Annotated in this window: 53 protein-coding genes (1 of these 53 running past the window's edge); 10 read left to right on the forward strand and 43 right to left on the reverse strand. The window is 71.9% G+C overall.

The genetic code is table 11. From position 1 onward, the window contains the following. Positions 1–71 precede the first annotated feature (71 nt). From AB0G84_RS23320 to AB0G84_RS23400, 17 genes are all read right to left on the reverse strand, one after another. Positions 72–614, reverse strand: coding sequence for a helix-turn-helix domain-containing protein (locus AB0G84_RS23320; protein WP_361324107.1), 543 nt, complete (start codon positions 612–614; stop codon positions 72–74). 158 nt (positions 615–772) lie between these two features. Further along, entirely contained in the window at positions 773–1,609 is an 837-nt protein-coding gene (gene whiG, locus AB0G84_RS23325; protein ID WP_361323909.1) for an RNA polymerase sigma factor WhiG, read from the reverse strand. Between the two features lie 361 nt (positions 1,610–1,970). Next, positions 1,971–3,197 carry a DNA-processing protein DprA gene (gene dprA, locus AB0G84_RS23330; RefSeq protein ID WP_361323911.1) on the reverse strand — a complete coding sequence of 409 codons (1,227 nt, stop codon included), beginning with the start codon at positions 3,195–3,197 and terminating at the stop codon, positions 1,971–1,973. A 3-nt stretch (positions 3,198–3,200) separates the two neighbouring features. Next, a complete protein-coding gene (locus AB0G84_RS23335; protein WP_361323913.1) occupies positions 3,201–4,877 on the reverse strand; it encodes a YifB family Mg chelatase-like AAA ATPase in 1,677 nt (558 codons plus the stop codon). After that, on the reverse strand, positions 4,877–5,233 hold the full coding sequence (locus AB0G84_RS23340; RefSeq protein WP_361324110.1) for a YraN family protein: 357 nt from the start codon (positions 5,231–5,233) through the stop codon (positions 4,877–4,879). The genes AB0G84_RS23335 and AB0G84_RS23340 overlap by 1 nt, the downstream gene beginning before the upstream one ends. Positions 5,234–6,277: 1,044 nt before the next feature. After that, entirely contained in the window at positions 6,278–6,586 is a 309-nt protein-coding gene (locus AB0G84_RS23345; protein ID WP_003980220.1) for a DUF2469 domain-containing protein, read from the reverse strand. 38 nt (positions 6,587–6,624) lie between these two features. Next, positions 6,625–7,083, reverse strand: coding sequence for an NUDIX hydrolase (locus AB0G84_RS23350; RefSeq protein WP_361324113.1), 459 nt, complete (start codon positions 7,081–7,083; stop codon positions 6,625–6,627). Between the two features lie 85 nt (positions 7,084–7,168). After that, a complete protein-coding gene (lepB, locus tag AB0G84_RS23355) occupies positions 7,169–7,897 on the reverse strand; it encodes a signal peptidase I (protein ID WP_361323916.1) in 729 nt (242 codons plus the stop codon). Between the two features lie 53 nt (positions 7,898–7,950). Then, positions 7,951–8,943 (reverse strand): signal peptidase I, encoded by a 993-nt coding sequence (lepB, locus tag AB0G84_RS23360; protein ID WP_361324116.1) that lies wholly within the window; start codon positions 8,941–8,943, stop codon positions 7,951–7,953. Beyond that, a complete protein-coding gene (gene lepB, locus AB0G84_RS23365; protein WP_361323919.1) occupies positions 8,885–10,111 on the reverse strand; it encodes a signal peptidase I in 1,227 nt (408 codons plus the stop codon). Before lepB (AB0G84_RS23365) ends, lepB (AB0G84_RS23360) begins: the two co-directional genes overlap by 59 nt. Next, positions 10,104–10,868 (reverse strand): signal peptidase I, encoded by a 765-nt coding sequence (gene lepB, locus AB0G84_RS23370; RefSeq protein WP_361323922.1) that lies wholly within the window; start codon positions 10,866–10,868, stop codon positions 10,104–10,106. The genes lepB (AB0G84_RS23365) and lepB (AB0G84_RS23370) overlap by 8 nt, the downstream gene beginning before the upstream one ends. A 92-nt stretch (positions 10,869–10,960) precedes the next feature. Further along, the gene (gene rplS / locus AB0G84_RS23375; protein ID WP_361323925.1) at positions 10,961–11,311 is read right to left on the reverse strand and encodes a 50S ribosomal protein L19; all 351 of its coding nucleotides are present in this window, start codon (positions 11,309–11,311) and stop codon (positions 10,961–10,963) included. Between the two features lie 132 nt (positions 11,312–11,443). Next, complete coding sequence (gene trmD / locus AB0G84_RS23380; RefSeq protein ID WP_361323928.1) at positions 11,444–12,253, reverse strand: tRNA (guanosine(37)-N1)-methyltransferase TrmD; 810 nt, start codon at positions 12,251–12,253, stop codon at positions 11,444–11,446. Next, entirely contained in the window at positions 12,253–12,798 is a 546-nt protein-coding gene (gene rimM / locus AB0G84_RS23385; protein WP_361323931.1) for a ribosome maturation factor RimM, read from the reverse strand. The genes trmD and rimM overlap by 1 nt, the downstream gene beginning before the upstream one ends. 84 nt (positions 12,799–12,882) lie before the next feature. After that, positions 12,883–13,122, reverse strand: coding sequence for an RNA-binding protein (locus AB0G84_RS23390; protein WP_003980229.1), 240 nt, complete (start codon positions 13,120–13,122; stop codon positions 12,883–12,885). Positions 13,123–13,124: 2 nt separating this feature from the next. After that, positions 13,125–13,574, reverse strand: a complete 450-nt coding sequence (rpsP, locus tag AB0G84_RS23395; RefSeq protein ID WP_361323934.1) for a 30S ribosomal protein S16 — start codon at positions 13,572–13,574, stop codon at positions 13,125–13,127. A gap of 155 nt (positions 13,575–13,729) precedes the next feature. Then, positions 13,730–14,320, reverse strand: coding sequence for a hypothetical protein (locus tag AB0G84_RS23400; protein ID WP_361323937.1), 591 nt, complete (start codon positions 14,318–14,320; stop codon positions 13,730–13,732). 541 nt (positions 14,321–14,861) lie between these two features. Here AB0G84_RS23400 and AB0G84_RS23405 point away from each other — a divergent pair. Next, entirely contained in the window at positions 14,862–15,725 is an 864-nt protein-coding gene (locus AB0G84_RS23405) for a methyltransferase domain-containing protein (RefSeq protein WP_361323940.1), read from the forward strand. A 145-nt stretch (positions 15,726–15,870) separates the two neighbouring features. Here the strand turns inward: AB0G84_RS23405 and ffh are convergent, their stop codons facing one another. The 5 genes from ffh to AB0G84_RS23430 all read right to left on the reverse strand — a co-directional run bounded on the left by ffh (position 15,871) and on the right by AB0G84_RS23430 (position 23,593). After that, positions 15,871–17,418, reverse strand: coding sequence for a signal recognition particle protein (ffh, locus tag AB0G84_RS23410; RefSeq protein WP_361323943.1), 1,548 nt, complete (start codon positions 17,416–17,418; stop codon positions 15,871–15,873). Between the two features lie 94 nt (positions 17,419–17,512). Beyond that, complete coding sequence (locus tag AB0G84_RS23415) at positions 17,513–19,909, reverse strand: [protein-PII] uridylyltransferase (RefSeq protein ID WP_361324119.1); 2,397 nt, start codon at positions 19,907–19,909, stop codon at positions 17,513–17,515. Between the two features lie 218 nt (positions 19,910–20,127). Then, positions 20,128–20,466, reverse strand: coding sequence for a P-II family nitrogen regulator (locus AB0G84_RS23420; RefSeq protein ID WP_361323946.1), 339 nt, complete (start codon positions 20,464–20,466; stop codon positions 20,128–20,130). Next, a complete protein-coding gene (locus tag AB0G84_RS23425) occupies positions 20,463–21,803 on the reverse strand; it encodes an ammonium transporter (RefSeq protein WP_361323949.1) in 1,341 nt (446 codons plus the stop codon). Before AB0G84_RS23425 ends, AB0G84_RS23420 begins: the two co-directional genes overlap by 4 nt. A 311-nt stretch (positions 21,804–22,114) precedes the next feature. Then, entirely contained in the window at positions 22,115–23,593 is a 1,479-nt protein-coding gene (locus tag AB0G84_RS23430; RefSeq protein WP_361323952.1) for a hypothetical protein, read from the reverse strand. Between the two features lie 487 nt (positions 23,594–24,080). On the opposite strand from AB0G84_RS23430, the gene AB0G84_RS23435 reads away from it, so the two are divergent. Continuing rightward, positions 24,081–24,743 (forward strand): bifunctional DNA primase/polymerase, encoded by a 663-nt coding sequence (locus AB0G84_RS23435; protein WP_361323955.1) that lies wholly within the window; start codon positions 24,081–24,083, stop codon positions 24,741–24,743. A 34-nt stretch (positions 24,744–24,777) separates the two neighbouring features. On the opposite strand, the gene AB0G84_RS23440 is transcribed toward AB0G84_RS23435, so the two are convergent. Next, positions 24,778–25,668, reverse strand: coding sequence for an alpha/beta hydrolase (locus AB0G84_RS23440; protein WP_361323958.1), 891 nt, complete (start codon positions 25,666–25,668; stop codon positions 24,778–24,780). Positions 25,669–25,812: 144 nt separating this feature from the next. Then, positions 25,813–27,042, reverse strand: a complete 1,230-nt coding sequence (ftsY, locus tag AB0G84_RS23445; RefSeq protein WP_361323961.1) for a signal recognition particle-docking protein FtsY — start codon at positions 27,040–27,042, stop codon at positions 25,813–25,815. A 613-nt stretch (positions 27,043–27,655) separates the two neighbouring features. Here ftsY and AB0G84_RS23450 point away from each other — a divergent pair. Both AB0G84_RS23450 and AB0G84_RS23455 read left to right on the forward strand, forming a co-directional pair. After that, a complete protein-coding gene (locus AB0G84_RS23450; RefSeq protein ID WP_361323964.1) occupies positions 27,656–29,155 on the forward strand; it encodes a cytosine permease in 1,500 nt (499 codons plus the stop codon). Between the two features lie 101 nt (positions 29,156–29,256). Further along, positions 29,257–30,264, forward strand: coding sequence for an LLM class flavin-dependent oxidoreductase (locus tag AB0G84_RS23455; protein WP_361323967.1), 1,008 nt, complete (start codon positions 29,257–29,259; stop codon positions 30,262–30,264). A gap of 24 nt (positions 30,265–30,288) precedes the next feature. Here AB0G84_RS23455 and AB0G84_RS23460 read toward each other — a convergent pair whose 3' ends face one another. After that, positions 30,289–30,639, reverse strand: a complete 351-nt coding sequence (locus AB0G84_RS23460) for a cupin domain-containing protein (protein WP_361323970.1) — start codon at positions 30,637–30,639, stop codon at positions 30,289–30,291. Between the two features lie 70 nt (positions 30,640–30,709). Here AB0G84_RS23460 and AB0G84_RS23465 point away from each other — a divergent pair, with 70 nt between their 5' ends. Further along, entirely contained in the window at positions 30,710–31,729 is a 1,020-nt protein-coding gene (locus AB0G84_RS23465; RefSeq protein WP_361323973.1) for a helix-turn-helix domain-containing protein, read from the forward strand. 310 nt (positions 31,730–32,039) lie between these two features. On the opposite strand, the gene AB0G84_RS23470 is transcribed toward AB0G84_RS23465, so the two are convergent. The 4 genes from AB0G84_RS23470 to AB0G84_RS23485 form a co-directional block, all read right to left on the reverse strand. Further along, a complete protein-coding gene (locus tag AB0G84_RS23470; protein ID WP_361323976.1) occupies positions 32,040–33,458 on the reverse strand; it encodes a sugar porter family MFS transporter in 1,419 nt (472 codons plus the stop codon). Positions 33,459–33,736: 278 nt separating this feature from the next. Continuing rightward, on the reverse strand, positions 33,737–37,441 hold the full coding sequence (locus tag AB0G84_RS23475) for an AAA family ATPase (RefSeq protein ID WP_361323979.1): 3,705 nt from the start codon (positions 37,439–37,441) through the stop codon (positions 33,737–33,739). 310 nt (positions 37,442–37,751) lie between these two features. Then, positions 37,752–37,955, reverse strand: a complete 204-nt coding sequence (locus tag AB0G84_RS23480) for a hypothetical protein (protein WP_033266895.1) — start codon at positions 37,953–37,955, stop codon at positions 37,752–37,754. Between the two features lie 382 nt (positions 37,956–38,337). Continuing rightward, positions 38,338–38,619 (reverse strand): acylphosphatase, encoded by a 282-nt coding sequence (locus AB0G84_RS23485; protein ID WP_361323982.1) that lies wholly within the window; start codon positions 38,617–38,619, stop codon positions 38,338–38,340. A gap of 253 nt (positions 38,620–38,872) precedes the next feature. Between AB0G84_RS23485 and AB0G84_RS23490 the strand changes: the two genes are divergently transcribed. Beyond that, positions 38,873–39,730 (forward strand): CAP domain-containing protein, encoded by an 858-nt coding sequence (locus AB0G84_RS23490; RefSeq protein WP_361323985.1) that lies wholly within the window; start codon positions 38,873–38,875, stop codon positions 39,728–39,730. 128 nt (positions 39,731–39,858) lie between these two features. Here AB0G84_RS23490 and AB0G84_RS23495 read toward each other — a convergent pair whose 3' ends face one another. Then, positions 39,859–40,464: a flavodoxin family protein gene (locus AB0G84_RS23495; protein WP_361323988.1), complete on the reverse strand. Its 606-nt coding sequence runs from the start codon at positions 40,462–40,464 to the stop codon at positions 39,859–39,861. 141 nt (positions 40,465–40,605) lie between these two features. On the opposite strand from AB0G84_RS23495, the gene AB0G84_RS23500 reads away from it, so the two are divergent. Next, positions 40,606–41,031: a helix-turn-helix domain-containing protein gene (locus tag AB0G84_RS23500; RefSeq protein WP_361323991.1), complete on the forward strand. Its 426-nt coding sequence runs from the start codon at positions 40,606–40,608 to the stop codon at positions 41,029–41,031. A gap of 37 nt (positions 41,032–41,068) precedes the next feature. On the opposite strand, the gene mutM is transcribed toward AB0G84_RS23500, so the two are convergent. The 9 genes from mutM to AB0G84_RS23545 form a co-directional block, all read right to left on the reverse strand. Then, complete coding sequence (mutM, locus tag AB0G84_RS23505) at positions 41,069–41,995, reverse strand: bifunctional DNA-formamidopyrimidine glycosylase/DNA-(apurinic or apyrimidinic site) lyase (protein ID WP_361323994.1); 927 nt, start codon at positions 41,993–41,995, stop codon at positions 41,069–41,071. A 110-nt stretch (positions 41,996–42,105) separates the two neighbouring features. Beyond that, on the reverse strand, positions 42,106–42,939 hold the full coding sequence (gene rnc / locus AB0G84_RS23510) for a ribonuclease III (RefSeq protein WP_361323997.1): 834 nt from the start codon (positions 42,937–42,939) through the stop codon (positions 42,106–42,108). 19 nt (positions 42,940–42,958) lie between these two features. Then, complete coding sequence (rpmF, locus tag AB0G84_RS23515) at positions 42,959–43,132, reverse strand: 50S ribosomal protein L32 (RefSeq protein ID WP_003951102.1); 174 nt, start codon at positions 43,130–43,132, stop codon at positions 42,959–42,961. Positions 43,133–43,134: 2 nt separating this feature from the next. Further along, positions 43,135–43,728 carry a YceD family protein gene (locus AB0G84_RS23520; protein ID WP_361324000.1) on the reverse strand — a complete coding sequence of 198 codons (594 nt, stop codon included), beginning with the start codon at positions 43,726–43,728 and terminating at the stop codon, positions 43,135–43,137. A 225-nt stretch (positions 43,729–43,953) separates the two neighbouring features. Further along, complete coding sequence (locus tag AB0G84_RS23525) at positions 43,954–45,105, reverse strand: cell division initiation protein (RefSeq protein WP_361324003.1); 1,152 nt, start codon at positions 45,103–45,105, stop codon at positions 43,954–43,956. A gap of 128 nt (positions 45,106–45,233) precedes the next feature. Beyond that, entirely contained in the window at positions 45,234–45,716 is a 483-nt protein-coding gene (gene coaD, locus AB0G84_RS23530) for a pantetheine-phosphate adenylyltransferase (RefSeq protein WP_361324122.1), read from the reverse strand. Positions 45,717–45,742: 26 nt separating this feature from the next. Beyond that, positions 45,743–46,342 carry a 16S rRNA (guanine(966)-N(2))-methyltransferase RsmD gene (gene rsmD, locus AB0G84_RS23535; RefSeq protein ID WP_361324006.1) on the reverse strand — a complete coding sequence of 200 codons (600 nt, stop codon included), beginning with the start codon at positions 46,340–46,342 and terminating at the stop codon, positions 45,743–45,745. Between the two features lie 163 nt (positions 46,343–46,505). Further along, the gene (locus AB0G84_RS23540; RefSeq protein WP_361324009.1) at positions 46,506–49,541 is read right to left on the reverse strand and encodes a helicase-related protein; all 3,036 of its coding nucleotides are present in this window, start codon (positions 49,539–49,541) and stop codon (positions 46,506–46,508) included. Between the two features lie 72 nt (positions 49,542–49,613). After that, the gene (locus AB0G84_RS23545; RefSeq protein ID WP_361324125.1) at positions 49,614–51,278 is read right to left on the reverse strand and encodes a DAK2 domain-containing protein; all 1,665 of its coding nucleotides are present in this window, start codon (positions 51,276–51,278) and stop codon (positions 49,614–49,616) included. A 231-nt stretch (positions 51,279–51,509) separates the two neighbouring features. On the opposite strand from AB0G84_RS23545, the gene rpmB reads away from it, so the two are divergent. Further along, positions 51,510–51,695 carry a 50S ribosomal protein L28 gene (gene rpmB, locus AB0G84_RS23550; protein ID WP_006602870.1) on the forward strand — a complete coding sequence of 62 codons (186 nt, stop codon included), beginning with the start codon at positions 51,510–51,512 and terminating at the stop codon, positions 51,693–51,695. A 97-nt stretch (positions 51,696–51,792) separates the two neighbouring features. Here the strand turns inward: rpmB and thiD are convergent, their stop codons facing one another. Continuing rightward, positions 51,793–52,602, reverse strand: a complete 810-nt coding sequence (gene thiD, locus AB0G84_RS23555; protein WP_361324012.1) for a bifunctional hydroxymethylpyrimidine kinase/phosphomethylpyrimidine kinase — start codon at positions 52,600–52,602, stop codon at positions 51,793–51,795. Positions 52,603–52,612: 10 nt separating this feature from the next. After that, the gene (locus tag AB0G84_RS23560; RefSeq protein ID WP_361324015.1) at positions 52,613–53,581 is read right to left on the reverse strand and encodes a thiamine-phosphate kinase; all 969 of its coding nucleotides are present in this window, start codon (positions 53,579–53,581) and stop codon (positions 52,613–52,615) included. Between the two features lie 158 nt (positions 53,582–53,739). Here AB0G84_RS23560 and AB0G84_RS23565 point away from each other — a divergent pair, with 158 nt between their 5' ends. Together AB0G84_RS23565 and AB0G84_RS23570 are read left to right on the forward strand one after the other, a co-directional pair. Further along, entirely contained in the window at positions 53,740–53,973 is a 234-nt protein-coding gene (locus AB0G84_RS23565; RefSeq protein ID WP_361324018.1) for an Lrp/AsnC ligand binding domain-containing protein, read from the forward strand. Positions 53,974–53,982: 9 nt separating this feature from the next. Next, a complete protein-coding gene (locus tag AB0G84_RS23570) occupies positions 53,983–54,474 on the forward strand; it encodes a DUF3515 domain-containing protein (protein WP_361324021.1) in 492 nt (163 codons plus the stop codon). Here AB0G84_RS23570 and AB0G84_RS23575 read toward each other — a convergent pair. Continuing rightward, positions 54,471–55,625, reverse strand: a complete 1,155-nt coding sequence (locus AB0G84_RS23575; RefSeq protein ID WP_361324024.1) for a D-alanine--D-alanine ligase family protein — start codon at positions 55,623–55,625, stop codon at positions 54,471–54,473. The two genes, AB0G84_RS23570 and AB0G84_RS23575, sit on opposite strands and share 4 nt — an antisense overlap. Before the next feature lie 102 nt (positions 55,626–55,727). Then, on the reverse strand, positions 55,728–56,352 hold the 3' portion of the coding sequence (locus tag AB0G84_RS23580) for an NAD(P)H-dependent glycerol-3-phosphate dehydrogenase (protein WP_361324027.1). 377 nt of this gene lie beyond the right edge of the window; the window shows 625 of its 1,002 coding nt (coding positions 378–1,002); its start codon lies beyond the right edge, outside the window; the stop codon is at positions 55,728–55,730.

Consider the following 56,352-nt stretch of genomic DNA (forward strand, 5'->3'; position numbering starts at 1 on the left):
CGGGGCCAACGACGGTGTGTGGTGGTGGAGGTGGGGGGAGGGGGAGGGCGGGGCGGGGGAAGCCCCCAAGCTCAGCGCCGGCTGGCCCCACGGAGCGCCATGCTGACCGCTGCCTCCGTGATGTCGTCCGGCTCTTCCGCGGCACCCAGTTCGATGCGGCGGACCGCGGCATCGACGACGCCCTGAAGGAGCATGGCCGCGAGGCGGGGCTGTTCGTGGCCGAGGGCGGTGAGAGCCTCGACGATCATGGCGATGAGGCCGCCGTGCGCAGCGCGGATCTTCTCACGCGCGCCGGCGTCCAGTTCGCCGGCCGAGATGGCCACGACCGCCCGGTGGCGCCGGTCGCCGACCAGTGCCAGCTGCCGCCGCACATACGCCTCGACCTTCTCCTCGGGCGTGTCGACGCGCTTCATCGCCGCCTCGACCTCGGCCGCCCATACGGGGAAGTCGACCGCACACAGCTCTTCGACGACGGCCGCCCGGGAGCGGAAGTACTCGTACACGGAGGAGCGCGCGAGTCCGGTGCGCTCGGCGAGGGCGGGGAAGGTCAGGGCTTCCGTTCCGCCTTCGGACAGCAGGGTGCGGGCGGCGTCCAACAGGGCGCCGCGCTGCATGGTCCGGTGCTCGGCCACAGAGGCCGCTCGAATCCTGGGCACGCCACCACTCTACGGATGCCGCCCGACCAATGGCACTCCACCCGCGACACACCGCGGCCGGCCGGACGTGGCTTGGACGGACCTCGCCTGGGCGGACCTGGCCCGAACGGACGGTGTCAGCGTCCGACGTCGGCGAGCTTCGCCCGGAGCTGGAGTACGGACTTGGTGTGGATCTGGCTGACCCTGCTCTCCGTGACGCCCAGGACATTCCCGATCTCGGCGAGCGTGAGGCCCTCGTAGTAGTAGAGGGTGACGACGGTCTTCTCACGGTCGGGGAGGGTGTTGATGGCGCGCGCGAGGAGCCGTCTCAGTTCGCGGTCCTCGGCGATTTCGACGGGGTTCTCGGCGGCCGTGTCCTCCAGGGTGTCCATCAGGCTCAGGCGTTCGCCGCCCTCACCGCCGACGTGCAGCAGCTCTTCCAGGGCGACCACGTTCGCCAGGGACAGCTGGCTGAAGACCCCGTGGAGTTCCTCCAGCGCGATGCCCATCTCGTCGGCGACCTCTGCCTCGGAGGGGGTGCGGCGCAGTTGGGCTTCGAGGGTGGCATAAGCCCGTTCAACGGCGCGGGCCTTCTGCCGTACGGAGCGTGGGATCCAGTCGAGCGCCCGCAGTTCGTCGATCATCGCGCCGCGGATGCGGGTGATGGCATAGGTCTCGAACTTGATGGAGCGTTCGGGATCGAACTTCTCGATGGCATCGATCAGTCCGAACACTCCGGAGGAGACGAAGTCGGCCTGTTCGACGTTGGGGGGCAGTCCGACACTGACGCGGCCGGCGACGTACTTGACCAAGGGTGAGTAGTGCAGGATCAGCTGCTCCCGCAGCCGGCCGTCGCCGGACGCCTTGTAGGAGCGCCACAGCTCGTCGAGGGAGCTGGGTGGGGCGGGGCGCACGCTGCCGCGTGCGGCGGGTGGCACCGCCGCACGGTCAGACCCGGAGGTGTGCTGGGGCATTCGTCGCCTTGAGCCGTTCTGCCGAGACACGGGTGGATGGATGCATGAGGGTTGAAGTGCCTGTGAGCGTAGCGTGACCGGAGTGTTGCGGTGCGCGAGGAGCGCAGGTTCGGTGGTGCGCAGATACGTTCCGCTGCCCGCACCTCAGGGTTACCTCGTACGGCGTGTCGACACCCGGATGCGGTGTCGGGTGCAAGCATTCGGGGGTCCGTGTGGACGGACACGGTGGCGCGGGAGGCGTGGGCCCGCGCGCCCGTTGTGCCGAATTGCCGCCTCCCGACGGGCCGGGCCCGTACCCCGAAGCGTGGCAAATCTGGATTCTGCGGTCATTCCCCTCACCCTTTCACCCGTTCGCCCCAGGTCAAGCACCGCCTCGCCGGGAACGGTCGGTCCCCTCGGCGCGTCGCACCAACTCCCAGCGGTCGCCGTACCTTTGAACGAATCCCAAAGCCTGTAGCTCCAGCAGCTTGGTGTGGGTGAGTTCGTGGGGTGTGCCGGCTTCCCGTGCCAGGTGCGTGGCGCCTGCCGCACCGCGGGCGGGCAGCGCCTCCAGAACTCGGGCTGCGACGGGGTCCAGGAGGTCGCGTACGAGGGCCGGTCCGCGCCGTTCGGGGGCAAGGTCGCCGATGCTGCCGACGAGTTCGATGACCTCGTCAGCATCGGTGACCACGGTGGCCTCGCCGCGCAGGAGTTGATGGACTCCGGCTGAGAGGGCGCTGGTGACGGGGCCCGGCATACCCATGGTGAAGCGTCCGAGGGCGAGGGCGCGACGGGCGGTGACCAGGGAACCGCTGCGGAGTTCGGCCTCCACGACGACGGTGCCCCGGGTGAGCGCGGCGATCACCCGGTTGCGTTGGATGAAGCGGCTGCGGGTGGGGTGGTCTCCGGGTGGTAATTCGGCGACCACCAGGCCTTGTTCGGCGATCCGGCCGATCAGCTCGGTGTGGCCGCGTGGGTAGGCGTGGTCGATGCCGGAGGCGAGGACCGCGATGGTGGCGCCGTCCGCGGCCAGCGTGCCGCGGTGGGCGGCGCCGTCGATGCCGTAGGCGGCTCCGGAGGCGACGGTCCAGCCGCGGTCGGCGAGGCCGGCTCCCAGGGTGGCGGCGAGGTGGGCTCCGTATTCGGTGCAGGCGCGGGCGCCGACGACGGCGACGGAGCGCAGCGCCCAGAGCCGGAGGTTGGCTCGGCCACGCACCCAGAGGCCGATGGGGCGAGCGTCACCGAGGTCGTCGAGCTGGCCGGGCCACTCGTCGTCCCCGGGACAGAGGAAGCGGCCACCGAGGGAGGCGACGGTGGCGAGGTCTTCGGCGGGGCGGGCCCGGGCCGCGCGCAGCCGCAGGCCGGCGATCTTGGCAGGGCGGGCGCCGGCCGGCGGGTCGGCATCTTCGTCGGCGAGGGCGTGCCACAGGGCCACCGGGCCCATCTCGCGCAGCCAACGCCCGGCGGTTTCGTCGCCTGGTTCGACGATCCGGGTGAGTGCGGCGCGTGCCGTGCGCTGTGGTTCGTGGCGCCGGGCGGCCGACTGGGTACTCGGTGACTGTGCCGGTGGTCGGCCGGTGGCAAAGCCCCATGTGTCGATGTCGTTCATGGCTCACCCCCGTGCACCAGGCGGCCGCGCGGCGGCGGTCTCCTGGCCGTCTGCGTCGTTGGAGGTGCTTCCGCCGCCGGCCGCGACGGTGAGCGAGCCGCGGCGGACACCGGTGCGGAGTTCCAGGGCCCAGTTGACGTCCTCGGCGGTGGGGCGGTCGTGGCCGGCCAGGTCGGCGGCGGTCCAGGCGACGCGCAGGACGCGGTCGAGGCCGCGGGCGGTGAGCAGGCCGCATTCAAGATCGCGTTCGGCTTGGGCCAGTGCGCCGGGGTGGACCTGCCAGCGGGTTCTGAGTTCATGGCCGGGAATTTCGCTGTTGGTGCGCCATGGGGTACCGGCGAGGCGGGCCGTTGCGCGTTCACGGGCGGCTCGTACGCGTGCGGCGACGGTCGCGGTGGTTTCGGCTCCTTGGCCGAGCGCGACCAGCTCGGAGCGGGCGACCGGTTCGACGGCGATTCGCAGGTCCACGCGGTCCATCAGCGGTCCGGAGAGGCGGGCGCGGTAGCGGCGGATGGCGGACGGACGGCATTCACAGCCTCCGGCGGTGGTGCCGTGCCGTCCGCAGGGGCACGGATTGGCCGCGAGGGCGAGCAGGAACCGGGCCGGCATGCGCAGCATGGCGGCGGCCCGGGCGACGACTACCTGGCCGGATTCCAGCGGCTGCCGTAGAGCGTCCAGGACTCTGGGGCTGCATTCGGCGGCCTCGTCCATGAAGAGCACGCCGTGGTGGGCGAGGGATACGGCTCCGGGGCGGGGCAGTCCGCTGCCGCCACCCACGAGGGAGGCCATGGTCGCGGAGTGGTGCGGGGCGCAGTAGGGCGGGCGCTGGACCAGTGGTTGTCCCGGCGGGAGGGTGCCGGCCACCGAGTGGACGGCGGTGACTTCCAGGGACTCCTTCTGGGACAGGGGAGGCAGTAGCCCGGGGAGGCGTTCGGCGAGCATGGTTTTGCCGGCGCCGGGCGGGCCTTTGAAGAAGACGTGGTGACGTCCTGCCGCGGCCACCTCCAGGGCGCGTCGGGCGCTGTGCTGGCCTGCGACGTCGGCGAGGTCGGGGACGTGGTCCCCACGGGGCAGGCCCGCGCCGACGCCGGTGCCGGGGACGACCAGTCCGGCCAGCAGTGGGTCGGGGCGGCCCTCCTCCAGCGGCTCCTCCTCTTCGGGGACCGGTTCGTCGGCGAGGACGGCGATCAGCTGCCGCAGACTGCGGACACCGAGGACCGAGATGCCGGGGACGAGGGAGGCCTCGGCGACGGTCCGCTCCGGCACCACGACCTGGCGGTATCCGGCGTCTGCGGCGGCGAGCACGGCGGGCAGCACGCCGCGTACGGGGCGGACGCGGCCGTCCAGGCCCAGTTCGCCGATCATCATCAGGTCGGTGAGCTCGCGGGGGTCGAGGCGCTCGGCGGCGCCAAGGACGGCGCAGGCCACGGCCAGGTCGAATCCGCTGCCGCCCTTGGGGACCGCGGCCGGGCTGAGGCCGACGGTGAGCTTCTTCTGGGGCCACTCGGCTCCGGAGTTCACCACGGCGGCACGGACCCGGTCGCGGGATTCGATGAGGCTCTTGTCGGGGAGGCCGACGAGGGTGAAGGCCGCGACACCGGGTTCCAGATCCGCCTGGACCTCGACGACGACGCCTTCGACGCCGACCAGGGCGACGGAGCAGGTGCGGGCGAATCCCATCAGGCCACCCCGCGTGCATGCTGGACGACGGGGGCGCCGCGGGCGGGGAGCTGGACGCCGATGACGTCGATCCGTACGCCGCCGGGTGGCGGGCCACCGTGCCGTTCCAGCCAGCGTTCGGCGAGCCGGCGCAGCCGGGCGGCCTTCTCGGGGCGTACCGCCGCCATGGGGTGTTCGAACCGGCCTGCGCGGCGGGTCTTGACCTCGCAGATCACCAGGGCGTCGCCGTCCGCCGCAACGATGTCGATCTCGCCTTCGCGGCAGCGCCAGTTGCGGCCCAGAATGCGCATGCCGGCTTCGGTGAGCCTTCTGACGGCCAGGTCCTCGCCGTAGCGGCCGAGGGCTCGGCGTCGGATGTCGACGGCGGTGGCGGGCCGGCGGGCGGATGCCGCACGCGGTCGGCCGGGACGGCGGCCGCGGTGTGGCGTTCGACGCTGTTGCGGTGTCCGGACGCAGGACGATGGGTCGAGTGGGATCTCGGGTGGGGAGTCGGCCTGGGGTTCCGATGGGTGGCTGATCAGTGGTGCGGTCGGTGTAGTGGTTCCGATGCCGGCCCTTGCGGCAGTCCTCGCGCCGGTGCCTGCGGTGATCTTTCCGGCAGCTTCGCCGTTCGGCGCCCCGCCTGTCGGCGCCGCGTGGTCCTCGTCCACGGTGGCCTCGCCGACGACCCGCCCCGCAGCCTCGCGTACGGCCTCACTCGCGATCTTTCCCGAGGTCTCTCCTGAGGTCTGTCCCGAGGTCTCTCCCGCAGCCTGGCCTGCGGCGGCCTTGCGTGTGGCCCGGTCTGCGGCCTTCGCCGCTCCGTACCGACCGCCGGACCCCGCTCCGCGCTCACGGCCGGGCTCCGCGCCGTACTCGCAACTGGTTTTCGCCTCGTAATCGGGGTCGCGCCCTGCGCCGTGCTCGTGGTCGCGGCGTGCGTTGCCCTCGCCGCTGGACTCCGCTGCGTACGCTGCAGGGCTCCGTACGTTGGCCTTGGTCTGCGTGGTGTGCGCGGCCCGGCGGCCGGTGCGTGTGGCGTTCATGCGGTACCACCTCCGGCACCGACTGTGACGCCCCCACGGCGATGCATTGGATCTTGGTGGACAGCGAGCCGATTGTGGATAACTCCGTCATCCGTGCGGGTGAACGAGTCCCTCGGCGTGACACGAGGATCCGACGCCATGCTGCCGTCGGCCCACTCTCAGACCGCACCCGACCTCGTCCGCATTGGCACCCCGCACCCGCCGCACCTCGCCCGCGTCGGCACCCAACCCCACCAGCACCTCACCCGACCCGCGCGCCGACCACATCCCCGGCCGGCGCCACAGAGCCACAGAGCCCCCGGCCAGGCCAGGGCCTCTGCCGGGCCAGTACTTCCGCAGGATCGGTACCTCCGCCGACCCAGCGCCTCCCCCGGATCAGCTCCCCGGGAGATCGAGGTCGCTCTTGTTCAGCTCCTCGATGTTCACGTCCTTGAACGTCAGGACGCGCACCTGCTTCACGAAGCGGGCCGGCCGGTACATGTCCCAGACCCAGGCATCGGCCATCGACACCTCGAAGAAGACCTCGCCCTGAACGGAGTGCACCTGCATCTCGTAGTCATTGGTGAGGTAGAAGCGCCGCTCGGTCTCGATCACGTATTTGAACAGTCCGACGACGTCGCGGTACTCCCGGTAGAGCTTCAGCTCCATCTCGGTCTCGTACTTTTCGAGGTCCTCGGCACTCATGGCAGATCCCCTTCAGCCGTGCGTCCCCCTATTGTGCGTCAGGCCCTCTCGGTCTCCAGGTGCACCGGCGCATTAGGGGGCCCTTCGTCGAGCAGCGTGCGCAGCAGCTCGACGAGTCTGGTCGGGTACACGGTCTCACGGCACACCGACAGTTCCTCCACAGTCCACCACCTGAGCTCCGAGACGCTGCGTCGTTCCAGGTCCGTGTGCCCGCCGGTGTGGGTGGCAGTCCGGTCGGTTCTGGCCAGGTAGTACCACTCGTCCTGCTCCCATTGCCGCCCGTCGAAGGGGAAGGCGCAACGGCGTTTCCACAGAACGGGCCCGAGGACGGCGTCGCTGATCCCGGTCTCCTCGGCGAGCTCACGGAGCGCCGCCTCCTCGCGGGTCTCATCGCCTTCCAGACCGCCGCCCGGTGTGAACCACCAGGTCGTGGCCGGGGACTCCGGTTCGAAACCGTGGAGCAGCAGGATCCGGTCGTCGGGGTCGAGCAGCACCAGCCGCGAGACCCGGCGTACGCCCTCGGGCTCCGGCTTCCCGGCGCCCCGCCGCGTGCGCTCAGCGCCCCGGCCGGGCCGCTGCTCCTCAGGCACGGCTGCGCGCCCTGCGCCGCGCGATCGGCCCGTGGGCCGCGCCGCCCAGGATGAGGACCGCGCCGGCGAGCACGGCGAGGGTGATCGGCTGCAGCGGGCCGGGCCGGGAGGTGCCGCCCGGGAAAGCGGCGAAGGCGGACGGGCGCTGCATCATGCCGGCGCTGCCCAGGGGCCAGGCGCGGGCGTCGACCCGGGCCTGGACGGCGCTGCGCGGTACGGAGCCGTGGTCGCCGTCGGTGAGGTGGACGCGGGAGTCGAGGGAGTCGCTGCGGTGGTCGCCGAGCAGGAAGAGTTGGCCGGTGGGGACCTTGGCCTTGAACCCGATGGGTGAGGCGGGCCCGCTGCCCTGCAGATACGGTTCCTCGACGGGGGTTCCGTTGACGGTGAGCCGGCCCTGCTTGGTGCAGCAGGTGACCTTGTCGCCGCCGACGCCGACGACGCGCTTGACCATGGGGACCGAGCCCCACACGGAGTCCTTGAAGACGACGATGTCGCCCCGGCGCACCTCGGCGCCGCCCACCTTCTCGGCGATGACCCGGGCCCCGGCGGCGATCGTCGGCGACATCGAATCGGTCGGCACGGTATACGGGCGGTAGATCAGCGCTGCCCATATGAAGCCGCCCAGGAACAGCACGCAGCCGAGGGCCACGGCCAGACCGGACAGCACACTGCCCGTCGTCCGTCCGCGGCCCTCGGTCCTGCGTTCCGTACTGCTGCTCATTCCCAGCTCCCACCCCGCGGACCGGGCCCGCGTCGAAGATCCGGGACGGCACCTTACCTGGGGTTACGGCTCCCGGTCAGCCTTCGGCGACGCCAGATCACCAGAGGAACCGCACCGGCCAGTCCGAGAGCGGCCGGAGCCGCCGCCATTGCCTTGTTGATCCCGGGCTGGTCGAAGGTGTCCGGTACGGGCAGGGTCGACCAACGGTTCACCGGCCAGGCGATGGTGAACGCCCGGCCGACGACCTCGTTCTCCGAGACCGTGCCGTTCCCCTTGAGGTTCTGGTGGTAGCGGGAGTCCAGGGAGTCGTCGCGGTGGTCGCCCATCACCCAGATCCGGCCCTCGGGGACGTGAATCGGGCCGAACGCACGGTCACCACAGGGCGTGACACCGGGGAAGATGTACGAGTCTTCCTTGAGCGCCTTGCCATTGACCTTCACCGGGCCGCTGCCGTGGCATTCCACGGTGTCGCCGCCGACCGCGATCACCCGCTTGATCAGGTCCTTCTCCTCTGCCGACGGCATCAGGCCGATGAAGCTGAGGACCTTCTGAACGGGGTTGGGCTCGGGGGTCGGGGTCTCGTTCAGCCAGCCGCCCGGGTCGTGGAAGACCACGACCTCGCCGCGCTGCGGCTTGGAGCCGAACCACGGCGTCAGCTTGTCGACCAGCACCCGGTCCCCGCGCTGCAGGGTGTCCTGCATCGAGTCGGACGGGATGGAGAACGCCTGCACCAGGAAGGTCTTGATCAGCAGTGCCAGGAGCAGCGCGATGCCGACGAGGATCGGCAGCTCCTTCCAGAAGGCGCGCGGCTTCTTGGCCTGCTTCATGCTGCCGTCCGCCTCCTCGCCCGCTGCTGCGTCCAACGTAGCGGACGTTCCGGACGTACCGGGCTTGTCCAGCGGCACCGAGTGCTGCGCTCGCGCCCCGGCATCCTGCTCCGACTGGGTCTGCGACTGATGCACGGAACTCGCCGCAGGCTGCGGGGTCTCACCGCGCCCTGCCGGCTCTTCGGGCTCTCCGGTTCCGGACCGCGCGCCGACCGCCAAGTCCCCCACATCTGCTCCTCACTCCACGGACTCGCCCACCCGTCAACCGGTGCAGGCCCACCACTCCCATAACGAGCGGGAGTTCCGCAGGGGTCGGGAGTACGGTCAAACTGTCGGGTGACACCCTATGCGGCCCGGCCGCCGCTGAGGCCTTGGCGCCCGGCGCGTCGTGGACGGTCGCAAATGTGTCCGGCTCTTCGAGGCGCCGCCAGTGGCTGAAGGGCCAGGCGATCACCACCGCGCGGCCGACGACATTGCTCTCCGAGACCGTGCCACGGTACGGCTCGTCGAGGTGGAAGCGCGAATCGGCGGAGTCCGAGCGGTGGTCGCCCATGACGAAGATCCGCCCGGTGGGGACGTTCACGGTGAACTTCAGCAGCGAGGGCGGGTTGCCCGGATGGATGTACGGCTCGGTCAGGGGAGTGCCGTTGACGGTGACCCGGCCCTGTTTGTCGCAGCACTTGACGGTGTCGCCGCCGACCGCCACCACGCGCTTGATCAGGTCCTGCTCGTCGGCCGACGGCAACAGCCCGATGAAGGTCATGGCGTCCTTGACCGGCTGGAAGGCGCCTCCGTCACCAGTGGGCTGCCGCTGCTCGCCCTTGAGCCAGCCACCGGGGTCCTTGAAGACGACCACGTCTCCGCGCTCGGGCTTGGAGCCGAACCAGGGGGTGAGCTTGTCGACCAGCACCCGGTCGCCGATCTTGATCGTCTGCTCCATGGAGCCGGACGGGATGACGAACGCCTGGACCAGAAAGGTCTTCAGCACCAGGGCGATGGCCAGCGCCACCCCGATGAGGATGGGGATTTCCTTGAGGTAGGAGCGCTGCCTGCGGCGCTTGATGCGCTTGGCCTGGCGCCGCCGCTCGGCCCGTCCGGTCGGCGGCCGGCGGGGTTTGGTCCCCCTGCCGGCGCCGGGTGCGTCGCCTTCGATGTCCCGGGGAGCGTCGGGGGCCCGACCGGAGGTGGCGGCCCCGTAGGAGTCCCTGGGGCCCACGGAGGTGTCGAAGGAGTTCCCGGACGTGCCGTTGGACCCCGCGGACGCGCCGTAGGACCCCGTAGAGGTGCCGTAGGAATCCCCGGAGGCGGTGTCCCGCGTGCCCGCGGTGCTGCGCGTCGGCCGCTCGGCGCCCCGCCGCCCGTGGCGGGGGCGTCCGCGGCTACCCATGGGGGCCCGCCGCGGCCGGTATCCGGTCGAAGGCCGCCGGTGTGTGCAGGGTGCGCCAGCGGCTGACCGGCCAGGTGATCAGGTCGGCCCGGCCGATGACCTTGTCGACGGGGACGGTGCCGCCGCCCGGGTCGCCGAGGTGGTCGCGGGAGTCACTTGATTTGGCACGGTGATCCCCCATGACCCACAGCTTCCCCTCCGGCACCACGACGTCGAAATCCACCGAGGACGGTGCGTCCCCCGGGTGGAGATAGCCCTCGCTCACGGGCTCACCGTTCACTTCGATCCGCCCCCGTCTGTCGCAGCAGGTCACGTGGTCGCCGCCAATACCGATCACGCGCTTGACGTAGTCGGTCTCGGCGGGCGGGGCCAGCCCCAGCGCCGCACCGGCGCCACGCAGCAGTCCCGCGACGGGATTCTCCCCCTGCTCCCTGTGAACGAAAGACCCAGTGCCGTCGAACACCACCACATCGCCCCGGGCCGGCGCGCTGCCGAAACGGTACGCCAGCTTGTTGACCAGCACCCGGTCCCCGATGTGCAGGGTGTTCTCCATCGAGGAGCTGGGGATCAGGAAGGGCTGCGCAACAAAGGCGCTCAGCACCAGGACGAACGCCAGGCAGGCCGCGAGCAGGGCGACCGGCCGGCGGCGCAGACCGGCCGTACGGGCGAGCAAACGCGCGGAGCGCGACCCCTGCTCCGACCCCGTGTGGGGGGTGGGAGAGGAGTCGCGCTCCGTGAGTTGTGCGTCGGTGTCCATCGGGCCCTGAGCCTATCCGGCGGCATCCGGACACCGGACACGAGAGGGGCTTTGCGTTGCCCGGGCGCAAAAAATCGCGCCTGGGGAACGGCTCAGCTGTCGCGCTTCTCCTTGATCTTGGCGGCCTTGCCGCGCAGCTCGCGGAGGTAGTACAGCTTGGCGCGACGGACGTCACCGCGGGTCACGACCTCGATCTTCTCAACGATCGGGGTGTGCACCGGGAAGGTGCGCTCGACGCCGACGGAGAAGCTGACCTTGCGGACCGTGAAGGTCTCGCGCACGCCGGCGCCCTGACGGCGGATGACGACGCCCTTGAACTGCTGCACACGGGAGCGGTTGCCCTCGATGACGCGGACGTGGACGTTGACGGTGTCACCCGGGCGGAAGGCCGGGACGTCGCTGCGCAGCGATGCGGAGTCGACGGTGTCGAGCAGGTGAGACATGTCGTCTGCTTTCTTCGCTGATGCCACAGGTCATCAACGGGATATCGGAAGAGTTGGTTCGGGTGCCGTTCCGTCGGGCGGGCGTCGTTCCCCCTGTGGCAGGGGCGCGCGCCGGACGCAGACAGCAGCGGCCTATTCTTCCACGGCCCCGCTCGTACGCCCAAATCGGCCGTCCTCGCCCTCTGACCAGCCCAGCGCGGCGAGCATCGCGCGGTCGTGCTTGTCGAACGCGGCGGGGTCGGTGCGCTCGATCAGGTCCGGGCGATTGCGGTCGGTCCGGCGCAGGGCCTGGTCGCGACGCCAGCGGGCGATCTTGCCGTGGTGTCCGCTGACCAGCACCTCGGGGATCTCCCGGCCGCGCCACTCGGGGGGCTTGGTGTAGACGGGGCCCTCCAGGAGGTCGGCCATCGCTCCGGGGGCGAAGGAGTCGTCCTGGTGGGAGGCGGCGTTGCCGAGGACGCCGGGCAGCAGCCGGGCCACCGCTTCGACCATGACCAGTACCGGGGCCTCCCCGCCGGCCAGGACATAGTCGCCGATGGAGACCTCGCGGACGTCCAGTCGGTCGCCGTACTCCTCGATGACGCGGCGGTCGATGCCTTCGTAGCGGGCCGGGGTGAACACCAGCCAGGGCTTGGTGGAGAGCTCCACGGCGAGCGTCTGTGTGAAGGGGACCCCGCTGGGGGTGGGGACGACGAGGACCGGCTCGCCCTCACCGGAGGCCAGCACGGTGTCGAGCGCCTCGCCCCACGGCTCGGGCTTCATCACCATGCCGGGGCCGCCGCCGTAGGGGGTGTCGTCGACGGTGTGGTGCTTGTCGTGGGTCCACTCCCGCAGGTCGTGGATCCGCACGTCGAGCTGGCCGCGGGCGCGGGCCTTGCCGACGAGGGAGACGTTCAGCGGTTCGAGGTACTCGGGGAAGATCGTGACGACGTCGAGCCGCATCAGGTGTCCTCGCGGCTGGAGGCGATCTCGGCCTGGTCGGCGTCGAGGAGGCCGGGCGGCGGGTCGATGACGGCGCGCTGCTCCTCCAGGTCGATCTCCGGGACGATCTCGGTGACGAACGGGATCATCACCTCGCCGCCTTCGGGGCGTTCGACGACCAGCAGGTCCTGGTAGGGCAGGTGGGAGATCTCGGAGATCCGGCCGACGACCGTGCCGTCGCGGGTGACGACGTCGAGGTCGATCAGCTGGTGGTCGTAGAACTCCTCGGGGTCCTCGGGGACCTCTTCGGGGTCGACCTCGGCGATCAGCAGGGTGTTGCGCAGCGCCTCGGCGGCCGTGCGGTCGGCGACGCCCTCGAAGCGCAGCAGCAGCCGGCCGCTGTGCACCCGGCCGGCCGCGATGGTCAGCGGCCCGACGGAGGACGGATCGGTGGTGAGGACGGCGCCGGGGCCGAGCCGCAGCTCAGGCTCGTCGGTGCGGACCTCTACGGTGACCTCGCCCTTGATGCCGTGGGCGCGACCGATTCGGGCAACTACCAGTTGCACTGCGCGATTCCTTCTGTGCGGTCCACGGCAACGGGCCGGGGACGGCTCGTAAGCCCTCCCCGGCCCGAGCCGGTGTTCAACTTGTCAGCGGACCTGGTCCACGTCGACGAGGTCGACGCGGATGCCGCGGCCGCCGATGGCGCCGACGACGGTGCGCAGCGCGCGGGCGGTCCGGCCATTACGGCCGATCACCTTGCCGAGGTCGTCGGGGTGAACCCGGACCTCCAGCACGCGCCCGCGGCGCAGGGTGCGCGAGGCTACCTGCACGTCATCGGGGTTGTCGACGATGCCCTTGACGAGGTGCTCGAGGGCTTCCTCGAGCATGCTCAGGCCTCGGTGGGCTCAGAGGCGGACTTGTCAGCCTCGGCCGCAGCCTCGTCCGCCTTCTTGTCGGCCTTCTTCGCCTTGGGGGTGATGGCCTCACCCTTGGGCTCGTCACCGGAAGCCTTGGCAGCGGCCTCGAAGAGGGCGCGCTTGTCGGCCTTCGGCTCGGCGACCTTCATCGGCGCCGGGGCGGGCAGGCCCTTGAACTTCTGCCAGTCGCCGGTGACCTTGAGGATGGCCAGGACGGGCTCGGTCGGCTGCGCGCCGACGCTCAGCCAGTACTGCGCACGCTCCGAGTCGACCTCGATGCGCGAGGGGTTCTGCACCGGGTGGTACAGGCCGATCTCCTCGATGGCCCGGCCGTCACGGCGGGTGCGGGAGTCGGCGACGACGATGCGGTAGTGAGGCGAACGGATCTTGCCCAGACGCTTCAGCTTGATCTTGACTGCCACGGGAGTGGTGTCTCCTGGTCTTGACGTGGTGGGGCACAACGAGATGCCACGTGGGGTTGCGGTACTCGGGTGCCCGATGGACGCGTCAGCCGGAGGAGAGAGGGGTCCTGTGCGGCTGTCGAGTACAGCTGACCATTGTGCCACACGCCCTCCGGTCAGCCGACCGCGGCCACCTCGGGGATCCGGAAGGGCTTGCCGCAGCCGCCGCAGACGATCGGCGCCTGGGCGAGGACGGACGGGACGACGCGGACATTGCGCCCACAGTCGCAGACCGCCTTGACGCGGACGCCCCCTCCGGAGGAGCCGTGCCGGGCGGCCGGCCCCCGGAAGCTGCGGACGCTGTCCGTGGCGGTCGCGGCAGTGTGCGCCTTGAGGGCACGGGAGAGGCGGTCGATGGTGGGGCGGTAGCGCCTTCTGGCTTCGGGGCTGAGCGTGACCAGCGAGAAGCCGCTGCTGGGGTGCGGCTCGTCGGAGTGGTCCAGGCCCAGCTCCTCGGCGATGGTCAGGAACCGGCGGTTGTGGTAGCGGCCAGCCCTGGAGGTGTCGCGGACGCCGCGGGCGGCGGCGATGCCGTGGACTGCCTCGTGGAGCAGCCGTTCGAAGGAGAGCTCGGCGCCACAGGCGGACGAGGACTCTCCGATCAGGGACTCGGGCGCGGCCAGGTCCGGCAGCTCGGGGTGGTGACGTTGGATGTCGGCCCAGGCGAGTGCCAGCTCGGCGGCGAGAACAGGCGGTGTCGTGCTCACGTCGTGACAACGAGCCGGGGTCGCCCAGTGTTCCGATTCCGGGCCATCCCAAATAATTTGCACGTACCAGTCAGTTTCCGGTCATGGGCCGTGCCAGGGGCGGGTGCACCGATCTGCGCAGAAGGCGCCCATGTGCCCACAAGGCGGTACGTATCCCCATGTACGCCGCATGGCGTAGCCGGACGTATGCCGTCTCGACGATCACCGCGGCGATGGTACGGGGGAAGTCCGTGCCCCTCGGAACCGGCCCGTCCCCCACCGTAGGCCCGCCGGACGCGGGCGGCGAAGCCAGGCCGGGGGCGCGCGGAGCGTTTCGGCGGCGCGCGTTGGCGTGGCGGAACGGCGTCGGCCGGGGCACCCTGGAACGGCGCTCCAGGGAGCGGGCCCGGCGCATACGGGGGCGCGCGGGAGACAACCCCGGCGCATCCTCTGGACGCCCGGACGGATGCGCAGTTGTCTGGATCCGGGGGCGCACAAGGCGCGAACACGGGGGCGATCGGTACGGCACAGCTTCGGTTCTCGGCGAATAGGGGCGCTATCGATGTCACCCACGCTCGTGCGGCACCAGCTTCCGAACTCCGGGCCCCTGCGCTGCGACCGGCCGCCCGCGCCCGCCGGGTCGCGGGCCCGCACCCGTGATTGGGCCGAGATCCAGGAGCGGATGCTGGTGCCGCTGTACGAAGCCGCGTACGACCGCCTGGGGATCGGCCCCGGTACCCGGCTGCTGGGACTGGGCTGCGGCTCGGGGCTGGCGCTACTGCTGGCCGCGGCACGCGGGGCGCAGGTCAGCGGGGTGGACGCGGACGAGTCCCGGCTGGAGCTGGCGCGGGAGCGGCTCACGCCGGACGGGATGCCGGAGCACACCCAGGTGGTCAGTGGCGGGCCGGAGGCCGCGGCGTGCGGGAAGGCCGCGTTCAATGTGATCACCGCCTTCCATCCGGTGGGCTGTGTGAGCACCGTCGAGGGGTTGACGACGTCGCTGACCGCGGCGGCCGGGCTGGCGGAGCGTGGCAGCGCGGTGGTGCTGGGCGGCTGGGGCCCGGTGGAGCGGTGTACCACGGCGGGGGTGCTGCGGGTGGCGCAGCGGCTGGCGGATGCGTCGGCGGACTTCCGCGGCTCGCCCGGGTGGCGGCTCAGCGACCGGGACGACCTGGAGGAGCTGGCGGATCGGGCGGGGCTGCGACCGGACGGCTCGGGGCGGGTGTCCTGCCCTTTCGGGTACGCGGACATGGCGAGCGCGGTCCGCGGGCTGCTGTCGACGGGGCTGTTCGACCCGGCGCTGGAGGCCGCCGAGCAGCGCCAGGTGGAGAAGGAGCTGGCCGAGGCGCTGCATCCGTACCAGCGGGCGGACGGGACGGTGTGGATGCCGAATGTGTTCCGCTACCTGATCGCGCGGACGCGGTAGCGGGCCGCGGGAGGACGGGACCGTCCGGGCGGGCGGCCGGACCTGTCCGTGGGCGCCCCGGGGAGAGCGGGCCGAGCGCACGGGCCCCCGGCCGCGTGGTGCGGCCGGGGGCCCGTCAAGGTGGTGGGGCCGGGTGCGGGACCGGTCAGCCCATGAACTTCTTGAATTCCTCGGGGAGTTCGAAGTCCTGCGGGCTCTGACCGGCCTGCGGCAGACCCAACGGGTTGCCGGCCTGGGCGGCCTCGCGGCGGGCGGCCGCGGCCTCTTCCTCGGCCTTGCGCTTCATCGGGTTACCGCTCTTGCGCTTGCCCTTGGCCTGCTTGACCTGCTTCTTCTTACGGGCGCCGCCCCCCATGCCCGGCATCCCCGGCATGCCCGGCATCCCGCCGCCCTGGGCCATCTTCGACATCATCTTGCGGGCGTCGAAGAACCGCTCGACGAGGCTCTTGACCATGCTGACGTCGACGCCGGAGCCCTTGGCGATCCGGGCCCGGCGCGAGCCGTTGATGATCGTCGGGTCCTGGCGCTCGGCCGGGGTCATCGACTTGATGATGGCGGCGGTGCGGTCGACCTCGCGCTCGTCGAGGTTGTTGATCTGCTCCTTCATCTGCCCCATGCCGGGCAGCATGCCGAGCAGCTTGGAGATGGAGCCCATCTTGCGGACCTGCTCCATCTGGGCCAGGAAGTCGTCGAGGGTGAACTCCTTGGGGCCCTTCGCCAGCTTGGCCGCCATCTTCTCGGCCTCTTGCTGGCTGAAGGTCTGCTCGGCCTTCTCGATCAGGCTGAGCATGTCGCCCATGCCGAGGATGCGGGACGCCATGCGGTCCGGGTGGAACGCGTCGAAGTCGTCCAGCTTCTCGCCGTTGGAGGCGAACATGATCTGCTTGCCGGTGACGTGCGCGATGGACAGCGCGGCACCACCGCGGGCGTCACCGTCGAGCTTGGAGAGCACCACACCGTCGAAGCCGACGCCGTCGCGGAAGGCCTCGGCGGTGTTGACCGCGTCCTGACCGATCATCGCGTCGACGACGAAGAGGACCTCGTCGGGGCTGACCGCGTCGCGGATGTCCGCGGCCTGCTGCATCATCTCGGCGTCGATGCCGAGGCGGCCGGCGGTGTCGACGATGACGATGTCGTACTGCTTGGTGCGGGCGTGCTCGATGGAGTCCTTGGCGACCTGGACCGGGTCACCGACGCCGTTGCCCGGCTGGGGACCGTAGAACGCCACCTCGGCGCGCTCGGAGACGACCTGGAGCTGGTTGACGGCGTTCGGGCGCTGCAGGTCACAGGCGACCAGCAGGGGGCTGTGGCCCTGGGACTTCAGCCAGCGGCCGAGCTTTCCGGCGAGGGTGGTCTTACCGGCGCCCTGGAGACCCGCGAGCATGATCACGGTCGGCGGCTGCTTGGCGAACCGCAGCCGGCGGGTCTCGCCGCCGAGGATGCCGATGAGCTCCTCGTTGACGATCTTGATGACCTGCTGGGCGGGGTTGAGCGCCTGGGAGACCTCGGAGCCGGTGGCGCGCTCCTTGACCTGCTTGATGAAGGCCCGGACCACGGGGAGGGCGACATCGGCCTCGAGCAGCGCGATGCGGATCTCACGCGCCGTGGCGTCGATGTCCGCCTCGCTCAGGCGGCCCTTGCCCCGGAGGTTTTTGAAAGTACTCGCCAAGCGGTCGGAAAGCGTATCGAACACGGCGGTCGTCGATCCTCGGGGTCGGGGGCGGGGTGCAGTCGGGTTCTAGGGTATCCGGCCGGGCAAGCGAACCGGCCCGTCCGGTGCCGGAGGCCTACTGGAGGGCCGCCTCCACCGCCGCCGCCACCTCGTGCGCCCTGGCGTCGGTCAGCGGCGCCCCGTCCGCCCCGGTGACGTAGAAGGCGTCCACCGCGTTCGCGCCCAGCGTGCTGATGTGCGCGCTGCGGACCGCGACGCCGGCGGACTCCAGGGCGCGGCCGATGCGGTGCAGCAGACCGTGTGCGTCCTGGGCGCGCACCTCGATGACGGTAGCGGTGCGTGAGCTGCCGGTGACGACGGTGACCTGCGGGGGCGGGGCCAGCACCGCGCGCGAGCGGCGGGCGTAGGCGCGCTCCCGCTCGGCGAGCCGGGCGGGGACGTCGAGGGAGCCGTCCAGGGCGCGGACCAGGTCGACGCGGAGCCGGTCGGCCTCCGGGAGCGATCCGTATTCGGCGGCCACCCGCCAGCTCAGCAGCAGGACCGAACCGTCGTCGATCGGGTCGAGGTAGCGCAGGTCGGCGGCGCGCACGGTCAGGCGGTGCAGGGCGAGCACCCCGGCGGCGGCGGGCAGCACCCCGGGCCCGTCGGGTACGGCGATCAGCAGCTCGACGCCGACCGGCTCCTGTGCGGGCGGCTCCTCGCCGTCCTGAACAGCGGGTTCGGCCCGGGTGTGCAGCGCCAGGGCCGGGCCGCCGGTACGTCCGGCCTCGATCGCCAGCCGCTCCTGCTCCGCGGTCGGCCCGTCGGCGCCGCGCAGCTCCGGCTCGGGCTCCCCGGCCAGCCGCGCGGCGACCCGTTTGACCAGGTCGGAGACGAGCCCCCCGCGCCAGGCGCTCCAGGCGGCGGGGCCGGTGGCCAGCGCGTCGGCCTCGGTCAGGGCGTGCAGCAGCTCCAGGGTGCCGGTGCTGCGGACGGCCGTGGCGACCGCGCCGACGGTCTCCGGGTCGTCCAGGTCGCGCCGGGTGGCGGTCTCGACGAGCAGCAGGTGGTGCCGGACGAGGGTGGCGATCACCGCAGTGTCGCGGGCGTCGAAGCCGAGCCGGGCGGCGACGTCCCGGGCGATGGTCTCGCCGGCCACCGCGTGGTCCCCGGGCCAGCCCTTGCCGATGTCGTGCAGCAGGGCGGCGATCAGCAGCAGGTCGGGGCGGTGCACCCGGCGGGTCAGGGCGGCGGCCCGGACCGCGGTCTCGACGAGGTGGCGGTCGACGGTCCAGGTGTGGACGGGGTTGCGCTGCGGGCGGCAGCGGACCCGCTCCCAGTCGGGCAGCAGCCGGGTGATCACGCCCTCGGCCTCCAGCGCCTCCCACACCGGGACCGTGGGGGCGCCCGCGCCGAGCAGGGTGACCAGCTGCTCACGGGCCTCGGCGGGCCACGGCTCCGGCAGCGGGCGGCCGGCGCCGGCCGTGGCGCAGCGGCGGATGGCGTGGGTGGCCAGCGGCAGCCCGGCCTGGGCGGCGGCGGCCGCGGCGCGCAGCACCAGCACCGGGTCCCGCTCGGGCCGCGCGGTGCGGGCGAGCACCGCCTCGCCGTCGAGTTCGACCACGCCCTCGGCGAGCGGGGTGCGCTCGGCCCGGCCCGCGGTACGGCCGGAGAGCAGGCCGCGCAGTACGGGGCGGACCGAGCGGGCCCGCAGCACCCGACCGACCTCGCGCCAGGTGACGTCGGAGGCGTAGGAGATGGTGCGGGCGGCCTCGTAGGTCTGCCGCAGCAGGGCGTCCGCGTCCAGCACGCCGAGGGCCTCGGCCACCTGGTCCTGCTCCTGGAGGGAGAGCCGGTCGGTGGCCCGTCCGGTGGTGCGGTGGAGCGCGTCACGCGTATCGAGGAGGAGGGTGCGGGCGGCTTCCAGGCCGCCGCGCGGGGCGTCGGCGAGCCAGGAGGCGGCGACGGCCCGCAGCGCGGTGGCGTCCCGGATCCCGCCCCGGGCCTCCTTGAGGTCGGGTTCGAGAAGGTACTGCAGTTCGCCCTGCCGGTCGGCGCGCTCCTGGCACAGGGCGTGCAGTTCCGGCAGCCGGCGGGGGGCGCTCTCGCGCCAGTCGGCGTACGCGGCGGTGCGCAGCGCGGCGGTGAGTTCCGGGTCGCCGCCCAGGTGGCGGGCGTCGAGCAGGCCCAGCTGCACCTTGAGGTCCTCGCGGGCGGTCTTGCGGGCCTCGGCGAGGGTGCGCACCGAGTGGTCGAGGGCGAGGCCGAGGTCCCAGACGGGGTACCAGAGGTGGTCGGCGAGCGCGGCCAGGTCCCGGGGGTCGGCGCGCCCGTCGTGCAGCAGGAGCAGGTCGAGGTCGCTGCGCGGGGAGAGTTCGCCGCGGCCGTAGCCGCCGACGGCGACCAGCGCGGTGCCGGTCGGGCCGGTGGCGGTGTGCCGGGCCAGCAGGCCGGCCAGCCAGTCGTCGGTCAGCCGGGCGAGGGCGGCGCGCCGGTCGGGTCCGGTGACCGTGTCGTCCTGGAGGAGCCGCAGCCGGGCCGCGGGGTAGCCGCCTTGGGGGGCGGATGCGCTCCCCGGGCGCTGCGCTCCGGCCGGTCCTGGCGTGTGCTCGGCGCTCTCGGTCAACTCCCGCGCTCCTCTTGGTCGGTCTGGTCCCCCGCTGTGCTGCCGTCGCCCCGCCGCCCCTGTACGAGGGCCGCTCCGGCTCCCGGCGGCGGGCTGTGCCGCGCGGGGCCGGAGCGGGAGCGCCGCTACAACGCGTCCGGTCCCCGTTCGCCGGTCCGTACCCGTACCGCGTCCTCGACCGGGACGCTCCAGACCTTCCCGTCGCCGATCTTGCCGGTGCGGGCCGCCTTGACGACCAGGTCCATCAGTTCCTCGGCGTCGGCGTCCTCGACCAGCACCTCGATGCGGATCTTCGGCACCAGGTCGACGGTGTACTCGGCGCCGCGGTACACCTCGGTGTGCCCGCGCTGTCGGCCGTAGCCGCTGGCCTCGGTGACGGTCAGCCCGTGCACCCCGAAGGCCTGCAGGGCGTCCTTCACCTCGTCCAGCCGGTGCGGCTTGATTACTGCCGTGATGAGCTTCACGCGTCCACCTTCTTCGTCAGGGCCTCGCCCAGTGCCGGTCCCTTGCGGACCGCGCTGCCGCCGCCGGCACCGGTGAAGTCGTACGCGGTCTCCGCGTGCGCGGCCTGGTCGATGCCGGAGATCTCCTCGTCCTCATCGATCCGGAAGCCCATCACCAGGTCGATGGCCTTGGCAAGGACGTAGGAGACGACCAGCGAGTAGAGCAGGACGCAGACCACTCCGACGGTCTGCTTGCCCAGTTGGTCCAGGCCGCCCCCGTAGAACAGGCCCTTGGCCTTGCTCTGCACACCGCCGGTGGCGAACAGGCCGATCAGCAGCGAGCCGGCGATACCGCCGACGAGGTGGACCCCGATCACATCGAGGGAGTCGTCGTAGCCGAGCTTGTACTTGAGGTTGACGGCCATGGCGCACAGCACACCGGCGATCACGCCGATCGCGATGGCGCCCAGCGGGCTGACCGAGCCGCAGGCCGGGGTGATCGCGACCAGTCCGGCCACCGCGCCGGAGGCCGCGCCGAGCGTGGTGAAGGAGCCGTGCCGGAGCTTTTCGTACGCCAGCCAGCCGAGCATCGCGGCGCCGGTGGCGACCTGGGTGTTGAGGAAGGCGACCGCGCCCACGCCGTCGTCGTTGCCGAGCCAGGAGCCGGCGTTGAAGCCGAACCAGCCGAACCACAGCAGACCTGCGCCGAGCATCACCAGCGGCAGGCTGTGCGGCCGCATCGGGTCCTTCTTGAAGCCGATGCGCTTGCCGACCACCAGGATCACGCCGAGCGCCGCGGCACCGGCGTTGATGTGGACGGCGGTGCCGCCCGCGAAGTCGATGACGCCCAGGTTGAACAGCCAGCCGCCGTCGGCCCACACCCAGTGGGCGACCGGGAAGTAGACGAGGGTGACCCACAGGGCGATGAACAGCGCCCAGGCGGTGAACTTCACCCGGTCCGCGAGCGCACCGCTGATCAGCGCGGGCGTGATGATCGCGAACATCAGCTGGAAGACGGCGAAGACGTAGACCGGGATGGTGGTGGTGCCCCACAGCTGGGTCAGTCCGATGCCGCTGAGTCCGGCGAAGTGTCCGTCCCAGCCGATGAAGCCGCCCTTGTCGGTGCCGAAGGCGAGTCCGAAGCCGTAGAGGACCCAGAGGATGGTCACGATGCCCAGGCTGATGAAGCTCATCATCAGCATGTTGAGCACGCTCTTGACCCGGACCATGCCGCCGTAGAAGAAGGCGAGTCCGGGGGTCATGACCATCACCAGTGCGGAGCAGACCAGTATGAACCCGGTGTTCGCCGGGCTCAGTGTCGCCTTGTCTGCGGCAAGCGTCAGGATGCCTGGGGGCATCGGCGTCTCCTCGTCGTCGATGCGGCCCGTGCGGGCGTGTTTCTGGTGGGCCGACTTCGCGATGAGGTTGTCGCAGGGTGGTTTCGGCCAAACCTTGCCGGTGTTTCACCGCAGTGACGAAGACGGCTTCCGTGTTACGCCCCGGTGAACTCCGAGCTCGGAGCCCATTCACCCGTTCAACGCAGCGGAACCCCCGCGGGGGGAGAGAACGAGCCGGCCGCGGCTGCCACCCGCGTGACCTGGCATGGGGGAGCCGAGTCGGGCTGTACGGGGGCGGCGGCCGCGGCCGGGGCAGGGGGGGCGGGGCTCCGTCAGACGGCGGCCCCGGCGTGTTCGGGAAGCTGGCGGGCGAGCTCCTGGCTGAGCTGGACGACCTCGGCGACCCCGCCGAACTCCCGGGTGGCGGTGTCCACGGTCTTGCGCAGCCGGGTGTTGACCCGCTCCGAACGGACCTGCCGGGCGAACGGTATGGCCTTCTGCGCCACCTCCGCACAGGCCACCGGCTCCTTCTGCAGCAGCCGTACGGTGGCCATGCCGATGAGGTTGAGCGCATACGAACGCTGGTGCTCGGGGTCGTTGGCGAACAGCTCAACGGCGCGCTGCATCACCGGCTCCGCGAGCGAGGCGTAGGTGGGGCTGCGGCCGGCGACATAGGCCAGGTCCCGGTAGGAGTGGGCGTTCTCGGCGTTCAGCTCGGCCTCGGAGAAGAAGCGGATCCAGTCCGGCTCGGGCTCACCCGGCACGATGTCGGAGAAGGTGTCCTCGGCCATCCGCACGGCCCGCTTGACCTTGCTGGGCTGGCCCATGCCGGCGTACGCACGGGCCTCCATCGCATACAACATCGCCTGGGTGCGCGCGGTGGCCGTCTCCCGGCTGCCGTACTGGGCGAGGTGGACCAGTTCCAGCGCGTCGTCGGGCCGGCCGAGGTGGATCATCTGCCGGCTCATGCTGGAGAGGATGAACGAGCCCAGGGGGCGGTCGCCGGCCTCCTTGGAGGCGTGCAGCGCCAGGACGAAGTACTTCTGCGCGGTCGGCTGCAGGCCGATGTCGTAGCTCATCCAGCCGGCCAGTTCGGCGAGTTCAGCGGCGATCTTGAACAGCCGCCGGGTGACCTGCGCCGGCTGCGGCTCCTGCAGGAGGTCGGTGACCTCGTGCAGTTGGCCGACGACCGCCTTGCGCCGCAGCCCGCCGCCGCACTGGGCGTCCCACAGGCGGAACATCGCGGTGGTGGACTCCAGGAGGTCGAGTTCGGGCTTGGACAGCCGGGCCGGCCGCTTGGTGCGGTCCGGCCCTTCCTCCGCCTCGCCCTGGCCGACCGGTACCGGCACCAGCCAGCGCTGCATCGGCTCGATCAGGCTGGGGCCCGCGGCGAGGGCGAGCGAGGTGCCGAGGAAGCCCCGGCGCGCCAGCATCAGGTCGCTGCGGGAGAACTCGCTGATCAGGCTGATCGTCTGGGCACCGGCCCAGGGCAGGTCCACCCCGGAGACGGACGGGGACCGGTGCGACGGGCGCAGCCCCAGCTCCTCGATGCCCACGACGCAGCCGAAGCGCTCGGAGAACAGCTCGGACAGGATGCGGGGAATCGGCTCGCGCGGCTGCTCGCCGTCGAGCCAGCGGCGCACCCGGGAGGTGTCGGTGCTGATGTGGTGGGCGCCCATCAGGCGTGCCCGGCGGTTGACCTGGCGCGCCAGCTCGCCCTTGGACCAGCCGCTGCGCATGAACCACGAACCCAGTTGTGCGTTGGGTCGCTTGACGGCGTCGGTGCCGCCCGTGCCGCCGTTGCCGCCCACTGGAAGCCCCTCCCGATACTGCCTCGGCGCTCGATGCCCGGGGCCTGTTCGCGTGAACCACCCACGGACCGCCGCCTGTTGCGGTGCCCGTCCGGGGTACATCTACCCGATCACGGAATCCGGCCACACCTCTTGGCCTGCGGTGAACCGGTGCGTTGCCACCGGCATACCCGTGCGAACGATGCCTCTCGGGGGTTCGTGCACCGAAAGTAATCCTACGATCACGCCCCTCGCGAGGGCGACCGGGGAAACGCCACCATTCGCCACCCCTTCGAATGAACTCCTTGGCGAGCTCGCACGATTGACTTGACACAGGTCGAGTACGGCTGGGCGGAACGAAGTGCACGAGGGCTCACGGCACGGACCGCACTACCGGCCGCGCTCCGTCGCACCACAGTTCCCGTGGGTCGTCGACGGAGCGTGAACGGCGCACCGTCGTCAACCACCGTCTCGTAACCACTGGCACGCACCACCCGTTGGAGGGGGCATGGGCTTCACGATCGGCGGCATCCGGGAGATGCGTTCCGCTTCCCGGCGCCGCGCCCGCTCGTCCGAGATCACGGCGGTGGCGGAGTACACCGGACTGTGGGGCTGGGACGTCGTCCCCGGTGCACGGGCGGCCCGGGCGGGCGGCCGTACGGAGTGCTCCTGCGGCGCCCCCGACTGCCCCTCCCCCGGCGCCCATCCGCTCGCCTTCGGCGAGGAGCTGGCGGCCGGCGCCACGCTGGAGAAGGCCGCGGCGGCATGGGCCCGGACGCCGGGCGCCGCGGTCCTCCTCCCGGTGGGCCGGGCCTTCGACGTCCTGGACGTACCGGAGCCGGCGGGCCGTAACGCGCTGGGACGCCTGGAGCGGATGGGGCTGCCGCTGGGGCCGGTGGCCGCGACGCCGACCGGCCGGGCGCTGTTCTTCGTCGCGCCGGGTGCGGCGGCCGAACTCCCGGATCTGCTCTACCGGATGGGCTGGGACGACGCCGCCCTCGACCTGCGCACCCTGGGCCTCGGTGACCACCTCACCGCGCCGCCCTCCGACCTCGCCGGCCGGGGACCGGTGCGCTGGCTGCGCCCGCCCTCCCTGGACACCGCCCGCCCGCCCCAGGCGCGGCTGGTCGTCGGCACCCTGGCGTATGTGTGCGCCCGCCTGTGCGGGTGAACCGGTGCCGGGGTGCCGTCGTGGCGCGGCAGCGTCACGGTGTACCGGCCCCCGCCGTCCGCCCGGCCCGACCCAGGAGGGTACGGAGGATGGCCTCGGCGTGGGTCCACAGCACCGCACCGCCGATGCCGGGTACGAGGTGCCGGACGGCTCCGGGGATCCGCAGCGTCAGTCCGGCCCCCTGGTCCGGTGAGTGAGCGGTGTCCTCGGTCCCGTACCACAGGTCCACCGGGACGGTGAGGGAGGAGAGCGCGATGCCCCAGCGGCCCATGGCCAGCGCGGTGTCCCGTGCGTACCCTCCGGGCCCGGGGGCGAAGGCCTCCTGGAGCGCCCGCCGGTAGGCGGCGGCGAAGGCGGGCTCCTCGTAGACGGCGCGGTCGCTGTCCGGGCTGCCGGTCAGCACCATGTCCCACATGGCCTGCGGGGTGAGGCCGGCGAAGACCCGCTCCGCGGCGTCCGGGTCGGCGACCGACAGGCCGACGAGCCGGCGCAGTTCGTCCGGCAGTGCCTTGGCGAACCGCGGCTCGGCGATCTCGTCCGCTCCGGAGACCACTGCCAGGGGCCCGGTCACGCCCTCGGCGGCGCAGGCGAGGGCGAACGGCGCGCCCTGCGAGTTGCCGACCATGGCGGGCCGCCCCAGGCCGCGCCGGGCGGCGAACTCCCCCACGTCCGCGGCGAAGTCGGTGAAGGTGCGCCCGGGAGCCGGCGAGGAGGCGCCCAGCCCGGGGCGGTCCAGGCTGATCAGCCGGATGCGGAGTGCCTCGACGGCCGCGGCACCGAAGCCCAGCCGCCGGCTGGTGGCCGCGCCCGGGGAGAACAGCACCGGTGTGCCGTCGGCCGGGCCCCACTCCGCCCAGCCCAGCAGTCGTCCGTCAGGGAGGCGTTCGGTGCCGGTACGGGCCGGCGCGGTGATGCGTAAGGTCATGCCCCCAGGGTGCCGGTTCCCCCGGCATGCGCCGGCCCCCGGTACCCGCCGCATGCGGGTCCGGGGGCCGGAGCGGCCGGGGCGGTCGGTGCCCCGGCGGCGGATCGGGCCGGCCGGTCAGGTGTGCCGGCCGGGTCGGGCCGGTCAATCGATGAGGGCGTCGACGAACGCCTCCGGCTCGAACGGCGCCAGGTCGTCCGCTCCCTCGCCGAGGCCGACGAGCTTGACCGGGACGCCCAGTTCGCGCTGGACGGCGACGATGATGCCGCCCTTGGCGGTGCCGTCGAGCTTGGTGAGCACCACACCGGTGATGTCCACGACCTCGGCGAAGACCCTGGCCTGCACCAGGCCGTTCTGGCCGGTGGTGGCGTCGAGGACGAGCAGCACCTCGCCGACCGGGCCGTGCTTCTCGACGACCCGCTTGACCTTGCCGAGCTCGTCCATCAGGCCGGTCTTGGTGTGCAGACGGCCCGCGGTGTCGATCAGTACGACGTCGGCGGACTCGGCGATGCCCTCCTTGACCGCGTCGAAGGCGATGGAGGCCGGGTCACCGCCCTCGGGACCGCGGACCGTACGGGCACCGACCCGCTCGCCCCAGGTCTGCAGCTGATCGGCGGCGGCGGCGCGGAAGGTGTCGGCGGCGCCGAGGACCACGGACTTGCCGTCGGCGACCAGCACCCGGGCGAGCTTGCCGGTCGTGGTGGTCTTGCCGGTGCCGTTGACGCCGACGACCATCACCACGCCGGGGATCTCATCGCCGCCGTTGCCGATGCCGTTCGCGGTGTGGACGGTGCGGTCGAGGTCGGTGCCGATGAGGGCGAGCAGCTCCTCACGGAGGAGTTCGCGCAGGTCCTCGGGGGTGCGGGTGCCGAGCACCTTGACCCGCTCACGCAGCCGCTCGACCAGCTCCTGGGTCGGGGTGACGCCGACGTCCGCGGTCAGCAGGGTGTCCTCGATCTCCTCCCAGGTGTCCTCGTCGAGGTGTTCGCGGGAGAGCAGGGTCAGCAGGCCCTTGCCCAGGGTGCTCTGGGAGCGGGAGAGCCGGGCGCGCAGCCGGACCAGCCGGCCCGCGGTGGGCTCGGGAACCTCGACCTCGGGGGCGGCGGGCGCCTCCGGCTCGACGGCCGGAGCCTCGGCCGCGGGGGCCTCGGCGGTGGGCAGCGTGACTTCTTCGATGGTGCGACGGTCTTCGTCGCTGGGGGTCTCGGCCTCCTCACCGACCTGCGGTTCGGCAGGGGGCGCGGTGACGGAGGGCTTGGGGGCAGCCGGCGGGGGCGGCGGCAGCTGCTTCTTCTTGCGACCGCTGATGACGAGCCCGCTGATCGCGCCGAGCACGACCACGGCGATGACTACGGCAAGGATGACGAATTCCATAACCCCTCCAGTATCAGTCACGGCCCCTCCGTGGGGACCGCACGCGCCGAATCTGGATGCCGGGCATCCGGATTGGGCTCGCGACGCGTCAGGCCCGATACGACTCCCCTCGCACCCCCGGGACAGCGGGACCTGCGCAGGGAGCAGCGGCACGGGGATCCGGATGCCCGACGACGGCCTGATGCGGGCGGGGTCGTTGGCCGGATACGGGCGGACTCGATGGCCCGAACACGGCGTCATGGCCTGAACCGGGCGCCGCGCGGCGCCACTGAAGCGGCCCGGCGAGGAGATCTGACTCTTCCTGCCCACCGGCGCCCCTGGGAGCCGCTCCGGGCGAGGCTGCCCCGGGGCGCGAGCCAATGAAGCTCCCGCCCTCGCCCCGACCTGGCCAGAGGGGTCGACTGGACGCTTCGACGAGTCTGGGTGACACTCGATGTCGTTCAGGGGTCCAACGGTGCAGAGTGGCAGAAGTTGGATCAAAGTACGATGGTGGACGGCCTCGCAACGCGCGTAGAGTCCTGGCAACCGATTTCTGGCCAGGCACCAAAGCCGCTGCCTGCACCTCCTCTCCCGGGGGTGCCTCCCAGATCCCCGCACGGAGATACCTGCACCAATGGGCACCAGCACCACGTCCACTTCCACGCCCGCCGCCGAAGGAGCCGTGGAGACCCGCGGCATCGAACCGGTCCCCGATCACGAGCGCCGGGGCAGGGTCCGCGAACTCTTCCCCACCTGGGTCGCCGCCAACATCAGCGTGCTGCTGCTCACCATGGGCGCCTCGCTGGTGATCAACAACGGCCTGAACCTCTGGCAGGTGCTGGCGGTGGCAGCCATCGCCTCCGCCGTGTCGTTCGGCCTGGTCGGCCTGCTGTCGGTCTCCGGCAAGTGGGGCGGGGCACCGGGCGCGATGCTCTCCCGCGCCACCTTCGGCGTGCGCGGCAACTACTTCCCGGGCGCGATCCTGTGGGTCGCCCGCTTCGGCTGGGAGACGATCAACGCGGTCACCGGCGCGTACGCCATCCTGACCGTGCTGCGCCTGGTCTTCGGCATCAAGCCGAACGACGTCCTGGTCGTGGTGACCCTTCTCGGCTTCGTCGCCTGCACGTTCCTGGTGAGCGGTATGGGCCGCAAGGCGCTGAACGTGTGCAACAAGTACTCGACGTACCTGTTCAGCGCGATCAGCGTGGTCGTGTTGGTCTACCTGGTCGTCAAGATGCCCTGGAGCGACATCCTCCACAAGGCGCCGGGCGACGCCGCGCTGATGGTCGCGGGGATCGGCACCATCGCGGCCGGCGGCATCAGCTGGGTGCCCACCGGCCCGGACTTCGCGCGCTACCTCCCGCACTCCGCCTCCGGCAAGAAGATCGTCAGTACCACCATCTCCGGCGCGGCCCTGGTGCTGGTTCCGATGGTGCTGATGGGCGGCGTGATGGCGGTGTCCAAGCCATCGCTGGCCAACCAGAACACCGACCCGATGTCGTTCCTCGGGGACGCCCTGCCGAGCGCCATCGCGATCCCGTACCTGATCACCGCACTGATCGGCATGATGCTGATCAACAGCCTGTCGATGTACTCCGCGGGCTTCACCGCCCAGACCATGGGCGTCAAGCTGCCGCGTGCCCTGGCGGTGAGCATCAATGCCGTGATCAGTCTGGTCGGCGGCCTGTTCATGATGCTGGTGGCCAAGGACTTCATCGGCCAGTTCATCGCCTTCCTGACGCTGCTCGCGGTCTCCTTCTCCGCCTGGATCGGCGTCTACGGCATCGACATGGCCCGCCGCCGCAAGCTGGCCGTGCGCTATGACGCCGAGAGCCTGATGAACACCGGCCGCACCAGCCGCTACTGGTACACCGGCGGCTTCTGCTGGCAGGCCATGACCGCCTGGGCGGTGGCGCTGGCGGCGGGCCTGTGCTTCACCAAGGTCCAGTGGTTCACCGGGCCGCTGGCCACCACCTGGATCGGCGCGAACGGACTGGGCTGGGCGGCCACCATCGCGCTGTCCGCGGCGGTCTTCGCGGTCCTGCCGGCGCCCCGGGAGAACGCCCCGGCCGCACCGGCCGACGAGCCTGCCGAGGAACCGGCCAAGGCCCACCACCCGGTAGAGGTGGGCTGAGCCCGGCCCCTCCCCTGCACGACGGGCCGCCCTCTAGTGATCTGACGAGGCGTCAGCTAACGTCCCCTTCGCCAACTACCTTGGCGAAGGGGACGTTTGCCATGTCTGCGCTACCCTCCCGACCGCCCGTCACCGTCGTGCGCTTCAACCTCGTCGATCCCGCGCCCGAGCCGGCCGGGCTCTCCGCCCGCTACCGGGCGGCCGTCGAGATGGCGGCCTTCGCCGACGACCGCGGCCTCACCATGATCCAGACCGAGGAGCACCACGCCACCACCAACGGCTGGATGCCCTCCCCGCTCACCTTCGCCGGCGCGGTCTTCGGCGCCACCCGCCGCATCGGCGTCACCGTCTCCGCCCTGATCACCCCGCTGCACGACCCGCTGCGGCTGGCCGCGGACCTCGCCACGCTCGACCTGCTCAGCGGTGGCCGGCTGGTCACCGTCGCGGGCATCGGTTACCGGCCCGAGGAGTACGCGGCGCACGGCAAGGACTGGCCGGGCCGCGGCGCACTCCAGGACGAGGTGCTGCGGACCCTGCTGTCCGCCTGGACCGGTGAGCCCTTCCCCTACCGGGGGCGTACCGTTCAGGTCACCCCGCGTCCGTTCACCCGGCCGCACCCCATGCTGCTGGTCGGCGGCAGTTCGCGGGCCGCGGCCCGGCGCGCCGCCCGGCTGGGGCTACCCTTCTTCCCCAGCGCCCGCCTCCCCGGGCTGGAGGCCTACTACCACCAGCAGCGGACCACCTTCGGCACCGACGGCTGGGTGATGCAGCCGCCCGAGCGGACCTGTCTGCTGCACCTCTCCGAGGACCCGGACCGGACCTGGGCCGCGTACGGCAGCCATCTGCTGTACGAGGCGCAGACCTACGCCTCCTGGCAGTCCGCCGGCATCCGGTCCGCGGTGTGCTCGTCCGCGCCGGACACCGAGTCGCTGCGCAAGGAAGGGGTCTACCGCATCGTCACCCCCGAGGAGTGCCTGCGACTGGCCCAAGAGGCGGGCACCGAGGGCTCGTTGATCCTGCATCCGCTGTGCGGCGGGCTGCCGGTGGACGAGGGCTGGCGCTCCCTGCACCTGTTCGCCGAGCGGGTGCTGCCCCACCTCACGGGCTGACGCGGGGCAGCCGGACTTCGGGCCTCACCCCTCCGGATAGAAGACGAAGAGGGTGCAGCCGGTGTCCGAACGCGGGATGTGCCAGGAACCGGCGGGGGCGTGCAGGAACGACCCTGCCGGATGGTCACCGAAACCGTCGTGGAAGGTGCCCGCGACGACGAAGACCTCCTCGGGCCCCGGCTCGTGTACATCGATGCCCTCCCAGGTGCCGCCCGGGTCGATCTCCACCACCTGGGCCTTGGCCCCGTTGTCCCCCGTCCACAGGGGGCGGACCCGGACTCCGGGAAACAGCTCCTTCACCGGTGCGTCGGCCACCGCCGCCCACACATAACCGTCCATCTCCCGACCGCTGGTCGCCGTGCTGTGCTGTGTCATGCCCCCACCCTCGCCGTCCGGCCCCTTCGTCGGCAGTGTCAGGAATGACGTCCTGCGGTACTTTCCTGCCATGCCTTCCACTCGCCCGTCCGTACCCTCACCGGGCGAGGACGCACCGCGGCACCGGGTGGTGGTGCTGGTCCACCCGCCCCAGGCACCCTTTGAACTCGGCATCGCCGCCGAGGTGTTCGGCACCCGCCGCACCGGCCTGCCCGCCCACTACGACCTCACGGTGTGCACCGAGGTTCCCGGTCCGGTGCCGACCACGGCCGGCTACGCCATGCTCGTGACCGCCGGTCTGTCCGCGCTGGCCACGGCGGACACCGTCGTCATCCCGGGCTGGATCCCGCCGGACGAACCGCTGGCGCCCGCCGTCCACGAGGCCCTGCTCGCGGCGCACCGGAACGGCGCCCGACTGGTCAGCATCTGCTCCGGCGCCTTCGCACTGGCCCGGACCGGCCTGCTGGACGGCCGGCGGGCGACCACCCACTGGGCGCGGGCGGCCGAACTGGCGGACCGCTTCCCCCGGATCACCGTCGACCCCGGGGTGCTCTACATCGACCACGGCGACGTGGCCACCAGCGCGGGTGCCGCCGCCGGCGTCGACCTGTGTCTGCACCTCGTCCGCAACGACCACGGCGCCGCGCACGCCGCGCGGATCGCCCGTCATATGGTGATGCCTCCGCACCGCGAGGGCGGCCAGGCCCAGTACGCGGCGCCGCCGGCGGACCGTATCGACCCCGCGCTCGCGATGGACCTGTCGCTGGCTCCGCTGCTGGACTGGGTGAACGGCCGGCTGGCCGAGCCGGTGTCCGTCGAGGACATGGCCGGCCACCTGCGGGTCTCCCCCCGCACTCTGGCTCGCCGGTTCGCCGACCAGCTCGGCACCAGCCCCGGCCGGTGGCTGCTCGGCCGCCGGATCGGCGCGGCCCGCACCCTGCTGGAGGAGACCGACCTGCCCGTCGAGGCGGTCGCGGTACGGGTCGGGCTGTCCTCGGCGACCAATCTGCGCCGCCGTTTTCAGCAGGCCCTGCACACCACCCCGGCGGGCTACCGAAGGGCGTTCCGGGCCACGGTCGACGGCGGCTGAGGCACACGCAACCACCCCTCAGGCCCCGCCCGGACCACGTCAGAGGAGTCCCGGGTGCGGGAGTCACGGCGCCAGGGCCACGGAGAAGTGCAGAAGGTTCCGCAAGGAGCGTGAAGAGCAAGCGAAAGACGGCGAAAGGCCCCCGCAAGGCCAGGAAAGACCGTGAAAGGCCGAGGAAAGGGCCGCGCAAAAACCGTCGCAAGGCGAGGAAAGCCGGGGCGGCCCAGGAATGCCCGGGGAAAGCTACTGCCCCGGCTCGACGTCGAGCCGGGGCAGTACCCAGAACTGAGGAGACGGACTGGCGGGGGGGTTAGCCCATCTCCTCCAACGCCTTGCCCTTCGTCTCCTTGACGTACTTCAGCACGAAGGGGATCGAGAGCAGGGCGAAGAATGCGTAGATCACATACGTACCCGAGAGGTTCCAGTCGGACAGGCTCGGGAAGCTGGCCGTGATGGCCCAGTTGGCGATCCACTGTGCCGAGGCGGCGACGCCGAGCGCAGCGGCGCGGATCTTGTTCGGGAACATCTCGCCGAGGAAGACCCAGACCACCACGCCCCAGGAGAGCGCGAAGAAGAGCACGAAGACATGGGCGGCGATCAGCGCCACGGTGCCCTCGGTCGACGGCAGGGTGCCGGCCGCGGTCTTGGCGGAGAAGGCCCAGGCCTCCAGGCCCAGGGCGATCGCCATACCGGCGGAGCCGATCAGCGCCAGCGGACGGCGGCCGATCCGGTCGACAAAGATCATCGCGATGACGGTGCCGATGATGTTGATGATCGACGTGGTGAAGCTGTAGAAGAACGAGCTGCTCGGGTCGATGCCGACGGACTGCCACAGCGCCGAGGAGTAGTAGAAGGCGACGTTGATGCCGACCAGCTGCTGGAAGACCGACAGACCGATACCGACCCAGACGATCGGCAGGAAGCCCCTCTTGCTGCCAAGCAGGTCCTTGAACGTCGACTTGTGCTCGCGGCGCATCGCCTCCTGGATCTCGTGGACCCGGGTCTCCAGGTTGACGGAGTGGCCCTCGACCTCGGTGAGCACCTCCTTGGCGCGGTCCACCTTGCCGATGGAGATCAGGAAGCGGGGCGACTCGGGGATCGCGAAGGAGAGCAGACCGTAGAGGACGGCCGGGATGACCATCACGCCGAGCATCCACTGCCAGGCCTCAAGACCGGCGATCTTGCCGCGCTGCTCGCCGTCGGCGAGGTTGAGGATGCCCCAGTTGACGAGCTGGGAGATCGCGATGCCGACGACGATCGCGGCCTGCTGGAACGAGCCGAGCCGGCCACGGTAGGCGGACGGCGAGACCTCGGCGATGTAGGCCGGGCCGATCACCGACGCCATACCGATCGCAAAACCGCCGACGATCCGCCAGAAGGCCAGGTCCCACAGGGCGAACGGCAGGGCCGAGCCGACGGCACTGATGGTGAACAGCACCGAGGCGATCTGCATCACGCGGATACGGCCTATCCGGTCGGCGAGCCGGCCGGCGGTGGCGGCGCCGATGGCACAGCCGATCAGCGCAATGGCGATCACCTGGGCGAGTACGGCGGACCCGACCTCGTAACGGCTGCGGATCGCCTCGACCGCGCCGTTGATGACGGAGCTGTCGTAGCCGAAGAGAAAGCCGCCCATCGCGGCAGCCGCGGTGATGAAGATGACATGGCCGAGGTGGTCGGGATGGGCCTTGCGGCCTTCCGGGACCGTCGGCTGCGCGGTGCTGGTCAACGTGAACTCCAGTGGCCCGGCTGCGCTGCCGGGCATCGGGGGCTGGCCCTTCTAGTGGTGCATAGGTTGGGGGTACCCACCACTTGAAGGTAAAAGCAACGTTGCAGAGACTATGCCTTCAAGTTTCGAAGTCAATAGGACGTGATGGATTTGTTTCCCGGTCACCTGAGGGGACGTTCGTTCAAGTTCTGAATCAATATGAAACTGATGCCTCGTCGGACACTCCGAGCGATCGGCGCACACCCGGCGCACCGTTCCGCCCGGGCACCACCACGGTGTCAGTGCAGCCGCTGGCTGATCACCTTCGAAACGCCGTCACCCTGCATCGATACCCCGTAGAGGGCGTCCGCGACCTCCATCGTGCGCTTCTGGTGCGTGATCACGATGAGCTGGGAGCTCTCCTGCAGCTCCTCCATGATCCGGATCAGACGCTGCAGATTGGTGTCGTCCAGCGCCGCCTCGACCTCGTCCATCACGTAGAACGGGCTGGGCCGGGCCTTGAAGATGGACACCAGCAGCGCCACCGCGGTCAGCGACCGCTCCCCGCCGGACAGCAGGGAGAGCCGCTTGACCTTCTTGCCCGGCGGACGCGCCTCCACATCGACCCCGGTCGCCAGCATGTTGGCCGGGTCGGTCAGCACCAGCCGCCCCTCGCCGCCCGGGAAGAGCCGTGCGAAGACGCCCTCGAACTCCCGTGCCGTGTCGTGGTACGCCTCGGTGAAGACCTGCTCCACCCGCTCGTCGACCTCCTTGACCACCTGTAGCAGGTCGGCCCGGGTCTTCTTCAAGTCTTCAAGCTGCTCGCTGAGGAACTGGTGCCGCTCCTCCAGCGCGGCGAACTCCTCCAACGCCAGCGGGTTCACCTTCCCGAGCTGCTGATACGCCCGCTCGGCGGCCTTCAGCCGCTTCTCCTGCTCCGCCCGGTCGTAGGGCACCGGCTGGTTACGCGGGTGGCCGGGGTCGTCCGGCAGTGCCTCGCCCTCGGCCGGCGGCGACGGCGGTACGGGCTGGCCGGGGCCGTACTCGGCGACCAGCGCGGCCGGCTCGACCCCCAGCTCCTCCAGGGCCCGGCCCTCCAGCTGCTCGATCCGCAACCGCTTCTCGGCGCCCAACACCTCGCCCCGGTGCACCGAGTCGGTCAACTTGTCCAGCTCGGCCTTGAGGTCCCTGGCCGCCGTCCGCTCGGCCGCCAGCGCCTGCTCCCGGCCGGCCTTGGCCCGGTCCGCAGCGGCGCGCTCCTCCTCGGCCCGTACGACCGACACCTCGACATGCGCCAGCAACTGCCGGGCCCCGGAGGCGACCGCCCGGGCCACCTCCGCCTCGTGTCGCAGCCGGGCGCGCCGCCGCTCGGCCCGCGCCCGTGCCTCGCGCTCGGCCCGCGCCCCCCGGTCCAGCGCGTCCGCCCGGCCGGCCAGCCCCTTCACCCGCTCCTCGTGCGTACGCGCCTGGAGCCGGGCCTCCATCTCGGTCTGCCGGGCATTGGCCCCGTCGGCCGCCAGCCGGTCCCGGACGGAGGTGTCGGGCTCCTCCTCGGCCACGCCGTCGTCCTCCTGAGCCACCGCCAGCCGCTCGGCCAGCTCCTCGGCCTCCTCGGTGGCGCGGACCAGCGCCTCCTCGGCCCGGGCGGCGGCCGCGGCCGACCGCTCCGCCTCGCCGGCGGCCGCCCGCGCCTGCCCGGCGAGCCGCCCCAGGTCCCCGGCGACCTTCGACTTCTCCCGGTCCGCCGCCCGCCGCCGCTCGGCCAACTCCTCGACCAGCGCGGCACACTCCGTACGCCGCCCGGCCGCGGCCCGCTGCGCCTCTTCCAGCTCCGCGCAGTGCGCCGCCAGCTCCTCCAGCTCGGCCGCCGCCGCGTCGACCGACGCCTGCACCTCCAGCAGGCTCGGGGCACCGGCGGAGCCGCCCTGTGCGAAGTGCGTCCCCAGCAGATCGCCCTCGCCGGTCACGGCCAGCACCTCGGGTCGGGCGGCCACCAGGTCCTCGGCGTCCTCCAGAGTCCCCACCACCACGACGTCGCGCAGCAGCCGGGTCACCGCGGCGGTCAATTCCGGCGGCCCCTGGACCAGTTCGCCGGCGGGTACGGGCGCGGAGCGCGGCCCGGGCACCCGGTGCACGGCGGTCCCGACGCCCCCGGACGCCGAGGCGGCCCGCACCGCCCCGGCCGCATCGCCGGCCTCCTCGGCCCCGGCCGGCGACGGCACCTGCACGGACGCGCCCGCCTCCACCGCCTTAGCGGGCCCGGGCACCCGCGCCGTACCGCTGCCGCCGGCCCCCAGCACCATCGCCGCCCGCCCCGCGTCCTGCGTGCGCAGCAGCCGGATGGCCTCGGCGGCGGCGGCCGGACCGGAGACGGCCACCGCATCCGCCGCCGCACCGAGCGCGGCGGCGACCGGGATCTCGAAGCCGGGGGTGACCGTCAGCAGCTCGGCGGCCGGGCCAAGCACTCCGGCGAGCCGGTCGGACGCGGTCAGCAGGGCTCCGGTGCCGTCCTTGCGGCGCAGTCCCGGCGCCAGTGCGTCATGCCGGGCGGCGGTCGCGGCGCGCCGGCGCTCGGCCGAGGTCAGCGCCTCCCGGGCGGTGGTCAGCGCGGCCTCCGCCTCCCCCCTCTGCGCACGCGCCGCCTCGTACGCCGCCGCGCTCTCCTCGTCGTCCGCGTCCAGCCCGTCGACCTCGGCCCTGAGCTGTTCGTACTCCTCCTGGGCTGCGGCCGCCCGCTCCCGGGCACCGTCCCGGGCCTCGGCCAGCCGGTCGATCTCCGCCTGGGCGGAGGCGGCGCGGCCACGCGCGGCGGTGACCTGGCCGCTGAGCCGGGCCAGGCCCTCCCGCCGGTCGGCGAGGGCCCGGGCGGCATCCCGCAGCCGGCGCTCCTCGTCCGCCAACTGCCGCTCCAGCCCGGCACGGTGTTCGACGGTGTCCTCCAGCGCCCGGCTCGCCGCCTCCAGAGCGGCGGTCAACTCCGCTTCCTGCTCGCGGATCCGGGCGGCCTCCCGCTCCATGTCGTCGGGGTCACGGCCCTGCCGCTCCTCCGGCGGGGCCGCCGTGGCGCTCTTGACCCGGGCCTCGGCCAGCGAGATCGTGCCGCGCACCCGCTCCGCCAGCTGCGAGAGCTCGTACCAGGTCTGCTGGGCGCGCTGTACCCGCGGGGTGAGGGTACGGACCTCCTCCTCCAGCGCCGCCTCCCGCTGCTGGGCGGTACGGAGGCGTTCTTCCGCGGCTTGCTTGCGCTCCTTGAGCGCTGCCTCGTCCGCGATCTCCGCGCGTAGCGCCTCGCGCAGGGTGACCAGGTCGTCGGCGAGCAGCCGCAGCCGGGCGTCGCGCAGATCGGCCTGGATCACGGCGGCGCGCCGGGCCACCGCGGCCTGCCGGCCCAGCGGCTTGAGCTGGCGCCGCAGCTCGTCTGTGAGGTCCTGGACGCGGGCGAGGTTCGCCTTCATCGCCTCCAGCTTCCGCAGCGCCTTCTCCTTGCGCTTGCGGTGCTTGAGGACGCCGGCGGCCTCCTCGATGAACGCCCGGCGGCCCATCGGGTCGGCGTGCAGCACCGAGTCGAGCTGGCCCTGCCCGACGATGACGTGCATCTCCCGGCCGATGCCGGAGTCGGAGAGCAGCTCCTGGATGTCGAGCAGCCGGCAGGTGTCCCCGTTGATCTGGTACTCGCTGCCGCCGTTGCGGAACATGATCCGGGTCAGGGTGACTTCGGCGTACTCGATCGGCAGTGCACCGTCGGAGTTGTCGATGGTGAGCGAGACCTCGGCGCGGCCGAGCGGCGGGCGCCCGGTGGTCCCGGCGAAGATGACGTCCTCCATCTTCCCGCCGCGCAGCGACTTGGCGCCCTGCTCGCCCATGACCCAGCTGAGCGCGTCCACGACATTGGACTTGCCGGATCCGTTGGGGCCCACGACGCAGGTGATGCCCGGTTCGAACCGGAGTGTCGTGGCGGAGGCGAAGGACTTGAAGCCTCGCAGGGTCAGACTCTTGAGGTGCACGCCGTTGGACTCTACCGGGCACTTCTCGGCGGGCGGCCCCAACATTCCGGGTCCCTCGGGCGGCCGCGTACGCCCCGGGGACACCGCGCCGTTGCTTTCGGTTTCACCAACGAAAGCGCAGGGCACATCATGCGGTAAGGAAAGGGCGGCACCACACCGGTGGCCACGTGGTGCGCCGCATCAGCGTCGTGGGGCGGGGGACGACGAAGCGGGAAACGATGAAGGGACGCCGAAGCGTCCCTTGCAGATCTTGAAGAGAGCGGTGCCTCAAGCGGCTGGCGAGCAGCCCTACCGGCCCTGGGGTGAGGGGTCAGGTGAGCGCGGGCTCCGCCTGGGGTACGTCGATGTCGAGCACCGACTCGTCGCGACGTGCGGCAGCGGACAGCATGTCGTTTTCGGCCTGCATCCGAATGAGTTCGGATTCAAGGTCTTGGACGCGCTGCTGAAGCCGTCGCATCTCGGAGAGGACTCGGGGGTCGGAGCCGCCGACGTAACCGAGAAGCGCCTTTGCCATGATGGATGGTCCTCCACAATGAGTGACCGACCGAAGCGGTGTGGGTCGTGAGGGATTCGCACCCGCGGTGCTTGTCATTCTCTGGTGTACTCAATGCCAAACAGCTAAGGTGCGCGGGGATTCCAGAGTCTCACCAAACGGTTTGACGGTCAACACGATCACACCCCGTATCCTCGGGCGCCTGAGAGTGCGCGGCCCTCAGGGCACTGCGCCGACTCTCCAGAAAGGTCCCGCCGGGGCGTAGAGATCATCCGTACAGCCGCAGCCTTGCACGGGTCGGCCGAGTTGGCAACCACCAGGCCTTATCTCCCGTAAGCAGCTGACGAAGACGCACGGTGAAGATCGCCGATGACGGCCGTACGGAGGGTTCCGGCGGGCCGTTTCAGCGGATCTCGAAACCGTCGTAGCCACCGCGGGGCGTGTCCCATATCTCAGTGACTCCGTCGACCCGCCCGGGCGTGTCTCCGGTCCGCAGCCACTCCAGCAGCTGATCGCAGTGGCCCTTGGGTCCCTCGGCGACCACCTGCACCCGGCCGTCGCCGAGATTCACTGCAAATCCGGCGAGTTCGCCGATGCGAAGAGCGTTGGCCCGGGTGAACCAACGGAATCCGACACCCTGGACCTGACCACGCACCCACGCGGTCACACGGACAGCTTCATTCATGTGTGCACGTTAACTGGCCAATTGCTCAGCGAACACATCGCCCCCTGAGCCCATGGCGTACAGTCCCCCGACAGCGAGACTCACTCTTTCGGGTGAGTCATCTTGACGTCAGGAAGGCGGTGCGGCGGTAGCCGCTCCAGTGGTGCCGGTGCTTGCACCGGGGGAAGGACGACAGCGGATGGGCCGCCATCGACGCTCTGCTCCCCACCCGCCCGGAACCTCCGGTGCGGGGCCTGTTGACGCCCCGACGGCCATGCACCCGGGCGCACCGGCCGACCCGGCGGGACACCGCTCCCACCGAGCGGCCCGAGGTCGCGGCGGGGCCCCGGTGCGCACCGGACTGCTCGGCGTGTCGGCCGCGGTGGCGATGGGGGCCGTGGCGGTCGCCTCCGGACTGCTCCCCGGTGGCGGCCAGTTCGACGGCGGCCCCGGCGGCGACCAGGACCGGGTGCGGACCGGCGCCCTGCCGGAGGCCAGCACGCCGATGGGTGGTCTGTCGGCGTCCCCGTCCGACCGCGCCACGGCGCCGACCAGCCGGAGCAGCGACCGCGCCACCACCCCTGGGGCCGACCGCCCCACCACCCCCATGACGCCCTCGACGTCGCCCTCGCCGCACCGGAAGGCCAAATCCCCGGGCGGGACCACGCCTTCGCACCGCGCCTCCTCCCCCGCCGCCCGCCCGTCCTCCGCACCGCCGCGCACGTCTGCGGCCCCGTCGAAGACGCCCGACGCCGAGTCGTCCGCCGAGTCCCAGGTGCTGACCCTGGTCAACCAGGAGCGCGCCCAGGTTGGCTGCTCGCCGGTGACCGCGGACAAGGAACTGGCCGACCTCGCCGGGCAGTTCAGCGATGACATGGCCGCCCGCGGCTTCTTCGACCACACCGATCCCGACGGCCGCAGCCCCTGGGACCGCGCCCGCGCCGCCGGCATCTCCGACCTCGGCGGCGAGAACATCGCCCGCGGCCAGGCCAACGCCCAGTCCGTCATGGACTCCTGGATGAACAGCCCCGGCCACCGCGCCAACATCCTCAACTGCGAGTACAAGACACTCGGCGTCGGCGTCCACCTCGGACCCGGCGGCCCCTGGTGGACCCAGGACTTCGGCTTCTGAGCAGGCCGTCCCCGCCGTCGCCGCGCCCCTGACGGTGGAAGCATCCGTACGCCCGCGCCGCCCCGTGCTGAATCACGGGGCGGCGCGGGCGTACGGCGTCCGGGCCCTCCGGGGCCGGCCGGTCCCGGTCAGGCGGCCAGTGCGGCGCGTCCCGCCAGGACGATGCGGGCCTGTTCGGCGATCCGGCGCCCGAGGTGCTCGGCGGTGGCGACATCGGCCTTGTGGACGCCCTCGGGGCCCTGGTCGTTGGGGGACTGGGCGGCCGCGCCCAGGAAGAAGCCCAGGCGGTTCAGGTCGTTCTCGGAGGCGGTGGAGGAGTTCCAGCCCGGGAGCAGGTTGAGGCCGACCCAGGTCATGCCGTGCTGGGCGGCGAGCACGGTGAAGAACTGCAGGGTGTGCAGCTTGTCGCCGCTCTTGGAGGCGGAGTTGGTGAAGCCGGCGGCGAGCTTGTCCTGCCAGGCCCGGGTGGCCCAGCGGGCCGAGGTCGCCTCGGCGAAGACGTGGAAGGCGCCGGAGGCGGTGCCCATGTAGGTCGGGGAGCCGAAGACGATCGCGTCGGAGGCGTCGAGCTGCGCCCACTGTGCGTCGGTGATCTCGTCGACCTTGATCAGGTGGACGGTGGCACCCGCCTCGGCGGCGCCGGCCCGCACCGCCTCGGCCAGTACGGCGGTGTGCCCGTAGCCGGAGTGGTAGGCGAGGGAGACGACGGGGGCGGGCAGGGCAGGGCTGGTCATGGCGAGGCTCCTCATGGTGATGGGTCCCGGGCGGTCGACATCCGGGGGTGTGCGCCGGTCGCGGCGACGAGAGAAAGAGAAGCACTAACTTTTAGAAAGCGCAACCCACTGGTTAGCGCTACCCGGAGGTATGGTGACCCCATGGCGACCGAGACCACCCCCAGCACCGCCGAGGACTCCGCCCCCGGCTGTCCGGACGACCTGGCCTTCGATGTGTTCGCGCGGGACTGCCCCTCCCGGGACGCGCTGAAGCACATCACCGACCGGTGGGGCAGCCTGACGCTGGGCGCGCTGCTCGACGGGACGTTCCGCTTCAACGAACTGCGCCGCCGGGTGGCGGGCGTCAGCGAGAAGATGCTGGCCCAGACGCTGCACGCACTGGAGCGGGACGGACTCGTGCACCGCGAGGCGCAGCAGACCAACCCGCCCCGGGTGGATTACGCGCTCACCCCGCTCGGGCTCCAGGTGGCCGGCCGGCTGCGGTCCCTGATCGACCTGGTGGAGGACCGGATGCCCCAGGTGATAGCCGCACGGGAGCGCTACGACGCCGAGCGCGGCGAGGGGTGAGCGGGGTGCGTCGCGCCGCGTGCCGGCCGCGCCGCGCTCAGCCCCGCGGCGGCCGCTGGCAGCGCGGGCAGAAGTAGCTGGAGCGGTTCATCCAGGGGCGGCGGCGGATCGGGGTGCCGCAGCGGCGGCAGGGCTCGTCCTCGCGCCCGTAGGCGTCCAGGGAGCGTTCGAAGTAGCCCGACTCGCCGTTGACGTTGACGTAGAGGCTGTCGAAGCTGGTCCCGCCGACGGCGAGCGCCTCGTTCATCACCTCCCGGATGTGGCCGAGCAGTTCGGCGGTGCGCGGGCGGGTGAAGGTCGCCGTGGGCCGGTCGTAGTGCAGCTTGCTGCGCCACAGCGCCTCGTCGGCGTAGATGTTGCCGACGCCGCTGATCAGCGTCTGGTCCAGCAGGGCCCGCTTGACGGTGGTCCGGCAGCGGCGCAGCGCATCGTGGAAGGCCGTGTCGTCGAAGGCCGGGTCGAGCGGATCGCGGGCGATGTGCGCGATGACGTCGGGCAGGTGGTCGGGGTCGCCGGGCACCGTGTCGTGCAGCGAGAGACCGCCGAAGGTGCGCTGATCGACGAAGCGGAGCTCGGTGTCCACGGCGTCGTCGAAGCGGATCCGGATGCGCAGGTGCTTCTCGTCGGGGGCGCCGTGCGGCTGCACCAGCAGCTGTCCGCTCATCCCGAGGTGGGCGAGGATCGCCAGGCCGTGGGTGACGGAGGGGGTGACCAGGGGGGCAATGCCCTCGGCGGCGGTCTGCGCGGCCGGCCCCCCGCCGGTCACCGGCAGCCAGAGGTACTTGCCGCGCCGTCGGGCCGTACCGAGCCGCAGCCCCTTGAGCCGGGCGGCGAAGTCGGCCGCCCCGGCCGTGTGCCGGCGGACCGACCGCGGATGGCACACCTCGACGGCGTCGATCGTCCGGCCGCTGACCCAGCGCTCCAGTCCACGGCGGACGACCTCGACCTCGGGCAGCTCGGGCACAGCGGGACTCCTCGGGACGGCGGGGCGGCAGGGGCGCCAGGGGCGGGAAAGACTTCTGACCCCGGACGGGGCGGCGTGGGGCCGCCCCGCACGGGGTCAGAAGCCGTCGTTCAGTGCGCCGACGACGAGGTGTCGCCGGCGGCCGGAGCCGAGCCGTCGGAGGCCGGCGACGTAGCGTCGCCCACCGCCTTGGCCGCCTCGTCCGCCGCGGCGCGGATCGCGCGCCACGCGGACTCGGCCGCCTGCTGCTCGGCTTCCTTCTTGCTGCGGCCGGTGCCGGTGCCGTACGAGACACCACCGACGCGGGCGGCAGCAGTAAAGGTCTTCTCGTGGTCCGGACCGGTCTCGGTCACCAGGTACTCCGGAACACCGAGACCCTCGGTCGCGGTGAGCTCCTGGAGGCTGGTCTTCCAGTCCAGGCCCGCGCCCAGGCTAGAGGACTTCTCGATGAGCGGATCGAAGAGCCGGTGCACCAGCTCGGCGGCCGCATCGAGGCCCTGATCGAGATAGACCGCGCCGATCACTGCTTCCAGTGTGTCGGCGAGGATGGATGCCTTGTCCCGGCCGCCCGTGCCCTCTTCGCCCCTGCCGAGGCGGATGAAGGCGCCGAGGTCGAGGCCGCGGCCCACCCCGGCGAGTGCGCGCGAGTTGACCACCGCGGCCCGGAGCTTGGCCAGCTGGCCCTCCGGGAGGTCCGGGTGGATCCGGTACAGCGTGTCGGTGACCACCAGGCCGAGCACCGAGTCCCCGAGGAACTCCAGCCGCTCGTTGGTGGGTAGACCGCCGTTCTCGTACGCGAACGAGCGGTGCGTCAGCGCACGCACCAGAAGGGCGGTCTCGAGCTTGTACCCGAGCCGCCCTTCCAGAAGCGTGTGAGACGAGGCCGTGTCCGCCGGAGTCGGTTCATCCCCGCGTTTGCGGGAAGTCGCGTTGGCGTCTGACATAGAGCCTGTCACCAGCCGCTCAGACCTCGAGGACCTGGCGCTTGTTGTAGGTGCCGCAGCTCGGGCACGCGATGTGCTGCTGCTTCGGCTCGTGGCAGCGCTCGCACGCCACCAGGGTGGGGACCGCAGCCTTCCACTGCGACCGGCGGTGGCGCGTGTTGCTGCGCGACATCTTCCGCTTCGGAACAGCCACGGCTACTTCTCCTGAGGTTCATCCCCGCCGTCGCGGGGTGCGTTGTCCTTCTCGCCGTCCTTGACGGTCTCGGCGAGTCCCTGCAGTGCCGCCCAACGGATGTCGACGGCATCGTGGTGGTGGTCCGGGTCGTCCGCCAGCCGCACTCCGCAATCGGAGCACAGGCCCGGGCAGTCGTCCTGGCACACCGGCTGCATCGGCAGTGCAAGCACCACCGCGTCACGCAGCACCGGTTCGAGGTCGAACAGGTCGTCCTCGAGGAAGAGGGTGTCCTCCTCGTCCTCGACGTCCTCGCCGGCGTCCTTGTCATGGACGTGGGCATCGGCGTCGGGATAGGCGAACAGCTCCTGGAAGTCGCTGTCGAGCTCTCGCTCCAGCGGCTCCAGACACCTTACGCACTCCCCCTTGACGGTTGCACGGCCGGTGCCTGTGACAAGCACCCCGTCCATGACCGACTCCAGGCGGAGCTCCAGCTCGATCGGGGCACCCTCGGGCACACCGATGACCTCGTTGCCGAGGTTCCGGGGAGCCTCGACGGAGCGGGAGACCCTCTTGAGCGCACCGGGACGACGGCCGAGCTCACGCGTATCGAACACGAGAGGGGAACGGTGGTCGAGGCGGGCGTTGATGGCTTCCTGCTTTCTACGGGGTCTGCACGCCGCCCGGGTCCCACAGGTGCATCCCACCTGGGCAATCCACCTGTGCAATTCGGGCAGCAAAGATCGCGAGGATACGCGCGACCGAAGAGCCAGGATACTGGACGGGCCCCGTTAGGCCCAATCCGCTCCCGGCCACCGCGCACTTCCCGCCGGCGGAGCCGTCTACGGGCGGCCTTCCTCGTACTGCCGCAGCTGATCCAGGTCGATCATGCTGGTGTCGAAGAGGCTGGTCTCGTCGAGCGCTCCGGGCTGGGCGGAGTGGCCGTGCGGGGCGTGCTGGGGCTGCTGGGGCACCTGCGGCTGGAGGTAGCCGTTGGGGTCGTAGCCCTGCTGTTGTGCCTGCTGTGCCTGCTGTGCCTGCTGTGCCTGCTGCCAGTCGTAGCCGTACGGATCCTGGTGCTGGGCGTACGAGACCTGCTGGGGCTGCTGGGCTTGCTGGGCCTGCTGGTAGCCGTAGGCGTCCTGCTGCTGGTAGGCCGCCTGGGCCGCGTAGTAGTCCTGCTGCGGGTGTTCCTGGGGCGGAGCCTGGGGCATCGGGGGCACCTGGGGCGCGGGCTGCGGGTCCCGGTCGGCGCCGATGCCCGCCAGTTCGGCCAGGTACTCGGCGTCCGCCTGCAGCTGGCCGGAGCCCGCCCCCTGCTGGCCCGCGGTGGCCAGATGGGCGGCGAGCTCGTCGATCGCCTGGGCGCCCTGGAGCTTGTCGCGACCCCGACCGACCGCCTCCAGCGTCTTGGTCAGCACGGCCTGGAACGCCCCGAACTTGGCGTCCACATAGGCGTCGGCGCGCTGCCGGAGGGTCTCCGGGTCGGCGCTGCGCTCGGGGGGCTGGGTACCGTCCTCGTCCGGGTACGCCTGCCCCTCCAAACCCGGGTCGCGGCCGAGCAGCTTCTCCCGGCCGCGGTCGACCGAGCCGATGGTCTTGGTGAGCACGACCTCGAAGTTGGCGAGCTTGCTGTCGACGTAGTCGTCGGCCTCGGCGCGGATCTCCTCCGCCTCCCGGCGGGCCTCGGCGAGGATCCGGTCGGCCTCGTCCTGGGACTGCCGGGCGACCTCGGTGTCGGAGATCAGCGAGCCGCGCTGGGCGTGCGCGGACTCGATGATCCGCTCCGCCTCGGCCCGCGCCTGCTCGACCATCTGCTCCCGCCCGCCGATCAGCTCCTGCGCCTGTGCGAGGGAGCCCGGCAGCGCCGCGCGCACCTCCTCCAGCTGGGCGAGCAGCTCGGCGCGGTTGACCACGCACGAGGCCGACATGGGCATGGACCGGGCGCCGGCGATGGTCGCGACGATGTCGTCGAGCTTCTTCTGCACGTCCACCTTGGACTCGCCACTCTCTGAAGGGTTGGAACGACGGAACGGATCGACTGTACGTCCATGAGCCCTCCCCCCGACACCAACTGACGCACCGTCAGCTGGTGTCCGCGGTCGGTGCGCCGTGAACCGGGTCAGTCCTTGTTGCGCAGCCGCTCGGTGAGCGCTTCGAGGACGAACGGCGGGACGAGGTGGGAGACATCGCCGCCCCAGGCAGCGACCTCCTTCACCAGGCTGGAGGACAGGAAGCTGTAGGTGGGGTTGGTGGGGACGAAGAGGGTCTCCACACCGGAGAGGCCGTTGTTCATCTGGGCCATCTGCAGCTCGTAGTCGAAGTCGCTGACGGCGCGCAGCCCCTTGACGATCGCGGGGATGTCGCGCTGCTTGCAGAAGTCGACGAGCAGGCCGTGGAAGGCCTCGACCTCGACGTTGCCGTACTCGGCGGTGGCCCGGCGGATGAGGTCGATCCGCTCGTCGACCGTGAACAGCCCCTTCTTGGACTGATTGATCATCACGGCCACATGGACGACGTCGTACAGCTTGGAGGCACGGGCGATGATGTCCAGGTGCCCGTTGGTGATGGGGTCGAAGGACCCCGGACAGACGGCGCGGCGCAACTTCGGTTCCTCGCTCTCCGATCGGGTCATGACACGCTTGTTGACGTCGATTCGGCGGACGTCGAAGCGGCGCGACCGTACCAAAGCGTCCCCTCGCCGTAGCGACGGGCCTTGATCGCTTCAAAACCGTCCGGCCACAGGAACGTGCCGCCTCGGGTGCTCCGCTCCACGGTGACGAGTGCCTGCTCCGCTAGCCACCCCTGACCACGGAGTGTGAGCAGGATCTCGCACAGATCCTGGTCGGTGACCGCGTACGGCGGGTCCAGGAAGACGATGTCGTAGGGCTCGCCCGGAGCGGGGGCGGCGGCGGTCTGCTCGGCCTTGCCGGCCCGGACCTCGGCGCCCGGGAGGCCGACCGCGCGGACGTTGTCCCGGATCGTGCGCACCGCGCGGGCATCGGCCTCGACCAGCAGCACCTGGGCGGCGCCGCGGGAGAGGGCCTCTAGGCCGACGGCGCCGGAGCCGCCGTAGAGGTCGAGCACCCGGGCGCCGGCCAGCGGTCCGTCGAGCGACTCCCAGGTGGAGAACATCCCTTCGCGGGCCCGGTCGGAGGTGGGGCGGGTGCCGTTCCCCGGTGGTACGGCCAGGCGGCGGCCGCCGGCCCTACCGGCGATCACGCGGGTCATGGGCCCGTCCTTACGTTGCGCATGCTGAGTGTGGGGCGGAGCCGGTCGGGCTCCGCCCTCCACGATATTCCGTCGTACCGGCGCGAGCGCCCGCCCGTGGCGCCCCGGTGACGCCCGGGCCGGTGACCGATCTCACGTCGCGGCCCGCTCCGCCGCGGCTGCCTCAGCCCTTGTCCAGGTACTGCTCCCGCTCCTCGTCCAGCAGGGCCGCCAACACGGTCCGCAGCTCCGGATAGCCGGTCAGCTCGGGGTCCTCGGTGACCAGCGCGGTGGCCTCCTCACGGGCGGCGGCGATGACCTCCTCGTCGTCGATGACCGCGAGCATCCGCAGCGAGGAGCGGACACCGGACTGCGCCTGGCCCAGGACGTCGCCCTCGCGCCGCTGCTCCAGGTCGATCCGGGAGAGCTCGAAGCCGTCGAGGGTGCCGGCCACGGCGGCGAGCCGGGCGCGGGCCGGGCTGGCCTCGGGCATCTCGCTGACCAGCAGGCACAGTCCGGGTGCCGAGCCCCGGCCGACCCGGCCGCGGAGCTGGTGCAGCTGGGAGACGCCGAAGCGGTCGGCGTCCATGATCACCATGGTGGTGGCGTTGGGGACGTTCACCCCGACCTCGATGACGGTCGTGGCGACCAGGACGTCCAGTGCACCGGCCGCGAAGGAGCGCATCACCGCGTCCTTGTCGTCCGGCGCCATCCGACCGTGCAGCACCGCCACCCGCAGGCCGGCGAGCGGCCCCTTGGTGAGCTGGTCGGCGATGTCCAGCACCGCGAGCGGGGGCCGCTTCTCCGCCGCGTCCTCCGGTGAACCCTCCTGGGCCGCGGCTCCCTTGGCGGCCGCCGCCCCCTTCTTGGCCCCCTTGGGCGCCTCGTCCTCGTCGTCGCCGATCCGTGGGCACACCACGTAGGCCTGGTGGCCGGCGGCCACCTCCTCACGGACCCGCTCCCAGGCGCGCGCCAGGAAGTGCGGCTTGTCCTGTACGGGCACCACATGGCTGGCGATCGGCGAGCGTCCGGCGGGGAGTTGGTCCAGGACAGAGGTCTCCAGGTCGCCGAAGACGGTCATGGCGACCGTGCGCGGGATGGGCGTCGCGGTCATCACCAGCAGGTGCGGCGTCTGCTTCTCGTGCTGAGAGTGCCCCTTGCCGCGCAGCGCGTCCCGCTGCTCGACGCCGAACCGGTGCTGCTCGTCGACGACCACCAGCCCCAGGTCGTGGAACTGCACCACGTCCTCGATCAGGGCATGGGTGCCCACCACGATCCCGGCCTCGCCTGTGACCAGGTCGAGCAGCGCCTGCCGGCGGGCCGCGGCCCCCATGGAGCCGGTCAGCAGCACCACCTTGGTGCCCTGCTCCGCGCCGCCGAGCATGCCCGCCCGTCGCCCACCGCCACCCTCGGCCGACTGCGCTTCGCGCAGACCCCAGTTTTCGGCCAACTCCCCCATCATCTCGGTGATCGAGCGGTGGTGCTGCTGGGCGAGCACCTCGGTGGGTGCCAGCATCGCGGCCTGGCCCCCGCTGTCGACCACTCCGAGCATGGCGCGCAGCGCGACCATGGTGTTGTGGGTGACCGTGAAGTGGTCGGTCACATAGGCGTGGTCGGGGTGCGCGACGCTGATGCACTGGACCTGCTTGCGGCCCACGTGCTCGATGGCCTGGACGGTACGGCGGAGGCCGCTCCCGTCCTCCTCCGGCAGGGCGACGTGGACGTGGTGTGCCCCGTCCTGGGCGGTGCGCAGGTGGGCGGTGCCGCCCAGGGAGCGCACCAGCCAGGCGACGTCGTCGGCCAGCGGGCGGTGCCCGGCGCGGAAGACCACCCGGTCCCCCGCGGGCCGCCCCCCGGCGTCCAGCAGGCCCCGCAGCACGGCCAGCCGGTCCTTCACCGGGGCGTTGCGGCAGGCGTCCGGCACCCGGTCCTGCGGACCGTGGTCCTCCGCCAGCCGCCGCCCCACCCGGTACGGATCGAGCGGCCGCTCGCCGCCCCCGTCGAGGTCCACCGGGGTGGCCGCCGCGATGGACCACTGGGGCCGGCCGTCAGCCGCCAACAGGTCCGCCCGCAACTCGCGGGTGGTCAGCACCCGCTCGCCGGCCGCACGGGACCCGACGATCCACAGGTGCTCGTCGTCGCACTCGACGGCGCTGCCGTCCGACAGCACCAGCCGCCACACCTCGCGCTCGCCCTGCGGGAAGACGCCGTCCACCACGGCGCGCTCACCGCTGGGCACCACGACCTCCGTGCCGACGGCCATCTCGCCCATGGGCACGAAGCCGCACGGGGTGAGGACAAGAGCGTCCAGCGGCTGTGCCTTGCCGGAGCCCACCTCGCCCTGGAGCAGACGGTGCATCGGGTGTGCGGTGGCCAGGTCGTCGAAGATCTCCCGGCTGACCTTCTGCTGGCCGTCGGTGAGCGTGAAGGGCAGCTTGGCGTCGAACGCATCGAGGATGCCGCCCTTGGTCACCGTCCGTGCCACCGCCGGGAGTTGGGTGTCGGCGCGCCGGCGCCGGGCGAGCGCGACCTGCATCACGAACGCCTCGTCCCACTTCAGCCGGGCCCGCGCATCGGCGACATCGGCCTTGCTGCCCGGCCGGTGGATCTTGAGCAGCGCCTCGGGGAGCTCGACCAGCGCCCGGCCCTGGCGCAGCGCCTGCGGCAGCGGGTCGACGGCGTCCTGGGCACGGGGCAGCACCGCGTCCACCGCCTTGGCGATCTTCCAGGAGGCCATCTGCTGGCAGGCCGGGTAGATCGGCATCAGCTGGTTGGCGAAGGCGTCCACGGCGCCGCTGTCGGCGTCGCCGTCGAGGAGCTGGTACTCGGGGTGGGCCAGCTGGAGTTTGCGGTTGAAGACCGACACCTTGCCGGCGAACATCGCCCGGCGCCCGGGGAGCAACTCCTTGTGCGGCTTGTGGATCCCCTTGCCGAAGAAGACCAGCTGGAGCCGGCCGCTGCCGTCGGTGAGGGTCACTTCGAGCCGCTGGCCCCGGCCGCCGTTGAACTTCAGCACCCGGGCGTCGGCGACCTGCGCGACGACCGTGACGTGTTCGTCCAGCGGAAGGTCCGCGAGGCGGGTCAGCTCACCGCGCTCGGCGTAGCGCCGCGGGTAGTGGTGCAACAGGTCGCCGGCCGTGCGCAGACCGAGGTGTTCGGAGAGCACCTTCGCGGTGGTGCCGCCGAGAATGTTCTTGAGGGGTTCGTCGAGCGCTGCCACGGGTCCATTGCACACCACGGGTGTGACAACGGCGGGTCACCGGCCGTTTTGCCGTGTTCACTGCACGCCGGTTCACTCCACGCCGATGAGCAGCGGCGCGGTGTGCTGGCCGCCCTCGTAGACGACCGTGTCCACGGCGAGGTGCCGCTCGCGGACGTGCCGCTCCAGCCGCTCGGCGAGCGAGGCGGGCGCTTGTGCGCCCAGGACCAGGGTGACCATCTCGCCGCCCGCCGAGAGCATCCGGTCCAGCACCGTGGTCGCGGTGGCGGTGAGGTCCGCGCCGATCACCGCGACATCGCCGTCGATCAGCCCCAGGACGTCCCCGGCCTGGCAGATCCCGGCCATCGTCCACGACTGCCGCTCGGCGACCGCCAGCTCGGCGTAGCGGGTGGCGCCCGCGGCCGCGGTCATCGCGACCACGTCCTCGTCGAAGCTGCGGCCCGGCTCATGCACGGCCAGCGCGGCGATGCCCTGGACGGCGGAGCGGGTGGGGATCAGGGCGACCCGTACGCCCTCGGTGCGGGCCTGCTCGGCGGCGGCCGCTGCGGTGTGCCGGAGTTCGGGGTCGTTGGGCAGCAGCATCACCTCGCGGGCGTGCGCCTGCCGGATCGCCTGGACCAGCTCTCCGCTGGCGGGCGGCTCCCCGGGGCGGACGGAGACCGGGGTGGCGCCGGCCTCGGCGCACAGTCCGGCGAGCCCCGCGCCCGGCACCACGGCGACCACGGCCCGGGCCGCCATCGCCGGTTCCTCGGCGGGGACGGCGCCGGCGAAGTGGGTGATGCGGATCCGGTACGGGCGGCCCGCCTCGATCCCGGCCTCCACGGCGGCGCCGGCGTCGTCGACATGGACGTGGACGTTCCACAGGCCGTCCCCGCCGACCACCACCAGGGAGTCGCCGAGCCCGTCGAGCCGGGCCCGCAGCCGCGCCACCGCGGCGTCCCCGGCCTCCAGCAGGTAGATCACCTCGAAGGCCGGCCCGCCTTCCTGGCGGCACCCCTCGACGGCCGCCCGGGCATCGGTCCCACAGCCGGCCGCCACCGGGAGCGGGGCGTCCGCCCGCAGGGCGACCGGGGTCGTCGAGACCTCCCCGGAGAGCGCGTCGGCGAGCGCGCCCAGCAGGGCGACCAGCCCGCAGCCGCCGGCGTCCACCACGCCCGCCCGGCCCAGCACCGCGAGCTGCCGGGGCGTCGCCGCCAGCGCGCTGCGGGCGCCCTCGTGGGCGGCGCGGGCGATACCGGCGGGGCCGCCGTTCCCACCGGTCCGCTCGGCGGCCTCGGCGGCGGCGGTGGCCACCGTCAGGACCGTGCCCTCCACGGGGTGCGCGACCGCCTCGTACGTCGAGGAGGCGGCCCGGCGCAGCGCCCGGCGCAGCGCATCGGCCGCACCGTCGGCGCCGCCGCCCGCCGCTCCGTCGGCCGCCAGGACCTCGGTCATCCCGCGCAGCAGCTGCGCCAGGATGGTGCCGGAGTTGCCACGGGCCCCGATCAGGGCACCGTGCGCCATGGCGCCGATGGCGTCCGCGAGGGCGGGGGCGGTGCCGGCCGAGGCGTGCCCGTCGAAGGCGGCCTCGACGGCGCGGGCGGCGGATTCCAGCGTCAGGTAGAGGTTGGTGCCGGTGTCCCCGTCGGCCACCGGGTAGACGTTGATCGCGTCGATCCGCTCGCGTTCCCGGCCGAGCGCCTCCAGCGCCAGTCCGCACCAGGAGCGGACCGCGGCGGCGTCGAGCGGGTGGGGCACGTCGTCCTCCTGTGTCACGGGATGCACCGCACAGTAGCCGCGCTCCGGCGGACGGGCCGGGGCGGGGGCCGGGGGTGCGTGGTAGTTTCGCTCTGCGGGAGCGGCCGTTGTATGCTGCTCCGGTTGCCCGATGAAAATCGGGCCATTCCTCTCCTGACGAAGCCGGCCGGGCCATGCACTCGGCTCGTTGGGATTTCACCGTAAGTGCATCTGAAGTCTTTGGAGTGACCCGTGGCTGCCAACTGCGACGTCTGCGGCAAGGGGCCGGGCTTCGGCAAGAGTGTCTCGCACTCGCATCGCCGCACCAACCGTCGTTGGAACCCCAACATCCAGACGGTGCGTGCAGTGATCGGGCGCACGCCGAAGAAGCTGAACGCCTGCACCTCGTGCATCAAGGCCGGCAAGGTCTCGCGCTGACGCCTTAGCCGTAGCGCAGCCCAGCCGGTTGCCCCGAGAGCCGGTCCACCTCCTGGTGGGCCGGCTTTCGCCGTTCCTGCCGCCGGGTGTCCGGTGGTCAGCGGGCACCGCGCAGCCGCCACCCGTGGTCCACCGGGCCGATGCCCGCGCCCAGCCGGAAGCCGGCCGCGAGCGCCCCGGTGACGTACTCCTTGGCCGCCGCCGCGGCCTGCGGGACGGTGTCCCCCTTGGCGAGGTGGGCGGCGAGCGCGCTGGCGAGGGTGCAGCCGGTGCCGTGGGTGTGCCGGTTGTCGTGCCGGGGGGCGCGCAGCCAGTGTTCCTCGGTGCCGTCGGTGAGCAGGTCGACGGCGCTGTCGCCGTCGCCGGCCGTCAGGTGGCCGCCCTTGATCAGCGCCCAGCGCGGTCCGAAGTCCAGGACAGCGGCGGCCGCCCGCCGCATATCGGCCTCCTCGGCGACCCGTACGCCGGTCAGCTGGGCGACCTCGTCCAGGTTCGGGGTGGCGACGGTGGCGGTGGGCAGCAGCCGGGTGCGCACCGCGTCCAGGGCGTCGGCGGCGAGCAGCGGATCGCCGTGCTTGGAGACGCCCACCGGGTCGACGACCACCGGGACGGTCAGTTCGGCGAGGAGTGCGGCGACGGTCCCGACGAGCTCCGCCGAGGAGAGCATCCCGGTCTTGACCGCCTGCACGCCGATGTCGTCGACGACGCTGCGGAACTGGGCCCGGACCGCCTGGGCGGGCAGCTCCCACGCGCCCTGCACCCCCAGCGAGTTCTGGGCGGTGACGGCGGTGAGCACGCTCATGCCGTGGGTGCCCAGCGCCAGCATGGTCTTCAGGTCCGCCTGGATGCCCGCGCCGCCGCCGGAGTCGGAGCCGGCGACGGTCAGGACGCGTGGAGGTATGCGCATACCGGCGAATCTACTCGGCGTCGTCGTTGTCGCCGAAGTGGTCCCAGCCGGCCTTGACCCAGGGGGCGCCGTCCACCGTGACCTGCGGCAGCGCGGACGGGCCGCGCACCTCGCCGATCACCTTCCAGCGGGCGGGCAGCTTCACGTCCGGCGGGAAGGTGGCCACGATCGCGTGGTCCTCGCCGCCGTTGAGCACCCACTGCATGGGGTCCACCCCGACCGCGGTACCGATGTCCGACATCTGCGTGGGGATGTCGATCGCCGCGGAGCGCAGGTCGATCCGGACCTTGCTGGCCTCGGCGATGTGCCCGAGATCGGCGACGAGCCCGTCGCTGACGTCGGTCATGGCCGTGGCGCCGAGGCCGGCCGCCGCCGGGCCCGCGTGGTACGGCGGTTCGGGGCGGCGGTGCGCCTCGACGAAGGCCCGCGGCGAGCGGAAGCCGCGGGAGAGCACCGCGTGCCCGGCCGCGGACCAGCCCAGCCAGCCGGTCACCGCGACCACATCGCCGGGCTGCGCGCCGGCCCGGGTGACCGGCTCCTGGTTGCGCAGGTCGCCGAGCGCGGTGATCGCGACGGTGATGGTGTCGCCGCGTACGACGTCCCCGCCGACCACCGCGGCGCCGGCCACCTGGCACTCGTCCCGCAGCCCGTCCATCAGCTCGTTCGGCCAGGTCGCCGGGAGTTCGGCGGGGACGACCAGGCCGAGCAGGATCGCGGTGGGCACCGCGCCCATCGCCGCGATGTCGGCAAGGTTCTGTGCGGCGGCCTTGCGGCCCACGTCGTACGCCGTCGACCAGTCGCGCCGGAAGTGCCGGCCCTCCAGGAGGACATCGGTGCTGGCGACCACCCTCCGGTCCGGCGCGGTCACCACCGCGGCGTCGTCGCCCGGCCCGATGCGTACCGCCGGAGTGGTGGTGAGCCGGGAGGTGAGCTCCCTGATCAGTCCGAACTCCCCCAGTTCCCCCACGGTGCCCTTCATGATGTTGCCCTTCCCATGTGTACGGACCGTCCGTACGTGGCTGACGAGTGCGGCGTACTTGCGGAGTTCACCGCGCGGGTCTCCCCGCTCCGCACGGTGACGCGGTACCGTGGCGTCCCTTCTTCCCACATGATCCTCGTAGCCGCCCTGGAGGTTCCGTGGTACAGGCCTACATCCTGATCCAGACCGAGGTCGGCAAGGCCTCTGCGGTAGCGGAGGTGATCGCGAGGGTTCCCGGTGTGCTGCAGGCCGAGGATGTGACCGGCCCCTACGACGTCATCGTGCGCGCACAAGCCGAGACCGTCGACGAGCTGGGGCGGATGGTGGTCGCCAAGGTCCAGCAGGTGGAGGGGATCACCCGCACTCTGACCTGCCCGGTCGTTCATCTGTAGCTCCCCCGTATGCTCGGCCGGGTGATCTCTGCGCGCCGCCGGTACCTGGCCCTGCCGTTGCTCACCGCGCTGTTCGGCGCGGTGAGCTGCTCCTCCTCCGAGGACGTCGCCGTGCCCGCTCCGCACGGAGAGGCGGCACAGCACTGCCGGGCGCTCCACAAGGACCTGCCGGGCACCGTGAACGGCCTGAAGCGGGGTACGCCGGAGCCGGTCTCCGACTTCACTGCCATATGGGGCGGTCCTGCCGTGAAACTGCGCTGCGGAGTGCCGAAGCCCGACGTCCTGAGGTACGGGAGTGAACATTACAACCCGAATCCCGACGCGGCGGAAGTCAACGGTGTCCAGTGGCTCTTCGAGAAGCAGGACGACGGTTACCGCTTCACGACCGTGCTGCGCAAGGCCTATGTCGAGGTGACCGTCCCCGGGAAGTACGCCCCCGAGGTCAATGTGCTCACCGACCTCGCGGACGCCGTACGGAAGACCGTGCCCAAGGGGGTCTAGCGCAGCCCGGTGGAGCGCCGCAGCGCGGCCTGCAGGAGCCGGTCGATCAGCTCCGGGTAGCTCACTCCGCTCTCCTGCCACATCCGCGGGTACATCGAGATGGGCGTAAAGCCGGGCAGCGTGTTGACCTCGTTGATCACGAACTCGCCGTCGTCCTGCAGGAAGAAGTCCGCGCGCACCAGGCCCTCGCAGGAGACCGCCTCGAAGGCCGCGACGGCCAGCTCCCGGACCGTGGCGGTCTGCTCGTCGGTGAGCGGGGCCGGCACGATGCCGGCGGCCGAGTCGATGTACTTGGCTTCGAAGTCGTAGAAGTCGTGCGCGCTGACCGGCGGGATCTCGGCCGGCACACTGGCCCGCGGGCCGTCCTCGAACTCCAGCACCCCGCATTCGATCTCCCGGCCGCGCAGCAGTGACTCCACGAGGATCTTGGGGTCGTGCGCGCGGGCCTCCTCGATCGCCTCGTCGAGGCCGGAGAGGTCGTCGACCTTGGTGATGCCGATGGAGGAGCCGGCCCGGGCGGGCTTCACGAAGAGCGGCCAGCCGTGCTCACCGGCGAAGTCCACGATCTTCTTCCGGGCGGCCGCGCCCTTCTCCCCGTTCGGAGCGGTCTGCTCCCACTCGCGGGGACGGATGACCTCGTACGGGCCGACCGGCAGCCCGAAGGAGGCGAACACCCGCTTCATGTACTCCTTGTCCTGGCCCACCGCGGAGGCCAGCACGCCGGCGCCCACGTAGGGGATGCCGGAGAGCTCCAGCAGGCCCTGCAGGGTGCCGTCCTCGCCGTAGGGGCCGTGCAGGACCGGGAAGACCACGTCGACCTCGCCCAGCACCTTGGGCACCGACCCCGGCTCGCTGTAGACCACCTCGCGGTTGGTCGGGTCGACCGGGAGCACCACACCGCCCTCGGTGGACTCGGCGAGCTCGGCCACGCTGGGCAGCCGCCGGTCCGTGATGGCCATCCGCTCGGGGTCGTCGGTGGTCAGCGCCCAGCGGCCGTCGGTGGTGATGCCGATCGGCAGCACGTCGTACTTCTCGCGGTCGATGGCGCGCAGCACGGCTCCGGCGGTGAGTACGGAGATGGCGTGCTCGGAGCTGCGCCCACCGAACACGACGGCGACGCGGGGCTTGTGGGAGGAGGTCTGGCTGCTCATATCGCGTTGAGAGTACCTGCTGGTAGAGGCTGCGTCAGTGCTGCGGCAGCCGTTGGTGGCGTGGCGCCGCCGGACGGCGGACCGCCCGCCGGGGGCACGGTGTCAGTGTCGCTCGGACTTGGCGCTGCGCGCCATCAGCTCCTTGAGGGCGACCATCGGCGGCTTGCCGTCGTGGACGATGGACACCACCGTCTCGGTGAGCGGCATGTCGACGCCGTGCCGGCGGGCCAGATCGAGCACCGATTCGCAGGACTTGACGCCCTCGGCGGTCTGCTTGGTGACCGCGATGGTCTCCTCCAGTGTCATCCCGCGGCCGAGGTTGGTGCCGAAGGTGTTGTTGCGGGACAGCGGCGAGGAGCAGGTGGCGACGAGGTCACCCATACCGGCCAGGCCCGCGAAGGTGTGCGCGTCGGCGCCCATGGCGAGGCCGAGCCGGGTGGTCTCGGCGAGGCCCCGGGTGATCAGGGAGGCCTTGGCGTTGTCGCCCAGGCCCATGCCGGTGGCGATGCCGACGGCGAGCGCGATGACGTTCTTGACCGCGCCGCCCAGTTCGCAGCCCACCACATCGGTGTTGGTGTAGGGGCGGAAGTACGCGGTGTGGCAGGCGCCCTGCAGCCGGCGGGCGACGGATTCGTCGGCGCAGGCGATGACCGCGGCCGCGGGCTGGCGGGCGGCGATCTCCTTGGCGAGGTTGGGGCCGGTCAGCACCGCGACGCGCTCCGCGGGC

The organism is Streptomyces sp. NPDC020742 (assembly GCF_040641675.1).
Taxonomy (GTDB): Bacteria; Actinomycetota; Actinomycetes; order Streptomycetales; family Streptomycetaceae; genus Streptomyces.

What these genes read in the sequence shown, in the direction of transcription:
- AB0G84_RS23455 (WP_361323967.1), top strand. Translation starts at nt 29,257, where the DNA reads ATGTCTGCGCTACCCTCCCGACCGCCCGTCACCGTCGTGCGCTTCAAC.
- AB0G84_RS23435 (WP_361323955.1), top strand. Translation starts at nt 24,081, where the DNA reads ATGGGCTTCACGATCGGCGGCATCCGGGAGATGCGTTCCGCTTCCCGG.
- AB0G84_RS23390 (WP_003980229.1), bottom strand. Translation starts at nt 13,122, where the DNA reads ATGCTCGAGGAAGCCCTCGAGCACCTCGTCAAGGGCATCGTCGACAAC.
- AB0G84_RS23495 (WP_361323988.1), bottom strand. Translation starts at nt 40,464, where the DNA reads ATGACCAGCCCTGCCCTGCCCGCCCCCGTCGTCTCCCTCGCCTACCAC.
- AB0G84_RS23485 (WP_361323982.1), bottom strand. Translation starts at nt 38,619, where the DNA reads ATGAATGAAGCTGTCCGTGTGACCGCGTGGGTGCGTGGTCAGGTCCAG.
- AB0G84_RS23345 (WP_003980220.1), bottom strand. Translation starts at nt 6,586, where the DNA reads ATGAGTGCCGAGGACCTCGAAAAGTACGAGACCGAGATGGAGCTGAAG.
- AB0G84_RS23480 (WP_033266895.1), bottom strand. Translation starts at nt 37,955, where the DNA reads ATGGCAAAGGCGCTTCTCGGTTACGTCGGCGGCTCCGACCCCCGAGTC.
- rsmD (WP_361324006.1), bottom strand. Translation starts at nt 46,342, where the DNA reads ATGACCCGCGTGATCGCCGGTAGGGCCGGCGGCCGCCGCCTGGCCGTA.
- AB0G84_RS23450 (WP_361323964.1), top strand. Translation starts at nt 27,656, where the DNA reads ATGGGCACCAGCACCACGTCCACTTCCACGCCCGCCGCCGAAGGAGCC.
- lepB (WP_361323916.1), bottom strand. Translation starts at nt 7,897, where the DNA reads ATGAGCAGCAGTACGGAACGCAGGACCGAGGGCCGCGGACGGACGACG.
- AB0G84_RS23490 (WP_361323985.1), top strand. Translation starts at nt 38,873, where the DNA reads ATGCACCCGGGCGCACCGGCCGACCCGGCGGGACACCGCTCCCACCGA.
- whiG (WP_361323909.1), bottom strand. Translation starts at nt 1,609, where the DNA reads ATGCCCCAGCACACCTCCGGGTCTGACCGTGCGGCGGTGCCACCCGCC.
- trmD (WP_361323928.1), bottom strand. Translation starts at nt 12,253, where the DNA reads ATGCGGCTCGACGTCGTCACGATCTTCCCCGAGTACCTCGAACCGCTG.
- dprA (WP_361323911.1), bottom strand. Translation starts at nt 3,197, where the DNA reads ATGAACGACATCGACACATGGGGCTTTGCCACCGGCCGACCACCGGCA.
- AB0G84_RS23560 (WP_361324015.1), bottom strand. Translation starts at nt 53,581, where the DNA reads ATGAAGGGCACCGTGGGGGAACTGGGGGAGTTCGGACTGATCAGGGAG.
- AB0G84_RS23500 (WP_361323991.1), top strand. Translation starts at nt 40,606, where the DNA reads ATGGCGACCGAGACCACCCCCAGCACCGCCGAGGACTCCGCCCCCGGC.
- AB0G84_RS23405 (WP_361323940.1), top strand. Translation starts at nt 14,862, where the DNA reads ATGTCACCCACGCTCGTGCGGCACCAGCTTCCGAACTCCGGGCCCCTG.
- AB0G84_RS23425 (WP_361323949.1), bottom strand. Translation starts at nt 21,803, where the DNA reads ATGCCCCCAGGCATCCTGACGCTTGCCGCAGACAAGGCGACACTGAGC.
- AB0G84_RS23460 (WP_361323970.1), bottom strand. Translation starts at nt 30,639, where the DNA reads ATGACACAGCACAGCACGGCGACCAGCGGTCGGGAGATGGACGGTTAT.
- AB0G84_RS23570 (WP_361324021.1), top strand. Translation starts at nt 53,983, where the DNA reads ATGCTCGGCCGGGTGATCTCTGCGCGCCGCCGGTACCTGGCCCTGCCG.
- thiD (WP_361324012.1), bottom strand. Translation starts at nt 52,602, where the DNA reads ATGCGCATACCTCCACGCGTCCTGACCGTCGCCGGCTCCGACTCCGGC.
- lepB (WP_361323922.1), bottom strand. Translation starts at nt 10,868, where the DNA reads ATGGACACCGACGCACAACTCACGGAGCGCGACTCCTCTCCCACCCCC.
- AB0G84_RS23335 (WP_361323913.1), bottom strand. Translation starts at nt 4,877, where the DNA reads ATGGGATTCGCCCGCACCTGCTCCGTCGCCCTGGTCGGCGTCGAAGGC.
- rplS (WP_361323925.1), bottom strand. Translation starts at nt 11,311, where the DNA reads ATGTCTCACCTGCTCGACACCGTCGACTCCGCATCGCTGCGCAGCGAC.
- AB0G84_RS23440 (WP_361323958.1), bottom strand. Translation starts at nt 25,668, where the DNA reads ATGACCTTACGCATCACCGCGCCGGCCCGTACCGGCACCGAACGCCTC.
- AB0G84_RS23465 (WP_361323973.1), top strand. Translation starts at nt 30,710, where the DNA reads ATGCCTTCCACTCGCCCGTCCGTACCCTCACCGGGCGAGGACGCACCG.
- rnc (WP_361323997.1), bottom strand. Translation starts at nt 42,939, where the DNA reads ATGTCAGACGCCAACGCGACTTCCCGCAAACGCGGGGATGAACCGACT.
- ftsY (WP_361323961.1), bottom strand. Translation starts at nt 27,042, where the DNA reads ATGGAATTCGTCATCCTTGCCGTAGTCATCGCCGTGGTCGTGCTCGGC.
- AB0G84_RS23320 (WP_361324107.1), bottom strand. Translation starts at nt 614, where the DNA reads ATGCAGCGCGGCGCCCTGTTGGACGCCGCCCGCACCCTGCTGTCCGAA.
- AB0G84_RS23575 (WP_361324024.1), bottom strand. Translation starts at nt 55,625, where the DNA reads ATGAGCAGCCAGACCTCCTCCCACAAGCCCCGCGTCGCCGTCGTGTTC.
- lepB (WP_361323919.1), bottom strand. Translation starts at nt 10,111, where the DNA reads ATGGGTAGCCGCGGACGCCCCCGCCACGGGCGGCGGGGCGCCGAGCGG.